4 protein-coding genes (1 of these 4 running past the window's edge) are annotated in these 40519 nt (G+C 48.9%); all 4 read left to right on the top strand.

All coding sequences use genetic code 11. From position 1 onward, the window contains the following. Window positions 1-1455, top strand: a 1455-nt coding sequence (locus G9G54_RS09320) for a KS-MAT linker domain-containing protein (RefSeq protein WP_165177473.1), incomplete at its 5' end; no start/stop codon positions are given. Further along, a complete protein-coding gene (locus G9G54_RS09315; RefSeq protein ID WP_165177471.1) occupies window positions 1439-21136 on the top strand; it encodes an SDR family NAD(P)-dependent oxidoreductase in 19698 nt (6565 codons plus the stop codon). The genes G9G54_RS09320 and G9G54_RS09315, both read left to right, overlap by 17 nt. Before the next feature lie 50 nt (window positions 21137-21186). Further along, window positions 21187-34587: an SDR family NAD(P)-dependent oxidoreductase gene (locus tag G9G54_RS09310; protein WP_165177469.1), complete on the top strand. Its 13401-nt coding sequence runs from the start codon at window positions 21187-21189 to the stop codon at window positions 34585-34587. 31 nt (window positions 34588-34618) lie between these two features. Next, window positions 34619-40519: the 5' portion of an SDR family NAD(P)-dependent oxidoreductase gene (locus G9G54_RS09305; RefSeq protein ID WP_165177467.1), read on the top strand. The gene runs 2973 nt beyond the window's last position; only the first 5901 of its 8874 coding nucleotides appear in the window; the start codon lies at window positions 34619-34621; its stop codon lies beyond the right edge, outside the window.

Here is a 40519-nt window from a genome sequence, read left to right as displayed (position 1 = left end):
GGAGAAGGCGCGGGGGTCGTCCTATTAAAGCCGCTGTCCAAGGCGATCGCTGATGGGGACCTTATCCATGCGGTGATCCGGGGGACAAGCATTAACCATGGGGGCAAGACCAACGGCTATACGGTGCCGAACCCGACAGCCCAAGGGGAACTGATCCGGGCGGCCCTGGAGCGAGCGGGGGTCCATGCGCGGACGGTCAGCTATATTGAAGCCCACGGGACAGGCACGGAGCTGGGAGACCCGATTGAAGTGACGGGTCTGACCCAGGCATTCAGGAAGGATACGCCGGATACGGGATTCTGCGCCATAGGCTCTGTGAAGTCCAACATCGGACATCTGGAGGCGGCAGCGGGCATCGCTGGGGTTGGAAAAATCATCTTGCAGATGAAAAACCAGACGCTGGTTCCCAGCCTGCATGCCCAAGAATTGAATCCGAACATCCATTTCGGTCAGACGCCGTTCGTCGTCCAGCAGGAGCTGGGGGAATGGAGACGGCCGGTGGTTGAGATCGATGGAGAGACGCGGGAATATCCAAGGATTGCCGGGATTTCATCGTTTGGAGCGGGAGGCTCCAATGCACATGTCATCATCGAAGAGTACATTGCGGAAGAGAAGGTGCCCATGAGCGTTACGGCTCAAAAGCCTGCGATCATCGTATTGTCAGCCAAAAATGAAGAACGACTGAAAAAACAGGCCGAGAGAATGCTAGCCGTTATGCGGGAAGGACAGCTTAGCGAAAGCAGTCTGGCCGATGTGGCCTACACGCTGCAGGTGGGACGCGAAGCCATGGAAGAGCGCTTGGCAGTGATTGCAGGGTCCATGCAGGAACTGGTGGACAAGCTGGAAGGATTCCTGGAAGGACGAGATGGAATCCCTGAGTTGTACCGGGGTCAGGTCAAACGGAATAAGGAGGCGCTGACGGCGCTGGTAGAAGATGAAGACATGGAGAGAATGATTGCTGCCTGGATAGGGAAAAGGAAATATTCGAAGGTTGTTGATCTCTGGGTCAAGGGACTGGCAATGGATTGGAATCTGCTTTATGGGGATGCCAAGCCGCGGCGAATCAGCCTGCCGGCCTATCCTTTTGCGAGGGAGCGGTACTGGATCACGGATATTAAAACTAAATCGGCTTCCATTGAATCTGCAGATGCTGTAAAGCCAACAGATTCGTTCATTGCCCAAAAGGCACTTGCCAAAACGGCAAATGTTTCGGAAATGAATAAGGAAGACATCGATGCTTCAAATCCCGAAGCTATTCCTTCGTATATCCAAAACATCCAGAGTCATATTTCTGCCAGTGTAAAAATAAAGAAGATGCCAGATCTTTCTTATCTAGCGGCTGCATACGAGACAATGTCCTCGACTACAGTCGACAGCAAAGCTTACTCGGAACAGGATGGAGCGACACGAGGGACTGAACGGGAATGGAGGCTTACAGATGAAGGAAATGAATGATATCTTATGCAGGCTGTTATGGAGCCATTTGCGCTTGATGGGATTATGTCCATATGCGCAAATGGAAAAGAAAGCTATGATCGCGGATTTTAAAACAAAAAACGGCTTACTGAATTTATACGATCGTTGGCTTGAAGAAAGCATAGAGATTTTGGTACGGAATCAGTATTTGTACTGCAATGGAGAGTCATATAGCGTAGCGGGTACTGCTTCGGTCGATTTGCAGGCTGTATGGAAGGAGTGGGAATGGAAGAAAGGGGCATGGCTGAAAAATCCGGATCTCTCAGCTTGGGTATTTTTGGTAGAATCGATCTTGCGCAAGCTGCCGGAAATTTTAACCGGGAAGATACCAGCCACCGATATCATTTTTCCTAATTCCTCCATGAAACTGGTAGAAGGTATATATAAGAACAGTCCTGCAGCGGATTACTTTAATGAAGTGCTGGGAGATATCGTAGTTTCCTATCTAAATGAGCGAATCAAGCATAACCCGTCGGTACCGATTCGAATCATTGAAATTGGTGCAGGCACTGGAGGTACTAGCGCTTTGGTCTTCCAGAAGCTCGAACCTTATCGGGAGCATATTCAAGAATATTGCTATACCGACAAATCCAGAGCATTTTTATTACATGCACAAAAAGAGTACGGTCCGAAAAATCCTTACCTGACTTATCAGATTTTTAATGTGGAAGAGTCGGCTCAGGGACAAGATATTGATACAGGTGGATATGATATTGCGATTGCCACCAATGTATTGCACGCCACACGGAACATTCGCCAAACGTTACGCAATGTCAAAGCGGCGCTGCGAGAAAACGGTCTGATTCTTATAAATGAAATCAGCGGTAACTCTCTGTTAAACCATCTATCCTTTGGCCTTTTAGAGGGATGGTGGCTTTATAATGACCCGGAGCTGCGCATTCCAGGCTCTCCCGGGTTATATCCCGAAAGTTGGCAAAAGGTATTGGAAATGGAGGGTTTCCGGTCCGTTTTCTTCCCTGCTCAGGAAGCGCATGATATAGGTCAACAAATTATTGTGGCGGAAAGCGATGGTATGATTCGGAACAAACAGGAGCCTGAACACGACAAATCTCAAATGAAACAGCGTGACGAAGGAATTCGATCAGATATTGATGTAACAAGCGAGATGGCTGAAGAGTATGTCAAGGAGCTTATCGTAGGGAAGCTGGTAGAGGCTTTGAATGTGGACTTTACTATGATTGATATTCATGAGTCATTCGCAGATTATGGGCTGGACTCCATTCTTGGCGTCAACTTTGTGCAGGCTGTCAATCAGGGGCTGGGGATTCATTTGCAAACTACCGACATCTTCGATTACAGTTCGGTAAAACAACTGACGCTATACATTTTAAGCCAATATGGAGATAAAGTTTCACAAGTCTTGGACCAGAGCGCTAATCCAATAGACAACATGGAAGATGCAAGTCGCGACATCCAAAAACCTAAAGACACGGATCATATTCTTCATCCCGTTGAAACGGCAAGTATATCCTTTGAGCAGGACAGACCCAATAAGAAGGATAAAGAGAAAGCTTTAACACCAAGGGAGCCCATTGCGATTATTGGAATGAGCGGGCGGTTTGCTGGATCTGATAATGTACATGAGCTTTGGAATCACCTTAAGAACGGTGACGATTTAGTGGAAGAGGTAACCCGGTGGGATCTTTCGAAATATCAGGAAAAACATGCAAGTTACTGCAATCACGGCAGTTTTTTGGGGGATATTGATAAGTTTGATCCGCTTTTTTTCAATATCTCAGGATTGGAAGCGACCTATATGGATCCGCAGCAGCGATTGTTCCTGGAGGAAGCGTGGCATGCTCTGGAGGATGCTGGCTATGCGGGGACAGGGATGGAGGGTCGCCGCTGTGGAGTGTATGTGGGCTGTGCCGAGGGAGATTACCAACAATTGCTGGGTGAAGACCTGCCTCCACAAGCGCTTTGGGGTCATATGGGTTCCGTGATTCCCGCTAGAATCTCCTACTACTTGAATCTTCACGGACCAGCAATAGCTGTAGATACAGCTTGTTCCAGTTCGTTAGTTGCAGTTCATCTGGCCTGCCAAAGCTTATGGACTGGAGAAACGGATATGGCTTTAGCTGGTGGTGTCTATATTCATACGACCCCTCGCTGCTATTTATATGGTGACCGGGCAGGGATGCTGTCTCGATCGGGACGCTGCTATACCTTTGATGATAGGGCAGATGGAATGGTTCCGGGAGAGGCGCTTGGCGCAATTGTGCTCAAGCGACTTCATGAAGCTGTTGCTGATGGAGACCACATCTATGGAGTGATTTCAGGCTCAGCGATCAACCAGGACGGTACCACGAATGGACTTACTGCGCCAAGCCAGAAATCTCAGGAGCGACTCGAGCAAAATGTATACGATACATTTCATATCCACCCAGAGCAAATCCAGATGGTGGAAGCACATGGAACTGGCACCAAATTGGGAGATCCCATTGAATATCAGGCACTGACTCGAACCTTTAGAAAGTATACCGACAAGAAGGAATATTGCGCCATAGGGTCCATTAAGACGAATATTGGCCATACGCAAATTGCGGCAGGAATTACGGGAATGATCAAACTGTTATTGTCATTAAAGAATAAGCAAATTCCTCCTACACTTCATTTCCGGTCGGGCAATTCAAACATTCAGTTTGCGGATAGTCCTTTTTATGTCAATACGTATCTGCAGGACTGGGAAGTTGAGCCTGGAGTCAGACGCTGTGCAGCGGTCAGCTCCTTTGGTGCCAGCGGTACGAATGCTCATATGGTCATAGAAGAGGCTCCACAGACGGAACGGAGACATTCCGAAAAGCCAGGTTATTTCATTCCGCTGTCGGCACGAACTTCAAAACAATTGCGCCAGCAGGTAGAGCAACTGCTCGCTTATTGTGAACAGGAGCCTATGGCGGATTGCGGTAATATGAGCTATACATTATTGCTTGGGAGAAAGCACTGTAATCATCGGCTTGCATGTGTTGCCCGTAATCAAGGCGAGCTTGTCATGTCCCTTAAAAAGTGGCTGGAAAAGGGCAGTGCTTCTCAAGTTTATCATTCTGAACTGCACGAAAAAGATCAACGCATACAAACATCTTTGAAAAGATACGGGGATGAATGTATTTACAATTGTCAAAACGCAAGCGATACCCGCGAGTATTTGGAGCTTTTGACTACGATTGCAGATCTGTATGTTCAGGGATATTCGTTAGACTTTGAGTGCTTGTTTTCAAATGAACAGTACTCTAGGATTCCGTTGCCAACTTATCCTTTTGCAAAAGAGCAGTATTGGGCGCCTAGGAGTGAGGACGAAATTACAGGCGGCAGAGCGGCAGAGCGTGAACCAAAATTAACGGTCGCCAGAGCTGCGGAAGCGCCTGCCGTTACGAGTAGTCGTACACTGCTATTTGAGCCTACATGGAAAAATAAGGATGTACCGCTGGAAGCCGAAGTCACTGCCTATGATCGGCGAATGGTCTTGCTTTGTGAGCCAGACGAAGCTTTGCACGAGCGGCTCGAAGCGAGTTTGAACGGAGCTGTGCAGGTGCTTGCCTTTCGATCCGGGAAGAGCCGGATTGATGAACGGTTCCAGGCCTATGCTATTCAGGCCTTTGAGAGCATTCAAAGCATACTCAAAGACAAGCCTGAGGGGAGGGTGCTGGTCCAAATTGTGGTGCGGAACGCCGGGGAAGGACGGCTCTTTTCGGGACTTTCGGGACTGTTGAAGACAGCCCGGCTGGAAAACCCGAAATTCATCGGGCAGCTGATCGAAGTGGAACAGGGAGAACAGGCGGAAGTCATCCTGGCGAAGCTGGAGGATAACAGCCGTAGCCCGATGGATGGCTGGATTCGCTATGAGAACGGACAACGGACAATCGCTTGCTGGAGCAGGCTTGAAACATCTGGGCAAGAAGAGGGGCTTCCATGGAGAGACGGTGGGGTCTATCTGATCACCGGCGGCTCCGGCAGTCTGGGACTGCTGGTTGCAGAAGAGATTGCCCGGCAGACGCAAGCAGCGACCTTCATTTTGACGGGGCGGTCGCCGCTGGACCGAGACAAGCAGATGAAGCTGCAGGAGCTGGAGTCTTCAGGCGCCAGCGTGGTGTACAGGCAAGCGGATATCACCCACAGAAACACCGTTATCGGTTTGTTGGACAGCATGCAGCAGGAATTTGGACGTGTCCATGGGATCATCCACTGCGCAGGGGTGATTCACGATAATTTCATCATTAAAAAAACTAGTGAAGAATTTTTGGAGGTGCTGGGACCGAAGGTGAGCGGACTGGTCCATCTGGATGAGGCAAGCAGCGGCCAGAACCTAGACTTCTTTGTGCTCTTTTCTTCCATATCGGGCAGCCTGGGCAATCCTGGACAGGCTGACTATTCGACGGCCAATGCCTTTATGGACGCATACGCCGAATACCGGAATGCCCTGGTAGGGGCCAAGCAACGGCGGGGGCAGACGTTATCCATCCGCTGGCCGCTATGGAAAGAGGGCGGAATGCGGATCGATGCGGACACGGAACAGATCATGACGCAAAACATGGGTATTACAACCATGCAGACCCGGTCGGGAATGAGGGCGTTGTATCAAAGCTTGGCCTCCGGCAAGGAGCAGGTGATGGTCATGGAAGGGGAGCCTGAGAAAATCGAGGCCTACTTGGCGAAAGGCGTCTCACAAGCCGGCGTCCGTGCCATCCAAGTAGCTATTTCTAATCAGGTAACCCCTAAGCTGGATGCAGGCCAGCTCTACGATAAAACCTTATATCGACTCAAGGTGCTTTTGGGAGAGGTGACTCGGCTGAGCGTCAGCAGCATCGAAGCCCATGAGCCGCTGGAGAGGTATGGAATCGACTCGATCATGATTACCCAGCTGAATGCCAAGCTGGCGGGCTTCTTTGGAGAGCTGTCCCAGACGTTGTTTTATGAGTACCAGACCTTGCACGCCTTGACGGAATATTTTGTGGCGGAATACCCGCAGGAGTGCATGCAGTGGACCGGAATAAGCCATGACATGCAGCCTGTAGAGGAAATACTTGCGGCACCGTTGTGCGCCGAGGAAGAAGCCGTGCCGGCTGCGGCAAAGGCGGCAGCGAAGCCTGTCCGAAGCTTGGCTGGGTCTGCCCCTGCGGAAATGCGTGAGCCGATAGCGATCATTGGGATGGCTGGAAAGTATCCCTGGTCCAGGGACATGAACGAATATTGGGAAAATCTAAAAGCAGGGAAGGACTGTGTCACCGAAATCCCAAGTGAGCGTTGGACGCTGGAAGGGTTCTTCCATCCTGATTCACAGGAAGCGGTGGCGAATGGAAAAAGCTACAGCAAGTGGGGTGGCTTTATCGAAGGATTTGCGGATTTCAATCCGCGCTTTTTCAATATTGCGCCACGGGAAGCACTCGGTATGGACCCGCAGGAAAGGCTGTTCATTGAAGCCTGCTGGGAAGCGTTGGAGGACGCGGGTTACACCCGGGAACAGCTTGCGGTGCGGCATAACCGCCGGGTAGGCGTATTTGCCGGAATTACCAAAACGGGCTTCGATCTATACGGACTGGATTTATGGAGAAAAGGAACGCAAATATACCCTCACACATCCTTTAGTTCAGTGGCCAACAGGATTTCGTATCTCTTTAATTTGCAAGGGCCAAGCATGCCGATCGATACGATGTGTTCGTCCTCGTTGACCGCGATTCATGAAGCCTGTGAGCATCTGTACCGCGGAGAATGCGAAATGGCTATTGCAGGCGGAGTAAATCTGTATCTCCATCCGCTCAGTTATGTGGGACTTTGCGCCAACCACATGCTGTCAGCAGACGGGCAATGCAAGAGCTTCGGCAAAGGAGGCAATGGGTTTGTCCCTGGAGAAGGCGCGGGGGTCGTCCTATTAAAGCCGCTGTCCAAGGCGATCGCTGATGGGGACCTTATCCATGCGGTGATTCGGGGGACGAGCATTAACCATGGAGGTAAGACCAACGGCTATACGGTGCCGAACCCGACAGCCCAAGGAGAACTGATCCGGGCGGCCCTGGAGCGAGCGGGGGTACATGCGCGGACGGTCAGCTATATTGAAGCCCACGGGACAGGCACGGAGCTGGGAGACCCGATTGAAGTGACGGGCCTGACCCAGGCATTCAGGAAGGATACGCCGGATACGGGATTCTGCGCCATAGGCTCTGTGAAGTCCAACATCGGACATCTGGAGGCAGCAGCGGGCATCGCCGGGGTGGAGAAAATCATCTTGCAGATGAAAAACCAGACGCTGGTTCCCAGCCTGCATGCCCAAGAATTGAATCCGAACATCCATTTCGGTCAGACGCCGTTCGTCGTCCAGCAGGAGTTGGGGGAATGGAGACGACCGGTGGTTGAGATCGATGGAGAGACGCGGGAATATCCGAGGATTGCTGGGATTTCATCGTTTGGAGCGGGGGGCTCCAATGCACATGTCATCATCGAAGAGTACATTGCGGAAGAGAAGATGCCGATGAGCGTTACGGCTCAAAAGCCTGCGATCATCGTATTGTCAGCCAAAAATGAAGAACGACTGAAAAAGCAGGCCGAGAGATTGCTAGCTGCTATGCGGGAAGGACAGCAAAGCGAAAGCAGTCTGGCCGATGTGGCATACACTCTGCAGGTGGGACGCGAGGCCATGGAAGAGCGGCTGGCAGTGATTGCAGGGTCTATGCAGGAGCTGGTGGACAAGCTGGAAGGATTCCTGGAAGGACGGGACGGAATCCCTGAGTTATACCGGGGTCAGGTCAAACGGAATAAGGAGGCGCTGACGGCGCTGGTAGAAGATGAAGACATAGACAAAACGATCGCTGCCTGGATAGGGAAAAGGAAATATTCGAAGGTTGTTGATCTCTGGGTCAAGGGATTGTCGATGGATTGGAACCTGCTTTATGGGGATGCCAAGCCGCGGCGAATCAGCCTGCCGGCCTATCCTTTTGCGAGGGAACGGTACTGGATCACGGATATTATGAGTCCCTCTGTAGAAAGAGTCTCTTCTGTAGAAAGAGCCGTTACGGAAGCTCAGGAAAAGGCAATTCCCGTCCAGACTCATGCGATGCAGCCAACAGCCCTAATACAATCCGGTTTTTTGAATAGTTCTGAAAAACCAAGCGCCATATCCTTACCGAATTTGTTGGACCGTCAGCCGCACCTAAGCAAGTCTGCCAACCAGGAGGGGACAACGATCATGTTAACTTCACTGGAGGAGACATCGCACACATTAGAGGATGAGAAGAAGACGGGAGCGCTGTCGTCTATTCCTTCTGCAATATCGGCGGAAATATTGCAGGAGGAGCTGACAACAAGCCTGGCGCAGGCTTTATATATAGATCGGAGCGATATCGATTCGGATAGAAACTTTGTTGATCTTGGATTGGATTCCATTATAGGCGTAGAGTGGGTTCGTAGCATTAATAAGCATTACAATACATCCATAACAGCGACAAAAGTCTACGATTATCCAACCATCCGGGATTTTAGCAAATTTGTAGAGAAGGAATTGTTGAGCAAATCAATTGCGCCATTCTCTGCCCAGTCTATTTCGGATCATTCTCCAGCAGAGTATTCACCGTCATCCGTTGCATTAGAGCCGGAGAAATCGGCAGAGGCTTCCATTCAGGTGAATTTGATGCCGATTTCGTTTGAAAAGCAGGCGCAGGCCAGCATGGCTGAGTGTAGCGCCTCTGCAGAGCTGTTGCAGGAAGAACTGACGGTAAGCCTGGCAGAGGCTTTGTACATGGAACGGAGCGAGATCGAGGCGGATAAAAACTTTATAGATACCGGACTAGATTCCATTATAGGCGTAGAGTGGGTTCGAAACATAAATAAACGATATGGCACATCCATAGCAGCGACCAAGGTCTACGACTATCCGACCATTCGCCAGTTCGCTACATTTTTGGCACAAGAAATCAATAAGCATGGAGGAAGCTTCAATCAACAGTCCTTGAACGCAGTCCCGGACACGGACAAGCCTATTGCGAAAGTCCATTCGAAGAGACCTGACACGATGCAATGTTCCCCAAGGCTATCTCCTAAGGAGGATTCCGAGCCATTCCACCTGGTAAAGGTAGCAGAGGATTCATCGCCTTTACCTTCGGAAAATAAAGACGTAATTGCAATTGTCGGGATTTCGGGAAGATATCCTGGTGCGGAAGATGTGCAGCAATATTGGGATAATCTCTCTCTAGGCAAAAATTCCATTATTGAAATCCCGAAGGACCGTTGGGATGTAAGCCAATATTATGATCCTCGTCCAGCGCAAGAGGGGAAAATCAATTGCAAGTGGCTGGGTGCTTTAGAGGATATGGAATATTTCGATCCGTTATTTTTCAATATTTCTCCTACCGAGGCGGAAGGGATGGATCCTCAGCAGCGCATCTTTATGCAGGAAGCATATAAGGCAATTGAGGATGCAGGCTATAGTGGCTCACAGTTGGGAAATAAAAAATGCGGGGTATACCTTGGAATTTTAAATAATGAATATAGTATGCTGCGGTACAAGCATCAAGCGCAGTTCACCAATACTACCGGGAACAGTAACGCTATTGCTGCGGCTCGCATCTCTTATTTCCTCAATCTGAAAGGTCCGGCCATATCCGTAGATACGGCATGCTCCTCATCGCTGGTGGCAACCCATCTGGCATGCCAGGCGTTATCTAACGGAGAGATAGAAATGGCGTTGGTTGGCGGGGTGTCGTTATATCTGACTCCTGAATCGTATGTAGGTATGTCTGCATCCGGAATGTTGTCGCCAGATGGTCGGTGTAAAGCGTTTGACAATAGCGCCAACGGCTTTGTTCCAGGGGAAGGAGTAGGGGCGCTGGTTCTGAAGCGGCTGAAGGATGCTGAAGCTGATCGGGATCATATATACGGAGTTATTATCGGGTCCGGAATCAATCAAGATGGAAAAACCAACGGGATTACCGCTCCAAGCACTAACAGCCAAATTGAGCTGGAGCGGGAAATATACAACAAATATCAGATTGAGCCTGAAAGCATTAGCTATGTTGAAATGCATGGGACAGGAACCAAGCTGGGCGACCCTATTGAACTGGAAGCTTTATCAACCGCTTTTAAAGAAAAAACCGATCAGAAGAACTACTGTGCCATAGGTTCGGTAAAAAGCAATATCGGGCATACTTCTGCAGCAGCGGGCATAGCAAGCGTGCAAAAGGTGTTGCTATGCATGAAGCATAGAAAACTAGTACCGACACTGAATTTCAAGAACCCGAATGAGCATTTTGATTTTGATAATTCTCCTTTTTATGTCAATACAGAATTGAACGCGTGGAAACCTTCCCGCGGGGACAAAAGGCGCGCCGCTGTGAGCTCTTTCGGATTTAGCGGTACGAACGCCCATCTTATTATTGAAGAATATCGTCCCGGGACGGGAACATCTGCGACATCACCAACAGCCGCCGATATCCATAATCCCGTTCTCTTCGTTTTGTCTGCGAAAGGTGAAAAGCAACTAAAAACGTATGCCGAAAGAATGAGAAGCTTTATTGCATCCCAGGAAAATCTTAACCTCTCGGATATGGGATATACGCTGCAAGTGAGCCGCGAGCCGATGGATTACCGGCTGGCTTTTGTGGCAGATTCAAAAGAGGCAATGCTAAAAGCGTTGGAAGGATTTGTGAATCATGATCCGCTTGCTGGCGTCCTAACGGCTCAGGTGAAAAAGAGCAAAGACGGGATTGTGGTGTTTGAGGCGGATGAAGATGCCAAATCGTTGCTTGAAACCTGGATCAAGAAGAGAAAACTAAAAAAAATAGCGGAGTTGTGGGTAAAGGGGCTAACTATTGACTGGAACAAGCTGTACGGGGACATCAAACCTTACCGGATCAGTCTACCGACCTATCCTTTTGCGAGAGAACGCTGTTGGGCGCCTGAGCTTGACAGCAAGGCAGGCAAAGGCATGACTTCTGTCACTGCTACTTCGCTCCATCCTTTACTGCATCAAAACACCTCCGATTTCTCGGAACAGCGGTTCAGTTCGACTTTTACAGGCCAGGAGTTTTTCTTGAAGGATCATGTGGTGAATGGACGCAAGGTTCTATCCGGGGCTGCTTGCCTTGAAATGATCCGGGCGGCCGTGGATCAGGCAACAGGATCTGATGAGGGCGGGCCAACCGGAATTTGCCTTAAAAGCGTGGTTTGGGCACGGCCTATTATCGTAGAGGATGGGCCACTACAGCTACACATCGGACTTTTCCTGGATGATCATCAAGAGATTTCCTATGAAATATATGGGGAGAGCGAAGAAGCTGATGCAGGGATTGTGATATATAGCTACGGCAGTGCTGCACGAAGATCGGCTGCGGAAGTCCCAGCACTGAATATTAAAGACTTGCAGAATGTATGCAGTCGGAACTTCGATCCCACACAACTGTATAGAGTTTTCAGGGATATGGGACTGGATTATGGCCCTGGACATCAAGGGATTGAGATGGTGTATGCGGGAGAGGGTCAAGTGCTGGCTAAGTTATGCTTGCCGTCTTCCGTTTCTGACAACCAAAGCCAATTTGTCCTGCATCCAAGTATGATAGATTCGGCCTTGCAGGCAACCATAGGCTTGACGCTGGGGTCTGGCGAGATCAAACCTTCTCTGCCTTACGCCATTCAAGAAGTTGAAATTATAAAAAATTGCAGTTCCATCATGTGGGCGTTGATTCGTTATAATGCAGACGGTATAGCTGAGGAAAAGGCACAGAAGCTGGATATTGACCTGAGCGACGAAACCGGAGCCATCTGTGTCAGGATAAAAGGATATTCATCAAGAATCCTGAATAGGGACTCGATTTCCTCGGATGTTCAGTCTAATTCTAGTAACTTGATGCTTGAACCCGTATGGAAAGAGCAAGGGATTGCTCTAGAGGCCGAAATGCCTGCATATGATCGCCATGTCGTGTTACTCTGCCAGCCGTCCGGGTTTTCCCGTGAACAAGTTGAAGCTCGGATGGACGGCGTGCAATGCATTGTACTGCAACCCGACCGAAACGGAATCGCGGAACAGTTCCAGTGTTACGCCGTCCAGGTGGTTGAAGAGATTCAAAGCATTTTCAGGGAAAAACCCAATGGTAAGGTGCTGATCCAGATTGCCATAAGCGGACAGGAGGAGCAGCAGCTTTTCTCGGGACTTTCCGGTCTTTTAAAAACGGCCCGGCTTGAGCATTCAAAACTGGTAGGTCAGTTAATAGAACTGGGACAGGATGAGGACTGGGGAGCAATCATAGACATTTTAAAAGAAAACAGCCGTAGCCTCGAGGATATCCAGATTCGGTACGAGAAAGGCACACGGTGGGTTTCCTGCTGGAACGAAGTTCACATCTCTCAGGAAGCAACGGGTAACCCGTGGAAGGATGGCGGAGTGTACCTGATTACCGGCGGTGCCGGTGGATTGGGACTCATTTTTGCCAGAGAGATTACGGATAAAGTTCATAAAGCCGTCTTGATTTTAACGGGGCGTTCCACGCTGGATGAGGGCAAACGGGCTGAGATAAAGAAAATGGAGGCATTAGGGGCACGAATCATATACAGACAGGTCGATGTGACTCAGGAGCAGGCGGTGACCGATTTAATCCAGGAAATTCAGGAGGAATTCGGAAACATCAATGGCATCATTCATAGTGCAGGAGTCATTCGCGACAACCGCATACTCCAAAAAAATAGCGAGGAGATACTGCGGGTTCTCGCTCCCAAAGTATTAGGGACAGTGAATCTGGATCAGGCGAGCAAGAACTTGCCGCTTGACTTCTTTATTCTATTTTCGTCTGTAGCCGGAGGATTAGGTAATCAGGGACAGGCAGACTATTCTGCAGGTAATGCGTTTATGGATGCTTATGCCGGATACCGGAACACTCTGATAGCATCTAAGCAGCGACAGGGTCAAACGCTATCCATCAATTGGCCGCTATGGAAAGAGGGTGGGATGCGTATTGATGAGGAGACGGAGAAGCTGGTAAGGCAGCGTACAGGCATGAGCGGCATGTCAACCTCTTCCGGCATTCAGGCCTTGTACCGTGGCATGACCGCAGGCGTTGATCAGGTTATGGTGATGGAAGGCAATCTTGCAAAAATGAAGAAAACCATGGGTTTAATCACGACTCCAGAGACTAGGCAGCCTGAAAAGGTGACAGGAATTTCAGAAGCTTCCTCTGAAAGCAATGCCGTACCAGATCTGCTGGACAAGGTGCAGGCCGCTATGATACAGGCCGTGTCAAAATTGCTGAAAGTCAAACTTGAAGATATTGATGCACATGTAGAAATGAGTGAGTATGGCTTCGATTCCATCCTGCTCACACAATTTACCAACAACATCAATCACTCATACCGGCTTGAGCTGACGCCGGACATATTTTTTGAATACACAACGATTCATGACTTCACCAGATATTTGGTGGACGAATATGATGCCGTGCTTGGCGAGCAGTTTGCCGTGCATGCCCGGACTGAGCCTGCTGTGCAGGCCGTGGAGGATGGTAGGGAAGACAGTACCCGCGGTAGACGGCAGCGTTTCCGGTTTGCAGGCGGGAATGTGTTGTCCAATCCGCAGCTGACTCAGGCTGCTCCTGAACCCATTGCCATCGTGGGAATGAGCGGTGTATTTCCCATGGCCCGGGATGTGGATGAGTTTTGGAAAAATCTTGAGGAAGGCAGGGACTGTATCACTGAAATCCCTGAAGATCGCTGGGATTGGAAGACGTATTACGGTGACCCTGAGCAGGAGGCCAATAAAACAAACATCAAGTGGGGCGGGTTTATTGACGGGATCTATGAGTTTGACCCGTTATTCTTTGGAATTTCACCACGGGAAGCCGCACTCATGGACCCGCAGCAGCGTCTGTTGATGACCTATATCTGGAAGGCGATTGAAGATGCAGGCATTCAGGCTGGGAGTCTGTCGGGAACCCGCACAGGAATCTTTGTAGGTACCGCGAACAGTGGCTACAGCGGTATGATCTATCAGGGAAATGTGGGTGTCGAGGCGTATTCCTCCAGCGGTATGGCACCGTCTGTTGGGCCCAATCGAATGAGCTATTTCCTTAATATTCATGGTCCGAGCGAGCCTGTCGAAACGGCTTGCTCCAGTTCACTGGTGGCCATTCACCGAGCCGTTAGGGCCATAGAGGATGGAAGCTGCGAGATGGCGATTGCGGGTGGTGTTAATGTGATTATCACACCTGAACTCCATATCAGCTTTAACAAAGCAGGGATGCTGTGTGAGGACGGTCGATGCAAAACCTTCTCCAATAAGGCCAATGGCTACGTGCGTGGTGAAGGGGCCGGCATGCTTTTCCTGAAAAAGCTGAAGGATGCAGAGAAGGATGGAGACCATATTTACGGTGTGATTCGGGGTACTGCCGTCAATCACGGAGGCCGGGCCAATTCCCTGACAGCTCCTAATCCGAGGGCTCAGGCGGATGTATTGGTAAATGCATATACAAAGGCCGGAATCGATCCAAGGACTGTCTCTTACATTGAGGCCCACGGGACAGGCACCGAGCTGGGCGATCCGATTGAAATTAACGGGCTGAAAGCAGCTTTCAAAGAGCTTTATGAGAACACAGAGGGGCCCGGAATCACAGAATCCCATTGCGGATTGGGCTCGGTGAAGACCAATATCGGACATCTGGAACTGGCTTCTGGAATCGCGGGTGTCATAAAAGTACTGCTTCAGTTAAAGCATAAAAAGCTGGTCAAAAGCCTTCATTGTGATGCAATTAATCCTTATATAAAACTTGAAGGCAGTCCGTTCTATATCGTTCAGGAGGCGCAGGAGTGGAAGCCACAGCGGGATACTCTAGGGGAAAATATTCCTCGGAGAGCAGGTGTTAGCTCCTTTGGATTCGGGGGTGCCAATGCCCATTTGGTAATCGAAGAATATATTCCTGGAAGGCAGGAGCAGAATTCTATTACCCTTACCACTCCAAAATCGGCTATTGTGGTGCTGTCAGCCAAGAGTGAAGGACAACTGCAAGAGCAAGCGCAGCTATTACTAGCTGCAATCGGGGAGCATCCGTTCACAGACAGCAGTCTGGTAGATATAGCGTATACCCTTCAGGTGGGGCGCGAAGCGATGGAAGAACGTTTGGCTTTCGTTGCAGGCTCTCTCCGGGAGCTAGAAGAGAAATTAAAAGGATTTGTGGAAGGCCGGGATGGTATCCACGGCTTATACGTGGGACACGCCAAACGCCATAGAGAAGAAAATAGAGCTCGTGAAGACGGAGAGGGTGCGGGCACGGCGATTGATGTGTTAGTTAGCGAAGGCAGCTATGGCAAAATCGCAGACCTTTGGGTAAAAGGAGTCGTTATTGACTGGGCCCTGTTGTACGGAGAGGCTAAACCAAACCGTATCAGTCTGCCAACCTATCCCTTTGCCAAAGAACGATATTGCATAACCGATATCAATAAACGGACTGGAGCAAGCGGTGTAGTGCTGGAAAGGGAGACAGCAGTCGGCATTCATCCCCTACTTCAGCGCAATACGTCCAATATTTATGGACTGCAGTTCAGCTCCATTTTTACGGGGAAGGAATTTTTCCTGTCTCACCATGTGATAAGGGGGCAGAAGCTCTTGCCTGGAGTGGCCTACCTTGAAATGGCGCGGGCGGCAGTAGAGCAGGTTGCAGGATCTCCAGAAGACAAGTGGACGTCCATCCGGTTAAAAGATGTGGATTGGATCCGGCCTGTTGTGGTTGGGGAGGAGTCGGTGGACGTCAGTATTGGGCTCTATCCTCAAGATGGCGGGGAGATCGCCTATGAAATTTACAGCAAGTCTGGAGCAACGGACACGGAGCTGGTGGTGCATAGTGAAGGCAGGGCAGTAATTGTTCCGGTGGCAGAGATCCCCGCTATAGATATTGAAACCTTGCTGGAGCAGTGCAGTCTGGGCTCCTTCTCATCCCGTCAGTGCTATGAGGCGTTTGCAGCGATGCAGGTTTCCTATGGGCCGGGACACCAGGGAATTGAGAAAATATATATCGGGGTGGGTCAAGCGCTTGCCAAGTTGTCCTTGCCTTCTTCCGTCTACCCTACGATGGAACAGTTTGTGATGCACCCTAGCTTGATGGATTCTGCTCTTCAGGCGACGATAGGCTTGATTATGAGTACAGGTGATCGCAAAGCTTCCATTAAGCCAGCTTTACCATTTGCATTGGAAGAGCTTGAGGTGTTTAACGGATGCACATCAGAGATGTGGGCCTGGATCCGTAATAGTGAAGACAGCAGGCAAAATGGCTCGCTGCAAAAGTTAGATATCGATTTGTGTGACGAGCAGGGGAATGTTTGTGTGAGAATGAAGGGATTCTCATCACGAGTTGCTGAAGGAGGAACAGGGGGCCCAGATGAATGGACTGCACCTGAGACTTTGATGCTTGAGCCTGTGTGGGAAGAACAAGCGATTGCTCTGGAAGGAACAGCACCTGACTATCAACAGCATTTGGTAATTTTATGCGAACCGGGATATATTTCCGGGGAAATTATTGAATCGCAAATGAACGGGGTGCAGTGCCTCATTCTCCAATCCGAAGAGAAGAGCATTGATGCACGGTTTAGGACTTATGCGACACAGGTGTTTGAGGCAATTCAACATATTCTTAAAACGGAATCCAAAGGCAAAACATTGGTTCAGCTTGTCGTTCCGGTGCAGGATCACCAACAGGTATTCTCGGGACTTTCCGGACTCTTAAAAACAGCATGGCTGGAGAATCCAGTACTGGTTGGCCAGCTGATAGAAATGGATGTGGAGCAGGATTCAGCAGGTATGATAAATATCCTGCAAGAAAACAGTCGCAGCTCTATAGAACCATATATCCGCTATCAACAAGGTAGACGGCATGTTGCCGTATGGACGGAAATTAAAGCCTCCGGGGAAGCGATCAGCATTCCGTGGAAAGACAGGGGAGTATATTTGATTACCGGCGGAACCGGAAGTCTCGGTTTGATTTTTGCCGAAGAAATTACACGACAGGCCAGAGATACTACTTTAATTCTTGTCGGACGCTCCCCGCTTCGAGGTGACACCAAAGCAAGGATTGAGGAGATAGAGGCTTTAGGTGCAAGAGTAGTATTCCGGCAAGTCGATGTCGCCGATAAAAGGGCGGTTGAAGTTTTGATTCGGGATATTCAGGAAGAGTTTGGGAAGCTGGACGGAATTGTGCATAGCGCAGGAATGGTTAGCGATAATTTCATTATTAAAAAAACACGGGAGGAATTGCAAAACGTTTTGGCACCAAAGGTTACGGGCTTGGTGAATCTGGATCAGGCTTGTAAGGAAATTCCGCTGGACTTCTTCATCCTTTTTTCATCCGTTGCAGGGAGCCTCGGGAATATAGGACAGGCTGACTATGCTGCTGCCAATGCCTTTATGGACGCCTATGCCAAGTACCGCAGTACGCTGGTAGAGCGAGCACAACGCCAGGGGCGGACGATTTCAGTCAATTGGCCGCTCTGGAAAGAAGGCGGAATGCGTATTGATGGGGAAACAGAAAAGATCATGGAAGGGATGGGGATGTTTGCAATGGAGAATGGTGCAGGAATTCGGGCTTTGTATCAGAGCCTGGCTTCCGAAAAGAATCAAGTCATGGTGTTGGAAGGGCATGCCAGTCAGCTAAGAGAAACGCTCCTGCAGCAACCGTCCCTGGATCAGGCTGGAGATGCCTCCTCTATGATAAGGGAAAGCGAGATGGGTTCGGTCATCGGACAAGACCTGCTTGCCGAAAAAGCGGCAAATTATTTAAAGCAATTGCTCTCTACATCCATCAGGCTGCCGGCAAGGCAGATTGAAACCGATGCCCCTATGGAGAAGTATGGCATTGATTCCATTATGATTAAACAGCTAACCCGTGAGTTGGAGAAAACGTTTGGAACACTGCCCAAAACTTTATTTTTTGAATACCAGAATATCCGGGAATTGACCCAATATTTCCTCAAAGTCCACCAGAAGCAGCTGATTAAATTACTTGGAATCGAGACAGAGGACGCTACGAAAGATTTCAAGCCTTCTACGGTGGAAAACGACCCGGTAAGGTCACTTTCTGATAGTCGGAAGCAATCGCGTTTCATGCCAGTTCAGACAAGTTTCCAACCGCAACCGGAAAGAGCAGGCGGATCGGAGGAAATTGCCATTATTGGTCTGTCGGGCATGTATCCCGATGCAGAAAATATCCGGGAATTCTGGAACAATCTGCGCGATGGGAAGGATTGCATTACGGAAATCCCCAAAGACCGCTGGGATCACAGTATGCACTTTGACGAGGACAGGGACCAGTCCGGAAAAACTTACAGCAAGTGGGGAGGCTTTATTAAAGGTGTGGATCAGTTTGATCCCATGTTTTTCAATATCTCTCCTAGAGAAGCACAGATCATCGATCCTCAGGAGCGTCTATTTCTGAAATGTGTCTATGAAACGATAGAGGATGCAGGCTATACACGGGAATCGATTGGATTGGAGCGGGGCCTTGGGCTGGATAGGAATGTGGGCGTTTTTGTCGGGGTCATGTATGAAGAATACCAGCTTTATGGGGCGCAGGAACAAGCTAGGGGCAGAATGATTGCCGTTCCTGGCAATCCGGCTTCCATCGCAAATCGGGTATCTTATTTCTGTAACTTCCACGGTCCGAGCATGGCTGTGGACACCATGTGTTCTTCTTCATTGACGACCATTCATCTGGCCTGCCAAAGCTTGCAACAAGGCGAGTGTGAGCTTGCCATTGCTGGCGGCGTCAATGTATCCATTCATCCGAACAAATACCTGATGCTTGGGCAAGGCAGGTTTGTATCGAGTAAAGGACGGTGCGAAAGCTTTGGACAAGGCGGAGATGGATATGTGCCGGGAGAAGGCGTAGGAGCCGTACTGCTCAAACCACTGGCCAAAGCTATTGCAGATGGCGACCATATATATGGGGTCGTAAAGGGGACCTCGGTGAATCATGGAGGGAAGACAAACGGATTCTCAGTTCCGAATCCCCATGCGCAGGCCAGTGTCATTGGGAGGGCCTTTAAGAAAGCAGGAATTAACCCCAGAACCATTAGTTACATCGAAGCGCATGGCACTGGGACATCCTTAGGTGACCCCATTGAAATCGCCGGATTGCAAAAAGTGTTCCAGGAATACACGGAGGACAAGCAGTTTTGCGCAATCGGATCGGCAAAATCAAATATTGGGCATTGTGAGAGCGCGGCAGGGATTGCCGGAGTTACAAAGGTGCTCCTTCAGCTCAAATACGGACAAATCGTGCCTTCGCTGCATTCAAAAACACTAAACCCGAATATCAATTTTAGCGATAGTCCTTTTATAGTTCAGCAGGAGCTGGGGGAGTGGAAAAGACCCGTCGTCACAATGAATGGGAAGACGGTTGAATACCCAAGAATCGCAGGTATTTCCTCCTTTGGCGCCGGAGGCTCCAACGCACATGTGCTCATTGAGGAATATATCCCTGAGGAGCAGGAGACTAGACAGGCTGCCACTTCACTGCAAAATCCGGTAATGATCGTGCTGTCGGCGAGGAATAAAGAGCGACTGGATGAACAGGTACACAGGCTGCTGGCTGAACTCAAAGAGCCGGAATACTCGCAAACCAGCCTGGAGGATATAGCATTTACTCTGCAGGTGGGACGGGAAGCCATGGAAGAACGGTTAGCAGTCATAGTTAAGTCTACTCGTGAGCTTACAGAAAAGCTGGAGAGCTTTTTAGCGGGGAATGAGGATATCGACGGGCTATATTTGGGTCAGGCAAAGAAGAATAAAGACATCCTAGCTGTTCTTGAGGCGGACGAAGACATGGCAAAAATGGTGGATAGTTGGATAAGCAAGGGTAAGTATACAAAGCTGGCGGAGCTTTGGGTTAAGGGGCTGCTCTTCGATTGGACTAGACTTTATGAGAATACCAGCCCTCGTCGGATTAGTCTGCCTACGTATCCATTTGCCAAGGAGAGCTATTGGATCTTCGCGCGCGGGGGCGAGTCCCCGGACGTCGAGGCGGAATCTCCTGTAGTCGAGGTGTCGGTACAAGAACTCGTTTCCAGCCCTCCTGCAGTTAACCATAGCAACGATAATGTGCAGAGACAGACTTTGGCGAAAGTACCTGAAAAACCGCAGGGCATTTTGCTAAGCTCCGTTTCCAACATCCAGATGGTAGCAGATAAGCCAGAAAAGTCAGCCGCGCTGGCAGAATCCAAGCCTGCCCCGCCGCAACCTGAGGCCAAGCCTTCTTCGTCGCCGCCCGCTGCCAGGGATGAGGCAAAGCGTTCGACATATGCGCCAACGGCTGTACGGATAGAAGCATTGGAGAAGGAACTGGTAGAAAGTCTTGCGAAATCCTTGAGTATGAATGAAATGGATATTGGCCGGGACGATCAATTTATTGATATGGGGCTGGACTCTATTATAGGTGTAGAGTGGGTGCAGGCTGTGAATAAACGCTTTGGAACAGCTATTCCAGCAACCAGAGTGTACGATTATCCTAACATTAAAGAATTTTCCAAATTTTTGGCAAAGGAATTGAACAAGTCGGCGGGAGATACGAATCAGGCTCCTACAGAGCCGAAGCCTAAGCAGCCCATGCAAGCCTTGTTACAGAAAGTACTGCAGGGTGAGTTGGATTTTGAACAGGCCGACCAGTTATTCAACCAATTACACTCGTAGACAGCCAACACGGTATTTGTCCTATTTCATACAGCTAGGAGGACATGTTTATGGATTCAAAAGATATTTTTCGTGCGGTGCAAGCAGGGGAAATAAATTATGAAGATGCTGAAAAACAATTGCTTCAATTTATTGGCGAGCTCCCGGATGAATCATTGGAAGCCAGTCCACAGGAATTACCAGAAGGACTGGCTTTCACGTTGCAACCATTGGACAGCTTCCACACGCCGGAGGATGGGCAGGAGATAAGCGCCCCCCAAATAAAGGTACAGTCTGTGGTTGAATTGCAGGAATTTGAGTACGGGATTGTCTTGTTAAAAATGAAGGACACGGCGCACAAAAATACATTTTCCGATGAACTGATTATTGGCCTGAATCAGGCGTTTGAGACAGTGCAGGCTAACGAGAATTATAAAGTTGTGATTCTGACGGGATATGACACCTACTTTGCCACAGGAGGCACCCAAGAGGGATTGCTGGCTATCCATGAGGGAAAGGCGAAATATAGCGATACCAATGTTTACAAGATTGCTTTGGATTGCAAGCTGCCCGTCATCGCTGCTATGCAGGGACATGGGATTGGTGCTGGCTGGTGCATGGGGATGTTTTGCGATTTTATCGTGATGAGTCGGGAAAGCATCTATACTACTAACTTTATGAAGTACGGCTTTACCCCCGGAGCGGGTTCAACCCTGATTTTCCCTGAGAAATTCGGGGTTAGTATGGCACAGGAAATTTTATTTACAGGTACTAGATATAGCGGTTCGGAACTGGAAACCAAAGGGGTTCCTTTTCCAGTTGTATCGAGGAATGAAGTGGTGCCGTACGCCATGCAGCTGGCAAGAAAATTGTCCGAGTCTCCCAGGGAGTCATTAATTGAGCTGAAAAACCATATGGCTCAATCGATAAGAGAAAAGCTGGCGGCTACTATTGAAAAAGAAATAAAAATGCAGGATAAAACGTTTGTGAATCAGCAAGAAGTTAAAGAACGGATTCAATTCGCCTATGGACAGCTGCCGAATAGCAATGATTCCCACAAAACGGTCAAGCATATTGATTCTAAAAAAGCTATGCCAGATATGCCGCGCGGTCAGGAACATAAGGAGTCTATCGCGATTATTGGTATGGCAGGGCAATTCCCCGAATCCAGGACTTTGGCTGAATTTTGGGACAATCTAGCTCAGGGAAGGGATTGTATATCGGAAATCCCTTCAACGCGATGGTCAATCGATGAATATTACGATACCGATCCCAAGGCTCAGGGAAAAACCTATAGCAAATGGATGGGTGTTTTAGAGGATGTAGATAAATTTGACCCGTTGTTCTTTAATATATCCCCTGCAGAAGCAGAGATGATGGACCCTCAACAGCGCCTGTTTCTTGAAAGCAGCTGGAAATGCATTGAAGATGCCGGATTAAATCCAGCCTCACTGTCGGAGAGCCGATGCGGTGTTTTTGTAGGTTGTGCAGCCAGTGATTATGGGAGGTCCATGAGTGGGCAGGGGTTAAATGCGCAGGTTCTCATGGGAGGGTCTCCTTCAATTCTATCCGCTCGGATTTCGTATCTGCTAAATTTGAAAGGTCCTTCTTTGGCTATTGATACCGCGTGCTCTTCCTCTCTGGTGGCCATTGCTGAAGCCTGCAACAGTCTCCTTTTAGAAACAAGTGACCTTGCTTTGGCAGGCGGAGTCATGATTATGGCTGGTCCGGGAATGCATGTTATGACTAGCAAGGCAGGAATGCTGTCCAAGGATGGACGGTGCTTTACCTTTGATGCCCGTGCAAACGGGTTTGTCCCCGGAGAAGGAGTTGGGGTCATTTTATTAAAGCGGCTCTCTGATGCAGTCAGAGACAAGGACTCCATATATGGAGTTATTCGGGGATGGGGAATGAATCAGGATGGAAAAACCAACGGAATAACTGCCCCAAGTGTAAATTCACAAATCTCGCTGGAAAAAGACGTATATCGACGGTTTAACATTCATCCCGAAACCATCTCCATGGTCGAGACCCACGGGACAGGAACAAAGCTGGGTGATCCTATCGAGGTGGAGGGACTTACGGAATCATTCCGATCCTATACAAGCAAGAAGGGCTATTGCGCATTGGGGTCACTGAAAAGCAATATGGGTCATATGATGACTGCGGCCGGGGTGGCCAGTGTGATGAAAGTGCTGCTGGCCATGAAGCATCGCCAATTGCCGCCTACCATCCATTTCGAATCCTTAAATGAGCATATTTCTCTGGAGAATAGCCCGTTCTACATTAACACCGGTCTACAAAGCTGGGAGCCCGAACCGGGAGTACCCCGGCGTGCGGGCGTAAGTTCCTTCGGATTTAGCGGCACTAACGCTCATATGGTTATTGAAGAATATGTTCCTGTAGTCTCTGCGGTGAATCTACCCCCAGTGGGTAAAGCCAACCCGGGACTATTTGTGCTGTCCGCTAAAAGTGAACAATCCTTGAAAACCTATGCAGCAGATATGATGAATTTTGTTAAGTTGCACGAAAGCGTTAATCTGACGGACCTGACCTATACCTTGCAAGTGGGAAGAGAGGCTATGGACTGGCGTCTCGCGTTTTTGACGGATTCCAGAGAAAATCTGATAGATGAACTTGAACTTTTTATTAACGGAAGCTCGTCGGAAAAAGTGCTGATCGGCCGTGTGAACTATGCAGGTAGCGGAATCGAACTCTTGGATTCGGACGAAGACACCGGAACCCTGGTTCGGGCCTGGACTGAGAAAAAAAGACTTGATAAGGTAGCCAAATTGTGGGCCAATGGCGCAAGCATTGAATGGGACGCAATTTATGGAGATACCAAGCCCAGACGAATCAGTCTGCCGACCTATCCTTTTGAAAGGGCACGCTATTGGTTATCCGAAACAGACACTGGACAAGGCAGTGTAAATCCAGCTATGACTGCCCAAATTCATCCTTTGTTGCATCAGAATATTTCCGACCTCTCCGGACAACGTTATAGCTCTACTTTTACGGGCCGGGAGTTTTTCCTGTCAGACCACAGAATCAAGGGTCAACAAACATTACCCGGGGTGGCTTACCTCGAAATGGTGCGAGCAGCTGTAGAAGAGGCAGTGGGGGCTGTAGTAGAAGGCGAGACCCATATTCGGCTAAAAAATATCGTATGGGCCCGGCCTGTGGTTGTAGCAGACGGACCGGTGAGGGTACTCATCAGTCTATATCCCCAGGACAATGGAGAGATTGCGTTTGAAATATGCAGCGGGATGGAAGGAGCCGATGCTGAGGGCATTATACACAGTCAGGGAGTCGCTGTGTTGGAGAGGGCGGGCGAGCTACAGTATCTGGACCTGAATGTCTTACGGGCAGAATGTACCCGTACACCACTTTCTTCAAGCCAATGCTATGAAGCTTTCAGAGCCATGGGGATAGACTATGGACCGGCACACCGTGGTATTGAGGCAATCTTCCGAGGAAAGGATTACGTGCTGGCCAAGCTGTCCTTACCATCCTCTGTACTCCATACTCAAACTGAATTTGTTCTGCATCCGTCTTTGATGGATTCAACTTTGCAGGCCACAATCGGCTTGGTAATGGGTTCGGAAGAAAATTTGCCTGTAGGCAAGCCTGCGTTACCCTTTGCATTGGAGGAACTGAAGATATCCGAAAAATGCACTCCAGTGATGTGGGCCCGGATCTCGCAACATGGGAGTGTAGAGACGTCGAATGGATTAAGTAAGGTGGATATTGATCTGTGCGATGAGACCGGAAAGATTTGCGTGCAGTTCAAAGGACTTTTATCCAGAGCGTTGGAAGGAGATGTGGGACAAGCCAGCATCACTGAGGATATGGGTACACTGATGCTTGAACCTGTCTGGCAGGAGATGCCTGTCACCGCAGGGGTGAACGCAAACGAAGATATCCGGTATGTTGTGATCCTGTGTGAAGTGGATGGTATCGCCGGGGAGGATATTGAAGCCCACATGGATGGTACTCGCTGCCTTGTTTTACAGTCTTCCAGCGCGGATATGGACGGTCGGTTTGAAGATTATACCATTCAGATATTTGAAGAATTGCAAAGTATCCTGCTAGACATACCCAAACAGAAAGTTTTGATACAGCTGGCAACCCACGCTCGGAAGGACCAACAGGTTTATTCCGGGCTTTTTGCAATGCTGAAAACCGCTCAAAAAGAAAATCCGAATGTCATGGGTCAGTTGCTTGAGCTTGATGTGGAGGATGATGTCGAAAGAATCATTGAGAAACTACAAGGGAACCGGAGTGGCCGGTATAACGAACGGATACGGTACCAAGGGGACAAACGACAGGTTTTAATATGGCAAGAAATTGAAGCCTTACGTGAAGATGCAGACCTGCCGTGGAGAGATGGTGGGATCTATCTCATTACTGGTGGCTTAGGCGGTCTGGGGCTTATTTTTGCCAGAGACATTGTGCGCAATGTGAAAAACTCCACCGTCGTATTGGTGGGTCGGTCATCACTTTCTGCGGACCAAAAGGCTCTGTTAAACGAACTGAGAGCGCTGGGTGGTCATATAGAGTACCAACAGGCGGATGTGGGCCACAACGAATCGGTTACCGGGCTAATTCATGGCATCGTCGAGCAATTTGGCGGCCTTAACGGTATTTTGCACACAGCCGGAGTGATTCGGGACAACTTCATCATCAAGAAGACTAAAGAAGAGGTTAGAGAAGTGCTGACTCCGAAGGTCTCAGGGGTGATGAATCTGGACCAGGCCAGCAGAGACTTGCCCCTGGATTTCTTTATCTTATTTTCTTCGGGCGCAGGAAGCCTTGGCAATGTAGGACAGGTTGACTACTCCGCTGCTAATGGCTTTATGGATGCCTATGCCTCCTATCGAAATGCTTTGGTGACAGCAAAGCAGCGCCAGGGGCAAACGCTGTCGATAAACTGGCCTCTGTGGAAGGATGGAGGCATGCATGTCGACCTGGAAACGGAAAGGGCGATGCAGGGCCTAGGCATGATTGCCATGCAAACGGAGAGTGGAATCAAAGCTTTGTATCAAAGTCTGTCTTCCGGCAGAAGTCAGGTTATGGTGATCGAAGGATATCCCCAAAGGATTAAAGCGGCAATTTTAGGCCAGCTCTCAGAAACTGATGTCTCAGGCCGATCTGTAATGGAAAGCGAGGGAGCATCGCTTATCGGAGAAGAATGGCTAAGGGAAAAAGCAGAGGGTTATTTGAAAACGGTACTTTCAACCGTGATCAAGCTGCCCGCTGAAAGTATAGATGTACATGCACCAATGGACAGGTATGGGATTGACTCCATACTGGTTATGCAGCTTACCAATGAATTGGAAAAGACTTTCGGCTCACTACCGAAAACATTATTTTTTGAATACCAAAATCTCCGGTCATTGACGGGTTATTTCCTTGGAACGTATCGCGGTCGGCTGATTGATGCTGTAGAAGCGACAGAGAAGAATACGGCTCCTGATGCAGGCCCGAAAGCACCTATAAAAGCAACCATAGAGCCTTTGACTTCGATATCGGCTAATCGTAGGCGCCCATGGCTTCTCCCGACAGGTATACAGCCACATCAGGAGAAGAAGGCACTAGACATTGCAATTATCGGCGTGTCAGGAAGATATCCGGGAGCACTAGGTATCCGAGAGTTCTGGGAAAACCTAAGGGATGGAAAGGATTGCATTACAGAGATTCCCAAGGGGCGCTGGGATCACAGTCTGTACTTTAATGAAAACAGAGGCAAGCCTGGGAAAACCTACAGCAAGTGGGGAGGGTTCATCGATGGAGTGGACTGGTTTGACCCGTTGTTTTTCAATATTTCGCCAAGGGAAGCGGAAACGATGGACCCGCAGGAGCGCTTATTCCTGGAATGCGTTTATGAAACGATAGAGGATGCAGGTTATACGAGAGAAACCCTTTGTGCAGAGCGGGAGCTTGGCGGCATAGAAGGCAATGTCGGGGTTTACGTCGGAGTGATGTACCATGAGTATCAACTCTATGGAGCCCAGGAACAAGCCAAGGGAAGGATGATTGGACTTCTCGGGAATGCCTCGGCGGTTGCCAACCGGGTATCGTATTTTTGTAATTTTCAAGGGCCAAGTATCGCTGTAGATACTATGTGCTCCTCGTCACTGACATCAATTCATATGGCCTGTCATGGACTACAGCATGGAGAATGCGAACTGGCAGTAGCAGGAGGGGTTAACGTCTCCATCCATCCTAACAAATACCTATTGTTGGGACAGGGAAGTTTTGCATCAAGCAATGGGAGATGTGAAAGCTTCGGACAGGGAGACGGATATGTACCGGGAGAAGGAGTCGGGGCTTTGCTGCTCAAGCCATTAGCCAAAGCCATAGCAGACGGAGACCGCATATATGGAGTTATCAAAGGAACTGCAGTGAACCACGGGGGAAAAACCAACGGCTATACCGTACCTAACCCCAACGCACAGGCCCGTGTGATTGGTCAGGCAATTAAGGAGGCAGGAATCAACCCCAGAACCATCAGTTATATAGAAGCCCATGGAACAGGAACTCCACTGGGAGACCCGATTGAAATTGCAGGCTTACAGAAGGCCTTCCGGAAATATACCAGGGATAAGCAGTTCTGTTCAATCGGGTCGGCGAAGTCTAATATCGGGCATTGTGAGAGTGCTGCTGGTATCGCCGCGGTGACAAAGGTGCTTTTGCAGTTGAAATATAAACAAATCGTGCCTTCGTTACATGCAAGTACCTTAAATCCCAATATCGACTTCAGCGATAGTCCCTTTAAAGTTCAGCAGGGGTTAGAAGAGTGGAAAAGACCAGTAGTTGCTATCAACGGTGAAACCAGAGAATACCCAAGGGCAGCAGGAGTATCAGCCTTTGGTGCTGGGGGCTCTAACGCTCATGTGGTCATCGAAGAATATATTCCAGAAGAAGCTAGTCAGCAGCAAGCTGATCCTACATCCCTGAATCCTGTCATGGTCGTGTTGTCGGCCAAAAATAAGGAAAGGCTGGACGAGCAGGTGCAAAGATTGCTGTCTGCAATCAGAGAACTGAATGACCCGCATACAAGTCTCTCAGATATCGCCTATACGCTGCAAATTGGGCGGGAAGCGATGGACGAACGTCTGGCGATCATTGCAAAATCCATCCAAGAGCTTGATCGGAAATTGGAAGGCTTCCTGCAAAAAAAGGAAGGCGTAGAAGAACTGTATAGAGGACAGGTAAAGCGTAATAGAGGAGGGCTTGTCACTCAGGAAGTCGATGAAGATATGGCTAAAATGATTGATGCATGGGTGGACAAAGGGAAGTATGGAAAGCTCGCTGAACTTTGGGTTACGGGACTGATTTTGGATTGGAACAAGCTTTATGAGGATGTGAAGCCTCGCAGGATGAGTCTGCCAACCTATCCTTTTGCCAGAGAAAGCTATTGGATACCCGTACATGAGGGAAAGAGCGCCGCAATAACAGAAGCCGCTTCGTCCCAATCTTCCTTTTTGACACCTTTACTGCATCAGAACACTTCAGACTTTCTGGAGCAGCGGTTCAGTTCAACGTTTACAGGCGAGGAATTTTTCCTCAAGGATCATGTTGTGAAAGGCCAAAAGGTTCTGCCTGGCGTAGCCTATCTTGAGATGGTACGAGCGGCTGTAGAACGTTCCACAGGAGATATGGACAACAGCACAACAGGAATCCGTTTGAAAAATGTAAACTGGATTCGGCCCATTGTGGTGGACAACCAGCCAGTTCCTGTACACACCAGGCTATCCCTGGAAGACACCGGAAAAATCAGCTTTGAAGTGTATAGCGGGCAAGTAGGAAGCGAAAGAGGGCATACCGTGCATAGCCAAGGTGATGCGGTGCAGGTTTGCGTAGAGCAAAAACCGAGACTAAACCTTAAGGCGTTACAGGAAGATTTTGGTCAACACAGGTTTAACGGATCGCAATGCTACGAAATCTTCGAGGAAATGGGAATGGATTATGGCCCGGCATACAGATGTGTGGAGAAGGTATATACACATCCGGGCAGGGTGCTAGCCAAGCTGGCATTGCCTTCCTTCATTTCTAATATGATGGACAGCTTGGTCCTTCACCCCAGCTTGCTGGATTCGGCCTTGCATGCATCCATCGGGCTAATCATGGGCCAAGAGAAAGAAGGGCTACCGGGTAGCGCTGTACCAGCTACGCCTCATATGCCGTTTGCTCTCCAAGAGATTGAGATTTATGGGGCATGCACCCCGACCATGTGGTCGTTGATTCAATACAGCGAGGGCAGCAAGAAAGAAGACAAGGTACAGAAGCTTAATATTGACTTGTGTGATGAGGAAGGAACTATTTGCGTCAGAATAACAGGATTATCCACCCGGGCGCTGGACGGAGAAGTCGTCATTGAAAATGCACAAGGCGCAGCAGAAGGAGAAAGTGCCGTCGACCCGCTTGTAGGATCCGTAATGCTCATCCCGAAATGGGACCCGGCTGCTGTAAAAAAAGATGTCGTTTCCCCGTCACAGACAGACCGATTGGTCATTGCAGGTGGTACTGACAAAGACCGACAGGCCATCCGGGAGTATTATCCTAGGGCGCATTTCTTGGAGCTTCAAGCGCACGATTCCATTGAAACAGTTGCCTCAAAGGTAGAAGAATATGGAGCCGTTGACCATATTCTGTGGATTGCACCCTGCGCTTCCGTCGAATCGGTGACTGCCGAATCCTTGATCAAGGAACAGGAGCAGGGAGTCCTTCTCTTCTTTAGAATGGTCAAAGCGATGCTTCTATTGGGATACGGGACGAAAAAGCTAGGCTGGACAACGATAACCAATCAAGCTCAGCCGATGGATCAGAACGATACAGTCAACCCGACTCACGCAAGTCTTCATGGGCTGGTAGGCACCATGGCCAAAGAATATCCGAACTGGAAAATCCGTATCCTTGACCTGCAATCCGATGATGACTGGCCGCTATCCGATATATTTACGCTGCCTTCAGACCGGCAAGGACGGATGTGGGTTTTCAGAAATGGGCAGTGGTATCGGCAGCAATTGATTCCATTCAAACAGACTTCAGGTTTAAAAGGACAGACGCTATACAAAGCCAGAGGCGTCTATGTGGTCATCGGGGGCGCCGGCACTATCGGAGAGGCTTGGAGCAAGTATATGGCCTGTACCTACCAGGCCCAGATGGTGTGGCTAGGCAGAAGGCAAAAGGATGCTTCTATCCAGGCCAAACTGGACGGATTTGAAGGCCTGGGACCTGTTCCAAGCTATATCACGGCGGATGTAGCAGACGAAAGGGAGCTGCAGCGGGCATATGAGGAAATAAAACAGCGGTACTCCAACATAAACGGTGTGGTCCACTCAGCCATTTCATTTTTGGAGAAGGGCTTGGAAGATTTGACGGAGGAAGAGTTCCGGTCAGGGCTTTCAGCAAAGGTTGATGTCAGTGTACGCATGGCTCAGGTCTTCCAAAATGAGCCGTTGGATTTCGTATTGTTCTTCTCTTCCATGATTACCTATGTAAAGAATCCGGGACAAAGTAGCTATGCTGCCGGAAGTACCTTTAAAGACGCGTTTGCGCATCGTCTTTCGCAGGAATGGCGTTGTCCGGTGAAGGTCATGAACTGGGGATACTGGGGGAGCGGCGAAAACAATGCCTCCCAAAATGGAGGGCAGGAGGTAGAAAACTACTCCAGACTGGCGCAAATAGGTGTTGGGCTCATTGACCCGCAGGAGGGGATGGAGGCGCTTGAGACGCTTCTTGCCTCACCGATAGACCAAATGGGGCTTATGAAAACAACAAGACACCTGGAGATGGAAGGGACTAATCCGACGGAAGAGATTGATCTCTACCCGCCTAATTCGGATCCGAATCTCAGGGATATTCAGGAAAATATTGCTACAGCAATACAATCAAGAAGCCATTTTATCGAAAACTATGCTGCAGACGATATGGGCGACCTCCAGGAAAGGGAGATGGAACATCTCCTAAGCAGGTTGTTACGGGAGCAGCTCTTGTCCATGGGGTTATCAGGGACAGATCGTCAGTCCGTCGACGAGTTCAAAAATAAACTCGGACTTCCTGAGCTATATGGCAAATGGCTAAAAGAGAGCATGGAGATTTTGGCACAGATGGATAACGACCTATCAGGTAGAAACTCCAGCTTGACGGATCGAGATGATGTCTGGCAGGAATGGGAAGAGCGCAAGCGTACTTGGCTGCAATATCCGCAGATGAGAGCAAGGGTCAATTTGGTTGAGACAACGCTACGAGCTTTACCGGAAGTGCTTACCGGAAAATCGTCTGCGACCGAAATCATCTTCCCCAATTCCTCAATGGAACTAGTGGAAGGAATTTATAAGAATAATCTGGTTGTGGACTACTTTAATGAGGTACTTGCCGATACTACTGCCGCTTATATCCAGGAGATGATTATGGCCGACGCCGCTGCGGAAATCAGAATTCTGGAAATCGGCGCGGGCACCGGAGGGACCAGTGCTACGCTATTCCTGAAATTACGCCCATATCGCAAACACATTCAGGAATATTGCTATACCGATATTTCCAAAGCCTTTTTGATGCACGCGGAAAAAGAGTATGGGCCGCATAATCCGTATCTCAGCTATCAGATTTTTAATGTTGAAGAACCTATTGCCGGGCAAGGTATTGAGACGGGTAAATATGATATTGTCATTGCCGCTAATGTGCTTCATACCGCAAAAGACATCCGTCAGGCGTTACGTAATGCTAAAGCGGTTTTGAAAAGCAACGGCTTGCTCCTGCTCAATGAAATCACAGGTAGTAGCGTGTTTACCCACCTTACCTTCGGATTGCTAGATGGTTGGTGGGCGTATGAGGATCCGGAATGGCGTATTCCTGGATGCCCAGGGCTCCACCCTCAAATATGGGAAACTGTATTGGACAAAGAAGGTTTCCATGCAGCGTTCTTCCCGGCGCAAGAGGCGCATGATTGGGGCCAGCAGATTGTTGCAGCCCAAAGCGATGGCTTGGTTCGGCAAAAGCGACAGCACAAACGAAGATCAATATTGATAGAGAAAAGAACCGTAGAGACGGTATCAGTGAAACAACGAACTCAACCCAAAATAGAGGTAGCACAAGCAGAGGTAGAACATGTGCTGCGTGAAAAAAGTACGGCGTACTTTAAACATTTGCTTGGTGAGACGCTAAAAATGGACCCGGGAAGTATCGACTCAACGGTAGCCCTGGAAGAGTATGGAATTGACTCGATATTGGTAGTGCAAATCACAAATGTTTTGCGTGAAGTCATCGAAGATTTTGCCAGCACGCTGTTTTTTGAGTACAACACCATAGATGATCTAGTAGCATACCTTCTTCAAACGCAAAAGGACTCGTTGAAGAAGCTGGTAGGAATGAAGGAACAGGAGTTGACCGAAGAGACTTCCAGAGTTGAAGAGGGCCCTGCTTCGCAATTACTCGCTACTGTCCCGATGAGGTTTGACCGGGGAGGGCGTTTCCTTAAGCCTTCTGACAGCACAATGGAAAAGCCAACGACACGATCCTCCAATATCAGGGATGTTGCGATTGTTGGGATGTCAGGACGCTATCCGGGAGCTCGTAATATAGAGGAATATTGGAACAATCTAAGAGAAGGTAAAAATTGCATAACTGAAATTCCGAAAGACCGTTGGGATTGGAAGACCTACTTTGACCAAGAAAAAGGGAAAAGGGGCACAATCTATACGAAATCGGGTGGTTTTATCGAAGGCATTGATTTATTCGATCCGCTATTTTTCAAAATTTCTCCCGCAGAAGCCGAAACAATGGACCCGCAGGAAAGACTGTTCCTGGAAGCAGCATATGCAAGCATAGAGGATGCTGGGTATACCCCTGCCAATCTTTGTGAGAGTAGAAGAGTCGGTGTATTTGCAGGTGTTATGAACGGAAATTACGGTTTGGGACCTCAATATAATTCCATCTCGAACCGGGTTTCCTATCATTTGGATTTCCAAGGTCCGAGTATGTCCTTAGATACCGCTTGCTCTTCCTCATTGACGGCGATCCATTTGGCTTTGGAAAGTCTGTATAGCGGTACAAGCGAGTGTGCCATTGCCGGGGGAGTCAACTTAATTGTAGATCCTATCCACTATATCAAGCTGTCGGCTATGACGATGCTTTCTAAAACGGGTGAATGTAAGTCATTCGGAGACCAGGCAGATGGATTTGTCGACGGAGAGGGTGTCGGCGCGATTGTGTTGAAGCCGCTGGAGAAGGCCATTGCAGATGGCGACCATATTTATGGAGTTATCAAAGGGAGCATGCTTAATGCTTCAGGTAAAACCAGCGGTTATACAGTACCTAGCCCTCAAGCTCAATCCTGGTTGATTGAAGAAGCGCTCCAGCGTGCGGATGTCGATGCAAGGACAGTTAGTTATATTGAAGCCCACGGAACCGGTACAGCTCTGGGAGATCCTATTGAAATTGCAGGATTGACAAGGGCTTTCGAAAAATTCACAAAGGATAAGCAGTTCTGCGCCATAGGGGCGGTCAAATCGAATATAGGCCATTGTGAGAGTGCAGCAGGCATTGCAGGGGTGACTAAAATATTGTTGCAGCTTAAGCACAGCCAGCTAGTACCATCCTTACATTCAAGGAAGTCGAACCCTGAAATTAATTTCAACAATACTCCTTTTATCGTTCAGCAAAGCCTGGAGGAATGGAAGAGACCGGTAATTACAAGCGATGGAATCACAAAAGAATATCCAAGACGGGCTGGAATATCTTCTTTTGGTGCAGGCGGGGCAAACGCCCATATCGTGATTGAAGAGTATAATCCCGAGTATCAAGAACAGTCTGGAACAGAATCTGACTCTCAGGGACCTGCTATGATCGTATTGTCAGCCAAGAGCGAGGAGCAGCTTAAGGAAAAGGGACGGCAGCTGCTGAATGCTCTTCAGGGCCAGCTATCCTCCGCAAGCCTATCGGATATTGCTTACACGCTTCAGGTGGGGCGCGAGGCGATGGAGGAGCGTTTAGCCGTACTTGTGGAATCTACCGCAGAGCTTGAGGAAAAATTAAAGAGTTTTGTGGATGGACGTCATAACATGCTCAACCTATATAGGGGACAGGCTAAACGCAACAGAGAATCGTTGTCTATTTTTTCGGGGGACGAAGACTTGCAACAAATGATCGATCTTTGGATTTCCAAAAAGAAATATACCAAGCTTTTGGAGCTGTGGGCCAAAGGGATAAATTTGGATTGGAAAAAACTTTACACAGGGAAGATGCCTCACCGTATCAGCCTGCCTACCTACCCTTTTGCTAAAGAGCATTACTGGACTTCTGAAAGCAAGGATCAAGTAAAAGCCTATGCATTATTTTCGCAAGGTGAGAGCGATGTAGACTTTGATGATATATTGTGCGGCAGACTCTTGGATGAAATGATGAACGATACCCTGTCTGTTGATGAGGCTGCCAGTGAAATCCTCAATATATGTATACGTAAATGAGAAGTTTCTACGTGCTGGGAGGCAATAGAAGATGAAGGACTTTTTTCAATATATTCTAGGCGAGGTAAAAAGCGGACGGATACAGAAAGAGGATGCCATTGTAAAAATACGCCAATTTCAAGCTCGAATGGCTTCGCATGAGACCCCGCAAAGCGGAACAAGGACTTCGGGGTCATTGGCGGGTACGGGAGTCCTTATGCTTGAGCCTTTCTGGAAAGAGCAAGTTGCTCTCCAGAAAGTGGCACGCCCTGAATTTAGCCAGCATCTGGTGGTACTTTGCGAACTGGATCATTTCGCAGAGCGCAGCATTGAATCGCTCATGAAAGGAACCCGTTGCATCAAGCTGCATGCCAGCCAAAGCAGCATGGATGAACGCTTTCAGACGTATGCCCTCCAGCTGCTCACGGAAGTACAAATGGTTCTCACAGAGGAATCCAAGGGTAGCGTACTGATACAGATTGCAGTTTCCGCACAAAGCGCGCAGCAACCTTTCGCAGGACTGTTGGGATTACTGCAGACAGCTGAGAAAGAAAACCCGAAAATCGTAGGGCAATTCGTAGAATTGGAATCTGTAGGTCTGGAAGAGGTGATTGAGAAATTAAAAGAGAACAGTCAATATCCAAAGGATAAAAGGATACGGTATGAGGATGGCAAACGTCTGGTCCTCGGCTGGAACGAGATGAAACCCACCGAGACAATGGGAAGAGTGCCCTGGAAGGATCGGGGGACTTATTTGATTACAGGCGGTGCAGGAGGTTTAGGACTTATTTTTGCGGAGGATATCGCGCAGCGAGTCAGGGAAGCCACGCTAGTTCTTGTAGGCCGTTCAAATCTGGACGAAGGTAGACAGGCCATATTGGAGAAGTTGAAGGCGCTGGGGGCGCGCGTTGAGTACAGACAGGTAGATGTAGCACGGAAGGAAGAAGTCTCCAAATTGATCCTTGAGATCAGGGAAGAGTATGGAGGCCTTGATGGTATCCTTCATAGTGCTGGAGTAATACAGGATCGTTTTATCGTGAATAAATCACAGGAAGAGTTCGCGGGAGTAATGGCACCAAAGGTTGCCGGACTGGTGAACTTAGATCAGGCGACCAAGGAGCTACATCTTGATTTCTTTATTCTCTTCTCCTCAATAGCTGGGATTATGGGCAACCCCGGTCAAGCCGACTATTCTGCCGCAAATGCCTTTATGGATGCCTATGCCGCGTATCGAAACAGCCTTGTATCCTCAAAGGAGCGCAAAGGGCAGACGCTATCTGTCAATTGGCCTCTCTGGAAGGACGGAGGGATGCATGTGGACGATGACACGGAGAGGGCTTGGCAAAGTATTGGCATGGTAGCTATGCAAGCTTCAAACGGTATCCAGGCTTTATATAACGGTCTGGCCGCTGGTCTAAATCAGTTATTGGTCATAGAAGGTGAGCAATCCAGATTGCAAAAGTATTTCCTGGAGTCCCAATCGCAGGAGAAAGAATATGTTGAAGAGTCAGCTTCTTCAGAGGTGAATCTTGAACTGCTTCTGGAAAAAACCTTACATCAGCTAAAACTGTTGTTTGGAGAAGTTACCAAGCTGAGCATTGACAAGATTGATGTCAGCGAGCCTTTGGAGAGCTATGGCATAGACTCCATCATGATTACAAGGCTTAATCAAAAGCTGCAGGGGATTTTTGGAGAAATATCAATGACCTTGTTTTATGAATATCAGACGTTGGAAGCAGTGGCCGAATATTTTATTGCTGATTATCACAAGGAATGCGTACGGTGGACAGGACTCGGAAGCCCGATGAAGACGGAAGAGAAATCCGTCTCCATTTCCGCAACCTTGCATGCTGCCAGCGAGATTTCTTTGTCACCCCTGCCAAAGGAAGAAAACAATCGTATCTGCAACACGGCTACTAACAGAGACCGTGTGAAACACGAGCAAATAGCGATTATTGGTATAAGCGGACGATATCCGCAGGCCAAAAATATGGAAGAGTACTGGAGTAATCTGGAACAGGGCAAAGACTGTATAACAGAAATTCCTGCGGAACGCTGGAAGAGGGAAGGTTTCTACTGTTCCGACATCAAAGAAGCTGTTGAGAAGGGCAAAAGCTATAGTAAATATGGAGGATTTGTGGAGGATTTTGCGGATTTTGATCCTCTCTTCTTTAATATATCTCCCCGGGAAGCGATGAGTATGGATCCTCAGGAGCGAATATTCCTGGAAGAATGCTGGAAGGTTTTCGAGGATGCAGGATATAGTAGGGAACAGCTCGCCGAACAGTATAATGGCCGGATTGGCGTCTTTGCAGGAATTACCGGAACGGGGTTCAATTTATATGGACCAAAGCTGTGGGAACAAGGACAACCCGTCTTTCCGCGAACCTCCTTCAGTTCGGTAGCCAATAGAATATCCTATTTCTTGAACTTAAAGGGGCCCAGTATCCCGGTAGATACCATGTGCTCTTCCTCATTAACTGCAATCCACGAGGCCTGTGAGCATATCTTTAACGGTGAATGCGAAATGGCTGTTGCTGGAGGAGTCAACTTATATCTTCATCCTTCAAGCTATATCTTTCTCAGTACGATGAGAATGCTATCGCCTGAGGGACGGTGTAAAAGCTTTGGGGAAGGCGGGAATGGATTTGTCCCTGGCGAAGGTGCAGGGGTTGTGCTGCTCAAACCTTTATCACGAGCCATTGCAGACAAGGACCATATCTATGCGGTTATTCGGGGAACCCGTATCAACCATGGAGGAAAAACAAATGGGTATACCGTGCCTAACCCGGTAGCACAGGGTGAACTGATTAGAGAGGCTTTTGATAAAGCAGGCGTAAATGCCCGGGCAGTCAGTTATATTGAGGCCCACGGTACTGGAACGGAGCTCGGCGATCCTATTGAAATCACCGGGCTTACCCAGGCATTTAAGAAAGATACGCAGGACACGGGGTTTTGCGCTATCGGCTCGGTAAAATCAAACATAGGCCATTTAGAGGCGGCCGCAGGGATTGCAGGCATCGCTAAAATCATCTTGCAAATGAAAAACCAGAAAATTGCCCCTAGCCTGCATTCCCAGGAACTGAACCCTAATATAAACTTTTCCAAAACGCCATTTGTAGTCCAACAGGGGCTTTCTGAATGGGAGCGTCCGATAGTGGAGGAGGACGGCGAACAACGGGAATACCCGAGGATCGCCGGGATATCTTCCTTTGGAGCCGGTGGGGCTAATGCCCATATCGTCCTTGAGGAATACCTCCCTGCGGAACAGGATGACTTTCAAAATGCCTTTACTCCTCCAAGACCAGTCGTCGTAGTTCTGTCGGCAAAAAGTGATGGAGTATTGAAGGAGCAGGTAAGCCAATTGGTTGCTGCAATGGATCGGAATGAGTTTTCCGATCACGATCTGGTGAATGTGGCTTATACCTTGCAGACAGGACGCGAAGCGATGGAAGAGCGCCTCGCTGTGGTCGTTGAGTCAGTGGAGGAACTTAGAAGCAAGTTGCGGGGCTTTATTGGAGGAAGACAGAGTATTGCACAGCTTTACCGGGGACAGGCCAAGCGAGACAAGGAGAGCTTGAACAAGGCCTCAGAGGAGAAAACGCTCGATGAAACGATTGATTTACAGATTCTAGCGGAAAAGTATGGCAGAATCTCAGACTTGTGGGTCAAGGGTGTCCGTATTGACTGGAGCAGACTTTATGGTAATGTCCAGCCCCGGCGTATCCCTTTACCCACATATCCTTTTGCCAGAGAACGATATTGGATACATGTAGATGAAGAAAAGCCTGTCGCCAATACAGCTGCACATCTACATCCATTACTGCATCAAAACACCTCCGTACTTTCTGAGCAAAGATTTAGTTCAACCTTTAGCGGCCAGGAGTTTTATCTGAAAAACTCCGTAATTGACAGAAAGCTTGTCCTGTCAGAAGCGGCATGCCTTGAAATGGTGCGGGCAGCGGTTGAGCAGTCGTTAACAGTACAGGAGAAGGGGCAGGCAAACATTATTATTAAAGATATTGTATGGACACATGCTCCCGCTATAGGAGATCAGCCGTTAGAAATACATATAGGGCTCTTTCCGGGAGATCAAGGAGCGATTGGCTTCAAAATCTATAGCAGATTAACAGAAGCCGGGGACCCTGTCTTACACAGCCAGGGTAATGCCGAATTGGAGATGTTGAATGCAGCTGAAACGTGGGATATACAGGCTTTGCAGATGGAATGCTTTCAGCATGTTTCGCCTGGGATAGACGACGAAGCAGTGTGGGACATGGGAGCCGACGACAGTCTGGGGCATCAGGCCAATGAACAAGTGCATATAGGACAGGGGTTAGTGCTGGCCAAGCTATCGTTGCCTTCCGGTATTAGGAATACTGAGGGCTTATTTGTTTTGCATCCCTTTATAATAAACGCTGCTTTGCAAATGCCGCCGGCATACTTGTTTTCGAATGATGAAAATATCATGTGGCCTTCAGGCATTGATCCTCTACAGAAAATACGGCCGACTGCCATTGAGGGACTCGAAATATTTCGGGAATGTCCCTGTGAAATGTGGGCGTTGATCCGGTATAGCAGAGGAAGCGGGGCTGGTCATAATACGCAGAAGTATGACATTGATTTGTGTGATGAGGCAGGCCAGGTCTGCGTGCGTATAAAAGGATGCTCCTACAAGGTAGTGGGCGCATGTGAGAAAACACCTGGTGCAATGATGCTCCAACCCTTCTGGAAAGAACAGGCGGTTGTTGCGGAGGACACGATGGTTCCCATTTACGAACGACATGTAGTAATGCTTTGCGAAATAGATACCATTGCTGCAGGAGATATCGAGTCATCCTTGGCAGGAGTGGAATGTATCACTCTGCAATCCGGTATGGAGGAGGTCGATCGCCGCTTCGAAATGTATGCTGTCCAGGTTTTTGAAAAAATAAAAAGTATCCTGAATGACAAACCCAAAGGCAAGGTGCTGGTGCAGATTGTAACGATGCCTCAACATGAAAAGCTGCTCTTCGCTGGGCTGTGCGGCATACTCAAAACTGCGCAAAAGGAAAATCCAAAGATCCATGGTCAGTTAATTGAAGTTGAGGGTACAGAAAAAATGGAAGGGCTCATCGAAATACTAAAGACGAGCAGCCGACACCCTGCGGATAGCCGCATCCGGTTTGCAGAAGGCAAACGTTGGGTTCCTGTCTGGAGTAAAGCAGAAATGCCGTCAGAGACACCGGATATTCCATGGAAAGACCGCGGGGTTTATTTGATTACTGGAGGAGCAAAGGGTTTAGGTCTTATTTTTGCTAAAGATATTGCGCGTCAGGCCAAGGAAGCGACTTTGATTCTTAGTGGACGTTCCCTACTGGACCAGGACAAGCAGACCTCATTGGAGGAATTGAAGGCATTGGGCGCCCGGGTGGAATACAGACAGGTGGATGTCACGCGGAAGGAAGCTGTGGTTGGCTTAATTGAAGATATCAAACAGACATACGGCGGAATCAACGGCATCCTACACAGTGCTGGAATAATCCAGGATAACTACATTATTAAAAAGACTAGCCTGGAATTCAGGGCAGTGCTGGCGCCAAAGGTTGCGGGACTGGTAAATCTGGACCAAGCCAGTAAGGACATTGCTCTTGACTTCTTTATCCTTTTTTCGTCAGGTTCGGGAGTGGGTGGTAATGCAGGTCAGTCTGACTATGCTGCCGCGAATGCTTTTATGGATGCATATGCCTGGTACCGCAATACCTTGGTATCCTCCATGGAGCGTACAGGCAAAACGCTGTCCATCAATTGGCCGTTATGGAAAGATGGCGGAATGCGGCCTGACCAGGAGACGGAGAAGGCCATGCAGAAGGTGGGTATGCATGCGATGAGGACAGAGACAGGCATGAGCGCCCTGTACCAAAGCATAGCCTGTATTTCGGATCAGGTCATGGTGATCGAAGGAGACGTAGAT

Origin of the sequence: Paenibacillus sp. EKM212P, assembly GCF_011066115.1 — a bacterium.
Lineage (GTDB): Bacteria > Bacillota > Bacilli > Paenibacillales > Paenibacillaceae > Paenibacillus > Paenibacillus polymyxa_B.
Note: the sequence above shows the minus strand (reverse complement) of the source record. Positions and strands in the feature narration are given on the sequence as shown.

Excerpts from the sequence above, each read along its gene's own strand:
- G9G54_RS09315 (WP_165177471.1), top strand. The coding sequence starts at position 1,439 with ATGAAGGAAATGAATGATATCTTATGCAGGCTGTTATGGAGCCATTTG.
- G9G54_RS09310 (WP_165177469.1), top strand. The coding sequence starts at position 21,187 with ATGGATTCAAAAGATATTTTTCGTGCGGTGCAAGCAGGGGAAATAAAT.